Source organism: Leifsonia sp. NPDC058248, assembly GCF_042881905.1.
Taxonomy (GTDB): Bacteria; Actinomycetota; Actinomycetes; order Actinomycetales; family Microbacteriaceae; genus Leifsonia.
The window spans coordinates 221,543-273,887 of sequence record NZ_JBHVXB010000004.1 but is presented as its reverse complement, the minus strand read 5'-3'; the positions used below and the strand labels follow the sequence as shown (position 1 = coordinate 273,887).

Below are 52,345 nucleotides of genomic sequence, written 5' to 3'. Positions count from 1 at the left end.
CGGCGACCGGCGGGATGTAGCCGATCAGGAATCCGAAGTAGGTGAGCCCGGCGCCCCAGAGGAGCGCGCCGATCGCGTTGTAGAGGGAGTACTTCTTGTAGTTCATGTGGCCGATGCCGGCGGCGACCGGGGCGAAGGTGCGCACGATCGGCACGAACCGGGCGAGGATGACGGCGAGGGCGCCGAACCGCTCGAAGAACTTGTTGGTGCGGCGCACGTTCTCCATGCTGAACAGACCGGTCTCTTTGCGCTCGAAGACGCGTGGCCCGAACTGATGCCCGATCAGATAGCCGACCTCGCCGCCGAGGAAGGCCGCGAACGCGATCGCGAGCGCCACCCACCAGATGTCGACTCCGAACACCAGCGAGGTGTTGGTGAGGAGGCCGGAGATGACGAGTAGAGTGTCGCCCGGGAGCAGGAAACCGACGAGCAGACCCGTCTCGGAGAACACGATCGCGCAGACCACGACGAGGGCCCAGGGCCCGGCGCCGGTGATGATGGCGTGCGGGTCGAGCCACGGGATGAGTGCAGCGTGATGGATCAAGATTCTCCAGGGGAGCGGAAGCGGGATGCTCAGAGTTTAGCGGCGCTCGGCTGCGGAATCGGTGCGAATCCTGTGCGCCGCCCGAAAGATCATCCCGTGGTCTGATACGCCGACGCTCGGCGTCTTAATCAGTGCGGGAGAAGGGACGTGAACCTCGGAGTCCTAGAAAGTGCGGGAGAAGGGACGTGAACCTCGGAGTCCTAGAAAGTGCGGGAGAAGGGACTTGAACCCTCACGCTCGAAAGCACAGGAACCTAAATCCTGCGTGTCTGCCAATTTCACCACTCCCGCGACGCGCTGGGCGCGGCTACGACAATAGCTCATGCACTCGGGGCGCGACCTCGGTTCCGTACAGCTCGATCGCCTTCATCAGGTGGTCGTGGCCCAGGGTTCCGTTGCTGATCTTGAGGTCGAAGCGCGTCAGGCCGAGACCGGTGGCGGCGTACGCGATCTTCTTCGCGACCGTCTCCGGGGAGCCGACCACGAGCGCTCCGTCCGCTCCGGCTTCGTGCTCGAAGCGCGCGCGGGCCGCCGGGGGCCAGCCGCGTTCGGCGCCGATGCGGTTCGTCATCACCTCGTAGTGCGGCCACAGGATCTCTTTCGCCTCTTCGTCTGTGGCGGCGATGAAGCCGGGGGAGTGCACGCCGATGGGGAGGTCGGTGGGATGCCCGAACTGTTCGAGGGCCCGGTGGTAGAGGTCGGTGAGCGGCTGGAAGCGCATCGGGCCTCCGCCGATGACGGCGAGCATCAGGGGGAGCCCGTAGTGAGCGGCGCGGACCACCGACTCGGGGCTGCCGCCCACGCCGACCCAGGTCTTCAGCGGACCGTTCTCGAGGCGCGGGTACACCGACTGGTTCTCGAGGGATGCCCGCAGCCCGCCGCTCCAGGTGACCGGCTCTTCTTTGCGGAGCTCGGCGAAGAGGTTGAGCTTCTCGTCGAAGAGCTCCTCGTACTGGGTGAGGTCGAATCCGAAGAGCGGGAACGACTCGATGAACGACCCGCGGCCGAGGATCACTTCCGCGCGTCCGTTCGAGACGCCGTCGAGCGTGGCGAACCGTTCGAACACGCGCACGGGGTCGTCCGAGCTGAGCACGGTCACGGCGGTGCCGAGGTGGATGTCGCGGGTGCGGCCGGCGATCGCGCCCAGCACCACTTCGGGCGCGGACACGGCGAAGTCCTCGCGGTGGTGTTCGCCGATGCCGATGAAGTCGAGCCCCACCTGGTCGGCGAGCACTCCTTCTTCCACGACGTTGCGGAGCACCTGGCCGTAGGGGAGGGGCTGACCGTCCGAGCCGTGCGTGACGTCTCCGAAGGTGTCGATGCCGAGTTCGAGTTTCGCCATGATCGCAATCCTGTCTGCTTGTATGCGTTTGCATACACACCAAACGCTGTCGATCCGAGACTATTCCGCCAGCGGCGGGCGTGACAGGCCGGGTGGACGGCGCGGGACGTAGCGGGGGATGTAACGGGCGAGAATGCCGGCCCCGACCAGCCCGAGGATGCCGACAACGCCGCTGGCGAAGGCGATCGACACCAGCGCTGTGAGCAGGGAGACGAGCAACGGCGCCGCCGCCTGCCCAGCATCGCCCGCGAAACGCCACGCGCCGAGGAACGGAGCGGGATGGTCCTTCGGTGCGAGGTCCGCGCCGAGAGTCATGATGATGCCGGAGCCGATGCCGTTGGCGACCGACAGGAAGAGCGACACGGCGATGTACCAGCCGACCCGGGCATCCAGATCGTGCGTGAACGCCAGTGTGAGGAAGCCCGCCGAGAGCCCGAGCATCGACGGGATCGCGCTCCACATCCTGCCCCAGCGATCCATGATCTGGCCGCTCGCATAGAAGAGGGCGAAGTCGACTCCACCCGCGATACCGATGATGAGCGCGGTGTTCGACTCGCTCAGCCCGATGCTCACCGCCCACAGCGGCATCAGCACGGTTCGTGCGGACCGGATGGCGCCGATCAGTGCGACGCCCGTTCCCATGCGCGCGAGCACGGCCCGGAACGACCAGATGGTGCGGAACAGTCCGCGCGTGCGCTCCTCCGCCTCCTCCTCGCCCGCGCTCAGCGTCTCGCCGTCGACGGAGACGGTCGGCGAGGGGCCGAACATCGTCTCGGGGTCGGGCAGGGCGATGAGCACCACGACCGATCCGAGGCAGCTGATGATGAAGATCCAGAACACCGACTGGGTCGAGCCGGTGAGCGCGATGACGACCGACGCGATCAGCGGCCCGATGAACCAGCCGGCGCGGAAGATACCGCCGAGGGTCGAGAGGGCGCGCGCCCGGTACTTCGCGGGGACGTACGACGTCATGAACGCGTGCCGGGCGAGCGCGAACACGGCGGTCGCGAGTCCGACGAGGAAGATGCCGCCCATCAGCACCCAGTAGTTGGGAGCGATCAGGCAGATGCCGACGCCGAGGATCGCGACGACGGCGGCGTAGATCATCGAGGTGCGCTCGCCGAAACGCGACACGATCCAGCCGCTGGGGATGTCGCCGACCAGCTCGCCGAGCATCACCATCGACGAGATCAGCCCGGCGATGGCGAGGCTGGCGCCCAGGTTGCCGGCGGCGATCGGGATGATCGGGATGATCGCGCCCTCGCCGATCGAGAACAGCAGTGTGGGGAGGAAGGCGGCGAGTGCGACGGAGCGGAAAGAGAACGGGCGCTCGTCGGAAGTCATGTCGTTAACACACTACAACTGACTCGGCCGGATGCTCGGCCCGTGCGCAGCACGCACCGGTAGGCTGGTCCCCGACATGATTGAAATCGATCTTTCGCAGGCCATCGCCGAACTGCGCTCCACGTTCTCCGACATCCGCTCCGTGGTGAACGTCGACGCGCTCACCGCCGAGATCGCCTCGCTCAGCGAGCAGGCCGGCGTCCCCGATCTCTGGGACGACACCGAGCGCGCGCAGAAGGTGACCAGCGCGCTGAGCCACCGTCAGACCGAGCTCGCGCGCATCAACTCGATCCAGCAGCGCCTCGACGACCTCGAGGTGCTCGTCGAGATGGCCAACGACGGCGAAGGCGACGAAGAGACCGCGGCAGAGGCCAAGAGCGAGCTCGAGTCTCTGCAGAAGAGCCTGGGCGACCTCGAGGTGCAGACCCTGCTGAACGGCGAGTACGACCCGCGGCCCGCTGTGGTCACGATCCGGGCCGGCGCCGGCGGTGTCGACGCGGCCGACTTCGCCGAGATGCTGCTGCGCATGTACTTGCGCTGGGCAGAGCACCACAAGTACCCGGTGCAGGTGATGGACACGAGCTACGCCGAAGAAGCCGGCATCAAATCGGCCACCTTCGAGGTCGACGCGCCTTACGCCTTCGGCACGCTGAGCGTCGAAGCGGGCACCCACCGCCTCGTGCGCATGAGCCCGTTCAACTCCGCAGGCAAGCGCCAGACCTCGTTCGCCGCCGTCGAGGTCATCCCGCTCATCGAGGAGACCGAGTCGATCGAGATCCCCGAGAACGACATCCGCGTCGATGTCTTCCGCTCCTCCGGTCCGGGCGGACAGTCGGTCAACACCACCGACTCCGCTGTACGCATCACCCACCTCCCCACGGGAACCGTCGTCTCGATGCAGAACGAGAAGAGCCAGATCCAGAACCGCGCCGCCGCGATGCGCGTGCTGCAGAGCCGCCTGCTGCTGCTGCAGCGCGAGCAGGAGGCCGCCGCCAAGAAGGAGCTGGCGGGCGTCATCACCGCCAGCTGGGGCGACCAGATGCGCAGCTACGTGCTCGCGCCGTACCAGATGGTCAAAGACCTGCGCACGGACTACGAAGTGAACAACCCCAGCAACGTGTTCGACGGCGACCTCGACGGGTTCATCGCTGCGGGCATCCGGTGGCGCGCCGGCGCGAAGGCCGAGGCGCAGTCGTGACCGACGCGCTCAGCGTCAGTGTCGCGGGCGCCCTCGACGACGAGCTCGCGGATGCGGTGATCGCGCTCCTGCCGCAGCTCTCGTCGAGCGCGGCATTCGACCGGGACCTGCTGGAGCGGGTCGTCTCGAGCGAATCCGCCGAACTGTTCGTCGCCCGCCTCGACGGCGGGATCGTGGGCATGGCGACCCTCGTCACCTACCCGATCCCCACCGGCGTGCGAGGGCACATCGACGACGTGGTCGTCGATGAGAGCACCCGGGGCCGTGGCGTGGCCAGAGCGCTCCTCACCTCCATGATCGCGCGGGCAGGAGAGCAGGGTATCCGCACCCTCGATCTCACCTCGCGACCGTCGCGGGTAGCCGCCATCCGGCTCTACGAGTCGGTGGGCTTCGTCCGCCGCGACACCAATACGTTCCGTTACGCGGGATAGGGAGCATCCGGCATTCACTCGGAGGCCTATCAGGGTTGAGTCCCCGGGCATGTCGTTGCTGCGGATCGGTCCCGCGTTGCTTAGTCTCTAGAAGTCATGATCCGGTTCGAACACGTATCCAAGCAGTACGCGGGCACACAGCGCCCGGCACTCAACGCCATCAACCTCGAAGTGCTGCGCGGGGAGTTCGTCTTCCTCGTCGGCGCGTCCGGCTCGGGCAAGTCGAGCTGTCTCCGGCTGATCCTCAAAGAGGAGAGGCCCAGCAAGGGGAAGATCCACGTGCTCGGGCAAGACCTGGGCACGATCTCGAGCCGCAAGGTTCCCTACTTCCGCCGCAACATCGGTGTCGTCTTCCAGGACTTCCGCCTGCTGCCGAACAAGACCGTCTTCCAGAATGTGGCGTTCACGCTGCAGGTCATCGGAAAGTCGCGGGGGTTCATCCAGGAGGCGGTGCCGGATGTCCTCAAGATGGTCGGACTCGACGGCAAGGCCCAGCGACTCCCGCACGAGCTCTCCGGTGGTGAGCAGCAGCGCGTGGCGATCGCCCGCGCCGTGGTGAACAAGCCCCAGGTGCTTCTTGCGGACGAGCCGACCGGAAACCTCGACCCGACCACCAGCGCCGGCATCATGGCCGTGCTGGAGCGGATCAACGCCAGCGGCACCACCGTGCTGATGGCCACCCACGAGGCGGCGATCGTCGACCAGATGAAGCGCCGGGTGATCGAACTGGTCAACGGCCAGATCGTGCGCGACGAGCGTCATGGCGGCTACGGCGTCACCGCGGCGATTCCGACCGCAAGCCACCTCGCGCCCGCAGACCCGGATGCCGTCGGCGTGCCCGCCGAGCAGCTCGCGTACGCGCCGGTGCAGGCGTCGCCGATGGGTCGTCCTCAGATCCCGACGTCCGCGCCGCAGACACCGGTCTCCTCGCCGGCTCCCACGCAGTCCGTTCCCGTCCAGTCCGTGCCCCCGCAGGCAGCGCCGGTGTTCACCGAGCAGGTGCAGCCGGAGCCCGTGGAGGAGTCAGTGACCGTGCCTCCGGCCCCGCAAGGTGCCGAGGGTCTGCCCGACCACCTGAACTTCACGGCGAACCTCGACCTTCGCGGCCTCCGCGACGACAGCGACCGCACGGGCGAGCAGAATGTGGGGCCGACCAAATGAGATTCGGCCTGATCTGGTCGGAGGCGGCCAACGGCCTCCGCCGCAACGTGTCGATGGTCATCTCCGTCATCCTCGTCACGTTCATCTCGCTCACCTTCGTCGGCGCCGCCGTGCTTCTGCAGATGCAGATCGGCCAGATGAAGAACTACTGGTACGACCGGGCCCAGGTCGCGGTCTACATGTGCCTCGAGACGGACGGTTGCCCGGGCGGCGCCGCCTCCGAGCAGTCGATCGCCGCCGTGAAGAAGCAGCTCGAGTCGCCGGAGCTCTCGCCGTACATCCAGAAGTACTACTTCCAGGACCAGAAGCAGGGCTACGAGCAGTTCAAGCAGCAGTTCAAGGGCAACCAGATCGCGGACTTCGTCACGCCGCAGATGATCCCGCAGGCGTTCTGGATCAACCTGAAGGACCCGAGCCAATCGGCGGTGCTCACCGAGACCCTTTCGGGCGCGGCCGGCGTGCAGAGCGTCGTCGACCAGCGCAGCTACCTCGATCAGATCTTCTCCATCCTCAACGCGGCCAGTTTCACGGCGATCGGCATCGCCGCGCTCATGCTGGTGGCGGCGGCCTTGCTGATCGCCACGACCATCCGGTTGTCGGCGTTCTCGCGAAGACGGGAGCTCGGGATCATGCGCCTGGTGGGCGCCTCGAACCGGTTCATCCAGACCCCCTTCATCCTGGAGGGCGTGTTCGCCGCGCTGATCGGGTCGATCCTGGCCGCCGGGGCGGTGTACTCGATCGTGCACTTCTTCATCCGCGGCTACCTCGCCGACAAGATCCAGTCGATCAACTTCGTCAGCGAGTCGGATGCGCTGGTCGTCGCGCCGATCCTGCTGCTGGTGGGCATCATCCTGGCCGCCATATCGGCCAACTTCGCGATCTCGCGCTATTTGAAGGTGTAGTTCGGGATAGACTGGTTGGCTGCCCGGCACATGGTGCCGGGCGGCATCCGATCGAACGCGTCAGGAGTGTGCTGTGCCCAGGGAACGTGGCCAGAAGGTGGTGGCCACCAATCGTAAAGCCCGCCACGACTACACCATCGAAGACACCTACGAGGCCGGCCTGGTCTTGACGGGGTCCGAGGTGAAGTCGCTGCGGGCCGGTCGTGCGTCACTCGTCGACGGCTACGCCTTCGTCGATGGCGGGGAGGCTTGGCTCGACGCCGTGCACATCCCCGAGTACGCCGAGGGCACCTGGAACAACCACGCGCCCCGCCGCAAGCGCAAGCTCCTGCTGCACAAGGCCCAGATCCTGAAGATCCACAACAAGGTCAAAGAGGGCGGGTACACGCTCGTCCCGCTGCAGATCTACTTCAGCGATGGCCGTGCGAAGGTGGAGATCGCGGTGGCCAAGGGCAAGCGCGAGTACGACAAGCGCCAGACCCTGCGTGAACGTCAGGACAAGCGGGAGGCGGACCGCGCCATGTCGAGTCGCCGCCACCTCGGAGAGTGAGCAGACCGCCGCTATGACCGCTGCCGCCAAACGCATCCCGGTTCCTGGTACGTACAATTTCCGCGATGTGGGTGGGTACGCAGCGGATGGTGGCGTGACGCGAACGGGCAAGCTGTTCCGTTCGGATGGACTGCACGCGCTCGGCGAGGCCGGCAAGGGCGACCTGCGCGACCTCGGCGTGAAGGTGGTCATCGACCTGCGCGACGACTTCGAGACCGAGGCGATGCCCGACGACCTCGACGGACTCGACGTCGACGTGCTGCGGCTGCCGGTGTTCGAGGGTTCGGGCGCCTCGCAGTCGACGATCGGCGCGACGCTCGACGACCTCTACGCCAAGATCGTCTTCCAGCACACGGATGTGGTGGCAGCGGCCCTGCGCGAGATCGCCGACACCGGCGACGAGGGTGTGGTGGTGCACTGCACCGCGGGCAAGGACCGCACGGGCATCGTCGTCGCGCTCGGGCTGCTGGCCGTCGGCGTGGACCGCGAGACCGTGGTGGCCGACTACGCGCAGACCCAGGGTTACCTCGCTGGGCCGTGGCTCGAGGGGATGCTCGAGCTGGTCGAGAGCCACGGCGTCGAGCTCACGCCCGACCTGCGGGTCATCATGGGCGGCAGTCCGCCGGAGGCGCTGGAGCACGTGCTCGACCGGATCGACCGCGAGCGCGGGGGAGTGCGGCAGTATCTGCTCGACGCCGGTGTCGACGAGCTCGAGCTGGCGAAGCTGAGGTCGGTGCTGGTCGAGCCGGCCTGAGGGCCGCGCGCGAGCGGGCTCCGGGCGGCTCACAGGTATTCATAAACACTTCCCAGCGCGGCGGACGCCTGTCGGTGGTTCGATAGGGACATGGATGCGAATCAGCCGGAGTACCGGCCGGTCCCGGCGCCGCCGCCGGTCGAACCGCAACAGCCGGAGCCGTTCTACCGGCGGCACGGGCTCGCGTTCGCGATCGCCACCGGAGTGCTCGCGCTGGTCGTCCTCCTCGGAGGAACGGGGGTCGGTATCTTCGCGGTCACCTCGGTGGTGATGCAGGTGAGCCACTCCTACGCGCTCCACGGCGAGGGGGGCCGCCGAGCCCCTGGTCCGCAGCAGGAGCAGGGTCAGCAGCAACCGAAGCCGCAGCAGCAGCAGCAGCAGCAGCAGCGCGGAGTGATCCGCGGAACGATCGCCTCGATCTCGGGGAAGACCTGGAAGATCGAGACGCTGCGGGGTGGCGCGGTGACGGTGAGAATCACCTCGTCGACGGTGTTCGGCGCGCCCGGCGAGTCGAAGAGCGCCTCCGACTTCGCGGCGGGCGACGAAGTCGCGGTGGCGGGGAGCCGCAGCGGCGACACGATCGTCGCCTCACGAGTGGTGGCGATACCGAACGGTTCGCAGCGGCCTCCGTCGCAGCCGGGGTCGCCGGCGACGCCCGGCACGGGCGGCTGACCCCCGTCAGGAGGCGGAGAAGCGTGCGTGCACCTGCACGGCGATCGTGATGTCCTCGGGCTTGAGGGCGAGGGTGCCGCCGCCGAGATCGTTCGACATCGCGCGGGCGAACATCGGCTGGAGCGGCTGGGCCGGAGACGAGTGGTCGCCGAGCATCCCGGGGTCGCTGATCGCGAGCGGCTTCAGCGTGGCCAGGCCGAGACTGCTGGCGTAGACGGTGGCTTTGGCGACGGCGTTCTCGACCGCGCGGCGGCGGGCCTCCTGCACGAGCGTCTGCTTGCGGGCCTCGGTCAGCGCCCAGGTGACGCCGGAGACGTTCACCCCGTCGAGCAGCGAGACCACACCGACCCAGTCGGAGAGCGCTGCGAGGTCGCTGAACTTGGCGTCGACCCCGACCTCCGCGTGGAAGACGACCGGGAGCTGGATGCCGTCCTGGTTCCAGGGGCGCTCGCCCCACACCCGCAGCTGGTCGGATGCCCACCAGGTGACCGGCCCGGACTGCGGATGGTGGATGTCGCGGAGCTCGCTGGTGAGCGAGAGGTGACGCTGGGTGGCGAGGGCGAGGACCTCATCCCGTTGCTCGCCTTGATAGGCGATGGACAGCCGCACGGTGCCGCGCTCGGCGGGGTGGTGGAGCTCGTACTCGCCCTGCACGGTGATGATCGTCTCGGCCATTTCTCGATGGTGGCATAGAACGCTGCTGCTCGTTGTTATAAGATGAGTAGCTCGCCATCCGATGGCGACGTGTATCTGGAAAACTCAACAGCGTGTGACAGCGACCCGGCCTCACCGGCCGCGCATGGGGATGATCGGTTTCGACATTGCCTGCGAGACTATGAGAAGCGGGTCGAGGATGCAGGCTTATCTCGTAAACGATGTCTGCAAACTATAAGTGCCAATTCAAACAGCACTGTCTCTGCCAAGGCAGACTTCGCCCTCGCGGCGTAAGTTCTCTCTTCGCAACTTATAGAGACCGTCAGACCGGGAATGCTCTCTACCCGGATCCTGGCGTAATTTAGAGAGATTGCTTCTATGTTTCGTCTGAGGGCATAGAGGGACTTCAACTGAGACTGGGCTCGTCGGATTAGATGCCAGTGGCAAATTCCGGAGCCGAGTAGAACGCTTTCACTGGCTACACCCGTAGAAGGCATATGACCACAGCAGTGGACGGGGGTTCAATTCCCCCCATCTCCACCATCAGGTCGCTGTCACACGCTGTTGGAGATCCGCGGAATTCCGGGGAAGTTGGGGCCTTCTTCGGGTTCGGTCATGAAACATGAGACATTGTCGCTATTGTCGCCGGGTGGTGCGGGGCGTAGGCTCCGGCCATGCGCATCAGCAGAGCTCGCTCACGTTTGCTCACGGTTGCTCTCGCCGCCCTCGCCGCGGTGGGGCTGAGCATGGGGACGGCGGTGCCGGCGTCCGCCAGCACGTGGCATGATCCGCTGCGCTACGTCGCGCTCGGTGACTCCTACGCCGCGGGGCAGGCCACCGACTGCACGCATACCGCCTCCAGCTACCCCCTCCTGCTCGACAAACTGCCGAGCGTGAAGCTGGTCAGTGACGTCAGTTGCGCCGGAGCGACGACGGGCACCGTCATCGCCGGCCAGATCAGCGCGGTCAACCGGAGCGTCAGCCTCGTCACCGTCACCGTGGGCGCCAACGACCTGGACGTCGCCGGGCTGCAGGCCGTCTGCGCCGCCAACCCGGCGTCCGCGGCCTGTGCAGCGGCAATCCAGGCGCGCCAAGCCCAGCTGCCCGCCTTGTATGCGAACCTCGCCGCGACGTATTCCCTCATAGCGGCAGCGTCGCCGGGCGCGACGATCCTCGTCACCGGCTACGCGCCGCTGGTCTCCACCGGGCCGCTGTACACCGCGGAGCAGGCCCTCAACTCGACCATTCAGGGCGCCGTGACCAGTGTCGCTGCAGCAGGCGCTCACATCCGCTACGTCGCTGTGGCCTTTACCGGCCACACGGCGGACAGCCCATATCCGTGGTTCGTTCTCTCGGGCCCGAACATCTTCCACCCCAACGTGCTAGGGAACCTGGCATACGCGGCCGCGATCGCCAGGTCGCTGCTGGCCGTCGGCGCCCTCCGCTGACAGTCGACCCGCAGACCCTCAAGCGCATCGGCCGGCCGACCCCGAGCAAAGTTCGGCACGATTGCGGCGGTGGCTATTGCGCCTCCCGGGGATCGGCGTATCCTACGACCAAACCGGGAAGTCCGCGGTGATCGGACTGTATCGGGACAGACGACAACGCCGCGTCCCCGGCCGAGGGGGCGGCGGTCCGAGGAAGACGTAGATCGGGCCGTCGCCATAAGCTGTGCGTGTGCCAGAACCGTCACCCGGCCCGAGCCGCATCGAACTCACTCTCCGCAAGCCGGCGGTCGGGTGGTACCCGAAGCCGACGGTGGTGTTCGACGGGCACGGGCATCCAGCGCAGTGGGGGACCGGCACCTGGCAGATCCCCGTCGACGGCTCTGCGCGGGTGAGCGTGTTCCTGTACAACCGGGTGTGGAAGTTCGGCATGGCCGAGGTCGTCGTCACCGCCGGAGGCCCGGCGCGGTTCGTGTACCGGGCGCCGTGGCTGCCGTTCCTACCAGGGTCGCTGCGCTCCGAGTCCTGACCGGGAGCGTCAGGCGCGCACCTTCACGCGCGGGTCGACGAGGCCGTACACGAGGTCGACGATGAGGTTCGCGATCACGATCAGGAACGCCGAGAACAGCGTGAAGCCCACCACGAGCTGCAGGTCGAGTCCGTGCACGGCGTCGATGAGCATCGCACCCAGGCCCTGCATCGAGAAGACCTTCTCGGCGATCACCGCGCCGCCGAGCAGCGCGCCGAGGTCGAGCCCGAAGATCGTCACGACCGGGATGAGCGCGTTGCGAAGGCCGTGGCGCACGACCACCTGCGACTCGCGAAGGCCCTTGGCCCGCGCCGTGCGGATGTAGTCCTCGCCCATCACCTCGAGCATCTGGCCGCGGGTGAGCCGGGCGTAGATCGCGCCGCTGATGAAGGCGAGCGTGAACCACGGAAGCACGAGATGGAGGAACCACTGCACGGGATCGTCGGTGAACGGCACATAGCCGCCTGTCGGCAGGATCTGCAAGGTGAAGCCGAAGAGGAGGATCGCGAGGAGTCCGACCAGGTAGCTCGGCGTCGAGACGCCCGCGATCGCGAGCGTCATGATGCCGCGGTCGAGAGCCGTGCCGCGCCGGAGGGCCGAGAAGACGCCGCCGGCGACACCGAACACAAGCCAGACGACGGCCGCCCCGACCGCGATCGAGGCGGTGACGGGGAAGCGGGACAGGATCAGGTCGGTGACGGTCGCGTTCTGCTGGAACGAGTAGCCGAAGCAAGGGCTCGGGCAGACGACCGCAGCCTGGCCGCTCCCGAAGGTGCGGCCGACGACGATGCCTTTCAGGAAGTTCCAGAGCTGCTCGAACCAGGGCAGGTCGACGCCCATGAACTCTTTGGCGCGGGCGAGGTTCTCGGGCGTGCACGGCTTACCGCAGCTCAGCTGGGCCGGGTTCGTCGGAAGCAGGTAGAAGATCGCGTAGGTGACGGTGGCGATCACCAGCAGCACGACGAGCACGCCCAGCAGGCGGTAGGCGATGAAGGCGGCGAGTCTCAACGGGTCCTCCGTGCACGGCGAGGGTCGAGGGCGTCGCGCAAGCCGTCGCCGAAGACGTTGAAAGCGAGCGTGACGAGGAACAGCGCGGCGCCGGGGAACACCAGGTACATCGGACTGACCTGCACCCAGTTGACGGCGTCGCCGATGGTCCGGCCCCACGACGGCGTGGGCGGCGGGACGCCGACGCCGAGGAACGAGAGCGCCGCCTCGGTTCCGATCATGCTCGGGATGAGGATCGTCGAGTAGACGATGATCGTCGCGGCCACGTTCGGCAGCACCTGCTTGACGAGGATGTGCAGGGGGCGCGCGCCCATCGCCGCGGACGCGACCACGAAGTTGCGCTCTCGCAACGACAGGGTCTGGCCGCGGACCACACGGGCGACAGGAGGCCACCCGAAGAACCCGATGACCAGGATCATCAGGGCAGGGCGGGGGAACGCCGTCGGCACGATCGCGGTCAGGGAGATCATGAAGACGAGACTCGGAAAGCCGAACATGATGTCGATCACGCGGCTCATGCCCCGGTCGTACCAGCCGCCGGCGTACCCGGTGGTGATTCCGACGAGCACGCCGACCGTGACCGACAGGATGGTCGCGCTGATGCCCACGAGCAGGGAGGTGCGAGCGCCGTAGACGACGATCGAGAACAGGTCGCGGCCGGTCAGCGGTTCGACCCCGAACCAGTGGGTCAGGCTGATGCCGCCGCCGAAGCCGAGCGGGGCGCCGGAGTCGTCGAGCGCATCCAGGTGGTAGGTGTACGGGTTCTGGCCGTTGATCGCCGTGAGCAGTGGGGCGAAGATCGCCGCGAGCAGGAAGACGGCGATGGTGATCGCGCCGGCGCTGGCCCAGCGGTCGGTCCGGAGGTGCGCGACGACGTGCCGGAATCCGGTCTTGCGTGCCGGGACGGTGTCGGCTTCGAGGGAGGCTGCTGTCGTCATGCGATCGCCCGATCCTCGCTGGCGGCGGGCTCGTTCGCGCCGGGGCGCCCGTGTGCGGCGACCTGCTCGTCGAGCATCCGCCAGGATGCGCGCCGAACGGTCTGAGCGGCCGGATCGGCGACGGGCGCTGCCGCGAGGAGTCGCCGCGTGTACGGGTCATGCGGGGAGAGGAGCACGCGATCGGCGGGACCGGATTCGACGATCCGCCCGTTGTGCAGGACGGCGACGTCGTCGGCCAGCTGCTGGACCACGGCGAGGTCGTGGCTGATGAAGAGGCAGGCGAAGCCGAACTCGTGCTGCAGTTCGCGGAGAAGTTCGAGCACCGTGGCCTGGACGGAGACGTCCAGCGCGCTGGTGGGCTCGTCGGCGATCAGCAGCGAGGGGTTGAGGGCGAGCGCCCGGGCGATGGCGACGCGCTGCCGCTGACCGCCGGACAATTCGTGCTGGAAGCGTTCCGCCATCGCGGGTTCGAGTTGCACGGCGACGAGCAGGTCTCGCACCCGTGCCGCGCGTTCGGACGCCGTCAGACGCGTGTGCAGCCGGAGGGGCTCCTGGATGCACTGCCCGATCGTGTACCGGGGGTTGAGGGACGACGCCGGATCCTGGAAGACGTAGCCGATCCGGGTGCGGGCTCGGCGCACCTCCGCCGTCGAGGCCGTCGCCAGGTCGACCCCGTCTACCGCGACAGAGCCCGCGGAGAGCGGCACGAGGCCGGCGAGTGCGCGCCCGATCGTGGACTTTCCCGAGCCGGACTCGCCGACGAGCCCGAACACGCGGCCGCGCTCGATCCGGAAGCTCACGTCGTCGACCGCCGGTGCGCCACGGCGGCCGAAGCTGCGGGCGCCGTAGACGATGGTCGCGCCGCGGAGCTCCGCCGCTGCCCCGTCTCCCGCAGGCACGCCGACAGCGCCGCCCGGAGGACGGTCTTGGGAGCCCGTCTCCTCGCGCAGATCGCCCAGCCGGGGCACCGCGGCGAGGAGCGCGCGGGTGTAGTCCTCCCGCGGGTGTGCGAAGAGCTCGGCGACCTCGGCTCGCTCGACGACCGACCCGTCGCGCATCACCACGACGTCGTCGGCCAGGTCGGCCACAACGCCCATGTCGTGCGTGATGAGCAGGATCGCCATGCCGTTGCGGTCGCGCAGTTCACGCAGAAGGTCCAGGATGCCCGCCTGCACCGTCACATCGAGTGCGGTCGTCGGCTCGTCGGCGATGAGGGCCACCGGATCGCAGGAGATCGCCATGGCGATCATCGCACGCTGCAGTTGTCCGCCGGAGAGCTCGTGCGGATACGAGCGGACGATGCGCTCGGGGTCGCGCAGACCGACCGACCGCAGCAACTCGGCGACGCGCAGCCGAGTGGATGCCCGGTCGGGCGTCATCCGGTGCGTTCGAAGCGCTTCGGCGATCTGGCTGCCGATGCTGACGACCGGGTTGAAGGCGTTCATCGGCTCCTGGAAGATCGTGCCGATGCGGCCTCCTCGCACCTGCCGGAGCCGCTCGCCGGACGCGCCGAGCAGTTCCTCGCCGTTCAGCCGGATGCTCCCCTCGACCACCGCCGTTTCGGGCAGGAGGCCCAGGGTCGACATCGCCGTCACGCTCTTGCCGGAGCCGGACTCGCCGACCAGGGCGAGCACCCGCCCGCGCTGGAGCTCGAAGCTGACCGTGTCGACCACCGCAGGTCCGGCCGGGCGCGCCGAACCGTCCTGGGCGGTGAACGAGATCGAGATCCCGCTCACCTCCAGGACGGGCGCCGTGTGTTCGGAACTCACTTGCCCAGCGACACCTTGAGGTAGTTCGGGTACGCGGGGAACGACGCGATGAAGAAGTTCTCCACGTTGGAGCCCCGCAGGAACGACTGCTTCGTGTAGGTCAGCGGGACGACGGGCGAGTCCTGCATGATGCGCTTGTCGGCCTCTGCCCAGAGCGCCTGCGCCTTCTTCTGGTCGACCTCGGCGGTGGCCTGCGCGATCAGCTGGTCGACCTCGGGGCTGGAGTAGCGGGCGGCGTTGTAGCCGCCGCCACCGATCTGGCTCGAGTCGAACAGCGGCTGGATGTTGCTGTTCGCGCTCGGGAAGTCGGGCTGCCAGTACGAGAGGTTCAAGTCGTAGTTCGCCGTGTCGGCCGTCGAGTCCGCGTCGTACGTGTTCGCATCCTCCGGCTTGAGGGTGACTGTGATTCCGGCGCGCTCGATGCCCTGCTGCAAAGCCTGCGCCTGGGCGAGCGACGCCGAGTCGTTCTGCGTGAGCAGGGTCAGGTTCAGCCCGGTCGAGTGTCCGGCCTCCTTGAGCAGCGACTTCGCCTTGGCGACGTCTCCGTCCGGGCCGGCCGGGTACAGGTCGTAGTCGACGCGTCCCGGGATGCCCGGAGTGATCAGCGTCGTCGCAGCGGTCGCCGTCTTGGCGCCGCCCGATGCGATGATGAAGGCCTTCTTGTCGACGGCGTACTGGATGGCCTGGCGGACCTTGAGGTCTTTGAGAGCGCCGCTCTGCGTGTTCATCGCGAGGTAGCCGAGCGGTCCGGCCTTCGACGTCGCGACCCGCGCCTTGACGGTCGGGTTCTTCTCGACCTGGGCGAGCTGTGCTGCGCCGAGGTACTGGGCGCCGAAGGAGTTCTTCGCGTCGCCGGTGTCGGCGATCAGCGACTGCGCGGACGTGCCGGCATCCTGACTCATCTTGAACACGATGCTGTTCGGTCCGGCCGTGCGCACGGAGTCGTTGGACGCGGACCAGTCGGGGTTGCGCACCAGCGTGAGCGCGGTGCCCTGCTGGTTCGACTTCACCATGTACGGGCCGCTGGCGACCGGGTTCTGGCCGTAGGTCGTCGGGTTGTCCTTCGCCTTCGGAACCGGGGCGAACGCCGGCATCGAGGCGATCCACGGCCAGTCGCCGTAGGAGCTGGTGAGGTGGAAGACGATGGTCTTCGCGTCCGGCGTTTCGATCGACGCGAGGTCGCCGCCGGTGTACGGGCCCTTGTAGGCGGCGCCCCCGACGAGGAGCGACTTGTGGTAGCTGAGGCCGCCGGAGAGTTCGGCCGCGAACGAGCGCTCCACGCCGTACTTGATGTCGGCGGAGGTGATCGGCGAGCCGTCGGAGAGCTTGAGTCCGCTCTTGAGCGTGTACGTCCAGGTCTTGCCGCCGTCACTCGGAGTGCCCGTGTTCGTCGCCAGGTCGGGGACGACCTTCGCCGGAGCATCCGGGCTGATCTGCCAGGTGGTCAGGCGACGCGCGATGAGGCCGAGGGACGTGGTGGCCAGGTTCTGGCTCTTGGCGGGGTCCAGGTCGATCTGGGTCTGCGCCGTCAGGATGGTGAGGGTTCCGCCCTTGGCGGTCGCCCCCGACGTACCTCCCGCGCTCGACGCTGCGGACGAGCATCCGGTCAATACCAGTGCTGCCGCGACGGCGAGCACACCAACGCTCTTGAGATGTTTCATGCAGTGGCCTCTTTCTCGGTCTTCATGACCTTCGGGCGTGCGCACCCGACGAACTGCGGCCTCGCGGTCGGAGTTCGGCGCACAAGAATCGATCCTCTCCCCAGAGCGCGCAGATAGCGAATCGATGTGACGTTGCGTGGCGGACGCGGCGGTCTGCCCCGACGGTCAGCCGAGCCAGCCGTCGACTTCGGACAGCAATTCCCGCTTGCGGGCATCCGGCGCGAACGAGGCCTCGATCGACGTGCGCGCGTACCGTTCGGCCTCCTGGGCGGTGACACCGAGCGCGTCGCGCACGGCGACGAAGTTGTCGCCGACGTAGCCGCCGAAGTAGGCCGGGTCGTCGGAATTGACGGTGACGCGCACTCCCGCGGCATCCAGACGGCGCAGTGGATGCTCGGCCAGGTCGCCGATCGTGCGCAGCCGCACATTCGACAGCGGGCACATGGTCAGCGCGATCCTCTCGCCGGCCAGGCGGGCCACCAGCTCCGGGTCCTCGATCGCCCGGATGCCGTGGTCGATCCGTTCGACGCCGAGGAGGTCGATCGCCTCCCGGATGTACTCGGGCGGTCCTTCCTCGCCGGCGTGGGCGACGACGTGGAGCCCCGCATCCCGCGCCCGAGCGAAGACATGCGCGAACAGCGACGGCGGGTGGCCGACCTCGGCCGAGTCGAGCCCGACGCCGATGATGCGGTCGATTCGGCTGAGCCCGACGCTGAGGATGATCTCGGCGGCGTCGACCGGCTGGTCGCGGAGGAAGCTCAGGATGATCCCGCTGGTGATGCCGAGGTCGCGCTCGGCCTCGTCGAGGGCCGCCCCGATCCCGTCGACGACGGTCTCGAGCCGGATGCCCCGGGCGGTGTGCGCCTGCGGGTCGAAGAACAGCTCGACGTGCCGCACCCCCTGGGTGGCCGCCGTGGCCAGATACCGGCGGGTGAGCTCGGCGAAGTCGCTCTCGGTGCGGAGCACGTCCATCGTGGCGTAGTAGAGGTTCAGGAACGACTGGAGGTCGCTGAAGTCGTAGTGGGTCTTCAGCTCGTCGACGGAGGCGTAGGGGAGGCCGACGCCGTTGCGGCCGGCGAGCTCGAAGACGAGCTCCGGCTCGAGCGTGCCCTCGATGTGCAGGTGCAGCTCGGCCTTCGGCAGGGCGAACAGGGCGGAGTCGGTGGGGCCGGTTACGCCGGTGCCGGTTTCGGTCATGCTTCGATCCTCTCACCGCCTCGACACGTTGAGGGGTGTGTAACGCACGCTCCGAAGCGCCCGGAGCATGCGTTACGCACCCCTCAACGAAAGCGGTGGGGTGCGGCGGTCAGGGAGGTACCGCTAGCTCACCTGCAGCAGGATCTTGCCGAGGTGGTGCGACGACTCCATGCGGAGGTGCGCCTGCGTCGCGTCCTCGAACGGGTAGACCGAGTCGATGACCGGATGCACGCGGCCGGCCGCGAGGTGCGGCCAGACGTGTTCGCGCACCGAAGCGATGATGGCGACGCGTTCGGCGAGCGGCCGCGCACGCAGCGTGGTGCCCCAAAGGCGTGCCCGCTTGTGCATCAGCAGGTTCACGTCGAGGGTGCTCGGGCGGTTGCTGCGGTTGGCGATCGACATGATGCGGCCGCCGATCGCGAGGGCGTCGAGGTCGCGGGCGATGTAGTCGCCGCCCACGATGTCGAGCACGACGTCGGCGCCGTGTCCGTCGGTGGCGTCGCGGACGATCTCCACGAAGTCCTGCGTGTTGTAGTCGATGGCGACGTCGGCTCCGAGCTCACGGCTGAACTGCACCTTCTCGGCGGTTCCGGCGGTGGCGAGCACGGTCGCTCCGAACACCGCGCCGAGCTGGATGGCCATCGAGCCGATGCCGCTCGAGCCGCCGTGGATCAGAAGGCGCTCGCCCGGCAGGAGCCCCGCATTGAGGAAGACGTTCGACCAGACGGTCGCGACGACCTCGGGCAGCCCCGCCGCCTCGATGAGGTCGATGCCGGGCGGCACGGGCAGCACCAGGCCGGCGTCTGCCGTCGCCAGCTCCGCGTATCCGCCGCCAGGCAGCAGGGCGCACACACGATCGCCGATGGACCATTCGGTCACCGAGCCGCCGACCGCAGCGACCTCGCCCGAGACCTCCAGCCCCGGCCACTCCGCTGCGCCCGGGGGAGACGGGTAGTACCCGCGCCGCTGCGACAGGTCGGCGCCGTTGAGGCCGGCTGCGGCGACCCGGATGAGCACCTCGCGGTCGCCGGGAACGGGTTCCGGCAGCTCGGCGAGAGTCAGAACGTGAGCGTCGCCCGGTGTGGGGACCGTGATCGCGCGCATCAGCGGCCCGGCTGCAGTTCGACGGAGGTGCGCCGGCCGAGCACATCCCGGATCTTGACCTTGTTCGTGTACTCGATCGACCCGTAGCGGAACAGCCGGACGGCGAGGCGCAGCACGATCGCCGAGAGCACGAACAGCTCAACGATGATGATGATCGCCTGCCACAGGGGGAGGCTGCCGAACGCATTGAGGATCAGCGCGGTGATCGGCGCCGTGTAGGGGAAGTAGGCCAGCACCTGGACGATCGGGGACTGCGGGGCGCTGATGGCGAAGCCCGAGGCGTAGAGCGGGATGACGATCGAGAAGATCACTACCGAGAACAGCGGAGCGGCGTCCTTGGCCGTGGGCATGATCGCGCCGACCGCGACGAGCGTCCCGGTGAAGAGGGCGAAGCCTCCGATGAGGAGGAGGGCGCCGACGATCATCTTCTGCGGCTCGAACACGAGCCCGGAAAGGTCCAGCTCGGGGATCGACAGTTGCGATCGGAAGAAGACGTAGCCGATGATCACCGGCAGCGAGAACACGATCATCTGGATGATCCCGATCATGAACAGCGAGATCACCTTGCCGACGAGCAGGCTGGTCGGGTTGATCGTGGTGAGGATCATCTCGGTGACGCGGTTCTCCTTCTCCTCGAGCGTCGAGTTCAGCATCTGGTTGCCGAGGAAGACGATCACGATGAAGAAGACGACGACGAAGAACAACGCCGGCACGATGGCCTCGAAGCCGGGCGCGACGGCGCCGTCTTTGAACGTGGTGGTCGTCGTCTGCACCTGGTCGCGCAGCACGGCGACGTAGGTGGACGAGTCGACGCGCTCCTGAACGCTCGCCGACAGCAGCGATTGCGCGACAGACGAGTACTTGCCGTTCTGGAAGAGCCCGGCATCGGCCCCGTAGACCTGCACCGGTTCCTTCGCCGGGTCCGCGGGGTAGACGAAGAACGCCTCCGTGTCCCCGTTCTTGACGGCCGCGATTCCGGCGGCGTCTCCGGAAGCGAGCGAGCCGCCCAGCTTCTCGGCGACCGCGGGATCGACGAGACCCGACGCATCCGTGTAGATGAACGTGATGCGGGCGTTCTTCTGCGCGTCGGCGGAGTTGGCGGTGGAGACGTTGGAGGCGACGATCAGGGTGATCAGACCGATCATGACGATCGGGATGAACAGCGTGATCGCCCAGAACCGCCGTTTGGTGATGGTGCGGAGGAACTCGAACGAGATGACCGTTCCGAGGTTGTGCTGTGCCATGGTCAGTCGAGCTCCCTGTTCTCGGCTCCGTACACTTCGACGAAGATGTCGTCGAGCGATTTGCGCGTCGGGGCGAACCGGGTCACGTCGAGGCCTGCGTCGAGCAGGCTCCGGAGGATCGCGGCGGTGTCGGCGTCGTTGGCGACTTCGAGCTCGGCGTGTCCGCCCGCATCCGAGGCGATGGTGTAATCGGGCGACGGCGGGACGACGCCGTCGTGGTCGACGTGGACGACGCTGCCGCCGAACTGCTCCTGCACCTCGGCGACCGTTCCGTAGGCGCGGGCGCCGCCGTCCTTGAGGAGGATGACGCGGTCGCAGAGCCGCTCGACCTCCTCCATCTGGTGGGTGACCATCATCACCGTCGAGCCGGCCTTCTTCTGGTCGTCGATGATGTCCATGAGCAGGCGGCGGTTGACCGGGTCGAAGCCTTTGGTCGGCTCGTCGAGGATGAGCAGCTCGGGGTCGTTCATGATGGTGACGCCGAGCTGCACCTTCTGCTGCTGGCCGCCCGAGAGCTTGTCGAGGCGCACCTTCTCCTTGTCGCCGATGCCCACTCGTTCGAGGTAGTCGCGCGACCAGTGCCTGGCCTGCTCTTTGCCGAGGCCTTTGAGCTTGCCGAAGTAGACCATGACGTCGATCACGGACTCCTTCTTGTAGAGGCCGCGCTCTTCAGGAAGGTAGCCGAGACGGTCGCCGGCCTCGGGGCTGAACGGGCGTCCGTCGATGTGGAGGGTGCCCGCGGTGGGCTGATAGATGCCGAGGAGGGCGCGGATCGTGGTCGTCTTGCCCGAACCGTTGCTGCCGAGGAAACCGAACGTCTCCCCTTGCCGGATGTCGAACGAGAGGTCGCGGATGACCGTGGTGCGCCCGAAGTCCATGCGGAAGTTCGCGATGTGCACGAGAGGGGAGTCGGTTGTGGTGCTCACCGTCCCCAACCTATCGATCGACGGTGTCCGCAGGTAGCTCTTGACACGCTGATTCGTCGGGATTATTGTATTCAACGAAATAGTTGATAAAGGAATTGGTTGATAATGAATGAGAACGTGGAGGCCGAACACCGGCTCGATCGTGCGTTCCAGGCGCTGGCCGACCCGGTGCGGAGAGCGATGGTCGCTCGCCTCAGCCGGGGGCCGGCGACGGTGAACGAGCTGGCCGAGCCGTTCGCGATCACCACGCAGGCGGTCTCCCGGCACATCCACGTGCTCGAAGAGGCAGAGCTCGTCACGCGAACGCGCGAGGCGCAGCGACGCCCGGTGCACCTGAACCCCGGAGCTCTCGAAGAGCTCACCGCCTGGATCGACACCTACCGCCTCATTCACGAACAACAGTTCCGCTCGCTGGACGCCGTGCTCGCCGAGCTGGACTCGGAACCCGCGCGACGGACCGCGACCGATCGCACTGAGGAGAACCGATCATGAGCAATGCACTCACTGTCACCGCCCCGGAGGGGCTGCCGTTCGTCGACTTCGTGCGCGAATTCGACGCCCCGGTCGAGCAGGTGTTCCGGGCCCACCAGGACCCGGCGCTGTACGCCCGCTGGGTCGGGCCACGCGGCTACGAGATGGACCTGCGGGAGTACGACTTCAGCACCGGAGGCGGCTACCGCTACATCCACCGCGACGGCGAAGGCGGCGAATACGCCTTCCGAGGCGTCTTCCACGTCGTCCGCGACAACGAGTTCGCCATCCAGACCTTCGAGTTCGAGGGCTATCCGGATGTCGTGAGCATCGAGTCGATCACCTTCGAGCCACTCGAGGGAGGCCGCACCCGCCTGGTCGGGCACGCGGTGTACCCGACGCTGGAGGCACGCGATGGCATGGTGTCGTCGGGCATGGAGTCGGGCATGTCGCAGGGCTACGAGCAGCTCGACGAGGTGCTCGAAGCGGCCTGACGCCGACGGCCTTGCTGCGCGGCGGGCAGCGGATGCCCGCCGCGCCGCCCTCCGTCAGGCGAGCGCTTCCAGCAGTGCGTCGTGCAGGAGGCCGTTGCTCGCCAGCGACGATCCGTTGCCCGGGCCGGCCTCGCCGCTCACCGAGGTGAACCGCCCGCCCGCCTCCTCGACGATCGGAATGAGCGCCGCCAGGTCGTAGGTCTTCACGCCGAACTCCCCGACCGCGTCGACGAGCCCCTCGGCGAGCAGCATGTACGACCACATGTCGCCGTACGCGCGGTCTCGCCAGACCTGCCGGGTGAGGGCGATCAGGCGGTCCAGGTAGCCGGCTTCGTCCCACTGCGCGATGCTCTGGAAGCTGATCGAGGCGTGCTCGAGGTCCGAGACCGCCGAGACGTGCATCCGGCGCCGTTCGCCACCGTTCTCGCTCAGCCACGCGCCGGAGCCCTTCGCGGCCCACCAGCGCTTGCCGAGGGCGGGGGAGCTGACCACGCCGACCACCGGCACGCCGTCGACGGCGAGCGCGATCAGCGTGCCCCACACCGGAACGCCGCGCAGATAGTTGGCGGTGCCGTCGATCGGGTCGACGATCCACTGCCGGCGTGCGTCGCCCTCGACGCCGTACTCCTCGCCCAGGATGCCGTCCTCCGGGCGCCCGGCGGCTACGAGCTCGCGGATGGTCCGCTCGACGGCCAGGTCGGCCTCGGTGACGTGGGTGCGATCCGGTTTGGTGTCGATGTGCAGGTCGAGCGCGCGGAACTTGGCGCTCGAGATGGCGTCGGCTGCGTCGGCCAGCCGGAGCGCCAGCGCGAGATCATCGGCGAACGGGGGGGCGGATTCGGTGTCGGTGAGCGCGTCGGAAGTCACGGGTCGAGCCTAGCGAGGCCCGGTGAACGGGCGGTGCCCGCGGCAGGTCCGGATGCCCGCGATGCTGATGGATGCTCGATTGGCGAAGGGCGCGAATCTGATGCTAATGTTGAGCCTCGGTTCGGGTGTCCGAAACCGAAACGCACCTCTAGCTCAATCGGCAGAGCAACTGACTCTTAATCAGTGGGTTCTGGGTTCAAGTCCCAGGGGGTGCACCATAACCACTGTGACCGTGTAGCCCCAAGTGTAGCCATAACGGTCAAATGGCAAAGAAATCCGCGACCGAGCGGCCGCTGCGGGCGGCGATCTCTGCCAGGTCACTGACATAAATGCAGCCACCCTCGACCAGCTTGTCGAGCTCCGCTGTGCTGCGTCCCTGCATGAGCAGAGCAGCCTGTGCCGCTGCAGCGACGGCTCTGGATTTGGTCGTCAGGGTGGGGTCGTTGATCGGATCGTGCATCGCCTTAGGCTTCCTTCGCTGGTGCGCCTCCCGAAATGGGCGCAAGGGGAATCGTAGACTGCGTTTCGTGGTGCGATCCACTACATTATGGGGACAGAACGAACGTCCCGTCCGCGACGGGGGTGCGTAATTCCGGGCACGCCGAGGGGGAGCGCCCCCCGAAGTGGGGGGCCGCGGACGGTCTAGTCCTTCAGCCAGTCCTGCACGGTTCGGGTGCTCAAATTAGCCAGTTCGGCTATGACGCGCACTGATCCGCCCGACGCCTTCGCGGCTTGAACGGCGGCCTTTAGCTCGGCGTCAGCGGCGGTCTTGGCCTGGGTCGCGTTGCGCAGTCGGTCGATGGCGGCCGCGCTGGGGTAATCGCGGCGGCGGGGGGACACGCCCATAGCGTATTGACCTTCCCGTAGGTGTGGCAATTCTGCTACACGTATCGTAGCACCAGCGCTACGAAACCGAGAGCGCTATGTTCGGCGATGGCATTGAGTGGCAGCGTTGCAGCGGGCTCGCTTCGTCACCACAAATGGGGCGATATTCGGTGCCCCTCCGCGGATGCGGGAAACGTGCGCGCCGCTAGGCTGCGTACGAGAGAGAGGCCACCGATGACCGACAAGCCCCTGTACGAGTTCACCTCCCACATCGACGGGAAGAACGCCAAGGTTCAGATCTGGCCCGATCGCATCGAGTGGGAGCGCAAGGGTGTCTCCGCGGGCAAGGTTGCTGCCGGCGTCTGGACGCTCGGCATCTCGACCATCTTCACCGGCGTGCGAGGACACGACACCGACATGGTCCCGATCGCCATGATCACCAGTGTCACGTCGAAGAAGGGCATGGGCACTAACACGGTCGTGTCGGTCCTCACCGGTGCCGGGGCTGTCGACTTCCGCGTCAGCCACAAGGAAGCCGCGATCGCCCGCGACACCCTCAACAGACTCATCCTCGAATCGAAGCAGCCGCAGATCATCCAGCAGTCCGCGCCCGCCGCCCCCGCCGCCGCGACTTCCGATGTCGGCGCGCAGCTGCAGCAGCTCGGCGCGCTCCGCGACCAGGGCATCCTCACGGAGGAAGAGTTCGCGGCGAAGAAGGCCGAACTCCTCAGCCGCATCTGACTTCGTCGCAGAACGGTCTGTGCGGGCGCTACGATCAGCGCATGACAGAGACCGAGCAGCGCCTGGTGGGCGCTCACGTGAGCAAGAACACGCCCCTCAGCCTTCTCTACGTGATCGGCGTGCTGGCCGTCGTGGCCGGCGCGACGGTGTCCCTCGTCGCCAGCGGGAATGTTGGCGACGCGGCCGCGGGTGATGTCGTGTCGACGGTCGCGATGGCGTGGCAGGTTCTCGGCAATGGGCTCGCGTTGCTGGGCGCTCTCAGCCTGATCGGCGGTGCGGTCGCGCACGCCATCAACTGGCAGATCGTGAATCGGTGACCGCGCGATTCCGTCAAGGGTGGGCTTGACTTGAGTATCAACCCTGCACTAGACTAATATTATGAAGCGCAGGGACGTGATCAAGAAGCTCAAGGCTCAGGCGAAGGCCGCGGGCCTCACGTATGAAGAGTACGAGCTGACCAACCACACCGGTATCCGGATCGGCGGCACGGCCTCGACTCTCGCCCGTCATTCCGAGATTGACGACGTCACTGCGGGCAAGTTCTTCGACCAGTTCGCCAACGAGTTCGAGAAGGGATGGTGGCGCAAATGAGCGGCTACACGGTGACCGCCGAGCGGTCCGGAAAGTGGTGGGTCCTGCAGGCGCAGGAGGCGCCCGGCGCGATCAGCCAGGTGTCCCGACTCGACCAGGCAGATGTGATCAAGGAAGCGATCGCGTTCGTCACCGGCGAGCCCGAGGACAGCATCGAGATCACGGTTGTCCCTCAGCTCGACAGCGAGCTCGAGCGTCGCAGGCGGCAGGTCAACGCCTATCGACTGATGGCCTCCGAGGCAAACGCGATGGCAGCCTACGAGTCGCGCGTCGTCGCTCGCGGGCTTGCAGAGAAAGGGCTCACCGTCCGTGACGTTGGAACCATCCTCGGAGTCTCGCCGCAACGTGCGCACCAGCTGATCACCGACGAACTGGTTGAGCCGAAGGTACACCTTGCCGTGCTTCATCCGGAGCCTGACGTGAGCGTGAGTGTCGATTGGGTGGACGAGGTAGCGTTCTTCGCCCCGTCGGCTCACCGCTGGTAATCTCGATAGCGCAGCGGGCCGGAGCTGCTCCTATCTGAGAGGAGCGCATCATGTCCGAACCGCCCACCACCCGATCGAATGCCGACGGCTTCACAGGCGACTACCCGAAGGCCGACAACGACTGGGAGGCTGAGCTCTACCGGCAGAACGGCATGGAGGCGCCGTGGCTGCTCGAGTACGAAGACGGCAAGCCGGTGCTCGACGAGAACGGGAAGCCGAAGCTCGCGCCGCGCCCTGACCGTGGGAGGATGAGGCCATGAACATGTTCCGGTGCCAACGCTGAGGCGTTGTACTGATTGGACGTATCATGCCTGCTGTTCCCGAAGGTTTCAAGCTCCGCCGGAGCGTCAACCGTCGCGTTCTCGAATCGGACGATTACCAGCACTGGACTGTCGCTGACCTGATCGAGATCCTCGCCGAGTACCCGCACGACGCCCGCGTGTGGCTGATGGACAAGCATCCGCGCATCCACCCCCTCGAGTTGGTCTCGAGCGGCCCCGGAGACGTGTTCCTGTCCTGAAACGACGAATGGCCCCCGGCTCCGCTCGTGATGAGGAGAGCCGGGGGCTTCGTCGGGCTGTACGTCAGACGCCCGGGGAAGCCATGCCGTCAATGACCGCGGCTGCGGCCTGGGCGGGGTCGGCGTGCTCCGGAATGGTGCCATCGATGGTCGCGGGCGGGACGCCGGCGGCGGGCTGCGCCGGACCGGTGGGCGCAGGAATGGGCACCGAACTGACGACGGCCGCGGGCACGCTGGCGATCGCGGCGTTCGCGTACGCGTTCGGCAGGCCGTTCTTCAGGATGTCGCCCGCGGCGAGGAGCCCGGACACGATCGCGGAGAGCACGGCGACGCCCGCGATGATCGCGACGGTCTTGAGGTCCACATGGAGCACGCCGGTGGTCGTGATCGTGGCGAGCCCGAGGCTGCCGAGCACGATCGGCGGGCGGATGACCTGCCAGAAGGTGCGGAGGAAAGCGACGAGCGCGGCCTCACGGTTCGCGGGAGGGAAGAGGGTCTTGCTGATGCTCACGGTGTCTCCTTGGGGTTGGGTGGTTCGATATCTGAGCGGGGGTGGGTGTTCTCGAAGTCGTGGCGGAGGTCGACCTGCTCGGTGCCGAGCTCTTTTACGCTGCGCTCGACCTCGTCCATGCGACCGTGCAGACCGGCGACGCCTTCCTCGACGCGCGCGACGGCCGCCTCCGTGCGATCGGATGAGTCCTTGATCGAGGAGCCGTCGTTCTTGTGTGTCTCGTGGTGGATCTCCGCAATGCGCAAGTCCTGGGCGGTCAGGGTGGCGTCTGTGCGCTTGATGAACGCGGGCAGTCCTGCGACGGCGTCGACCATCTTCGCGAAGCTGAGGATCGCGACCGCGAACCGGCGGAGGGCGGGCCATCCCTTCTTGACGAAGAGGACGATCCCGCCGGCCACGAGCAGCCAGAGGACGATGTCCCAAAGGCTGACGGTGTGCAGCCATGTGATGAGCCAGCTAGGCAGGTCGAGCATGGTTCCCCCTCCCAGGGCCAGAAGGGTTAGGCCTGGAGGCGCTTCGCTTCGGCGTTGAGCACCGCTGCCGGGATGGCATCGAGATGCGGCACGAGGGCAGCGCTGACAGCTGCGGCGACAGCGGCGGTGTCCCCGGTCGTGGCGACGCCCGCGACGGCGGCGGTCACGGCCGCCGTCAACTGCTTGCCGAGCGACGTGAGGTCGACGGTCGCGTTCACGTGGTCCGGAATGTCCTGGTAGGGCACGGATTGCAGGATCGAGTTCATGATGTCGACCTCGGCCGGCAGGAACGTGTCCGGGCGTTCAGCTGTCTGCGTCGAGTTGATGATGCGCTTGAAGAGGTCGTACTGCTGCTGCGTGCGGAGCGCGTAGAAGCCGCGGCTGGGGATGAACAGCCAGCCGGTGCCGTTGGTCGTCCAAATGAGGTACATGGTCTCTCCCTGTGCTGCTTGAGGCGGCGCGATCGGGGCTCCGTCGCTTCCCGCCGTGGTGGTTTCGAACGTGATGGGGTGGCCGAGCATGTCGCCGGTCCACCCGTAGTAGGTGCGGCCCCACGCCTTCTCGATCGCGCTGATGGTGGTGGTGCCGACGTGACCCCACGGCCACTCGGTGGAGCGGACCTGGTCGCCCTGCCCGGTCGCGATCGCAATGTGACCGTCGGAGCCGGAGAAGTAGACGGGCGCGCCGGCGGGCGGGGTGCGGTCGCCGGGGTGCTGCATCTTCGAGTAGATCCAGCCTTGCTTCGCGAACGCGACGGATGCGAGTGGTGGAAGGTTCGACTGTACGGCCCCGTAGCAGAGCCACACGTAGCGCAGACACTGCGGCCCGTCCGGTGTGTCTGGCGACGGTTCGGCGGTGGTGAAGGTGGCGGCGAGCGCTTGACGCCCGGTGCGGATTCCCATCTGTTTCTCCTTAGCTGCTCGGGAAGCTGATGCCATCGAGCGGGTAGCCGATCCCGGATGTTCGCGCCGCGTTCGCTGCGATGCTCAGGTCGCCGGTTGTGAGGATCTGAACCTGGCCAGCGATGGAGACCACCGTGGCGAGGATCAGCGTGTTGAGGGGACGGAATCCGGCCGGCAGGTTGATCGCGACCGGATTCGCCGTGGGGGCGGTCGCGTTGTACAGCTGGCCGGACAGGTAGGTGATATTGCCGATCTTGCGGTACTGCGGCAGCACGCCCGGACGCCCAGTGAAGCCGTTGGTGAAGGCGCCGGCGTAGGTGATCCAGCCAGTGTCGGACCATATGAGCCGCCAGTTGGTGCCGTCGAAGATGTAGTCGCCGTTGTTCGTCGGTGTGGGGTCGTTTCGCACTGTCGCGTGCTGCCACTGACCGGCGGTGGTCCACAACTGCAGGCCGGCGAACGTGTTGAACGGGACGAAGCCGCCGGGCGCGGCGTAGTACGTTGCCGTCCAGCTCACGGTGGGGGCGCCGCCTCCGGATGCGGGGACAGCGATCGTCGCGAGCGGGTGCGATCGGGCAGGTGCGGGGGCGAGTGCCGGGGTGCCGGGGCTGTAGAGAACTCGGATCGCGGGAACGCTCGAGCCGTCGCCCTCGGCCGGGTCATCGACCTGCACGTCGAGCCGGTCCGTGCGGGCCGACGCGCCGGCAGCGTTCACCCCACCCGTCACCACCTGGTCGAACGAGTACGAATACGCGCCCGCAATCGCCGCCGCCTCAGCGTCGATCAAACCCAGGAACGGGTTGACCGTCCATGTCGTCGCCGTCGCCGTGACGATGCTCGGGAGAGTGCCCGGGCGCACACCCGACAGGGAGCCCATCGGTCGCGCCGTCGAGCCCTGGGCAGCGAACGGTGAAACCGTCCCCTGCCGCAGATCCCGGCCAGCGTAGAGCGGGGCGCCGGCGACAGCGTCGACCGGATATACACGCGCAGTCATATCGACTCCTTGGATCGGAGCCCACCCGCAGGTGAGCTAATTTGCGGTCACGCCGCTCGGTCTGGGGGTATTAATTCGGCAAAGGGTGGAATAGCCTGTCTGCTATGAAGATCAAGTCGATGGTTCTCGGCGGCTCCGCAATCGCGCTGGCGGGTGGACTGTTCGCAGGCGTCGCGTTCGCATCCGCTGCGACCGCCCCGGCCGACACGCCGACGATCGTCGAGACGTCGACTGCGACGCCGACTGTTGAGCCCCCGGTAACACCGACCACAACCCCAACGCCGACCATGTCCCCGACTCAGGAGCCTCAAGTGACCACCACCGAGCCCGCCGCGCCCGCGCCGGCGACCGAGCCGCCCGCGCCGGCTTCCGAGCCTTCAGCGCCTGCCGAGCCCGCAGCGCCCGCACCCGCTCAGGAGGACCCAAGCGGGACGGGAACACTCGTCGGCGAAGATCCTGCGCCGAACGCGGCGCCCCCCGGCCAGCCGCCGATGCCTGCACCGCACACTTGGCCGCCCGATCTCTCGGGAACCGCGGCACCGTCGCCTTCTAGCTAGTTCGCTAGAACCTGCGCGATCACGTAGTTCGACTGAAAGTCCGCCGACGCCAGCGTCGTCGTCGATGACGACCAGATCCCGTAGTTCACGGTGATCGTGATCAGCTCGTTCGTGGGCACACCCGTGAGCTGCGCGTTGACCTGCAATGGCACACCGATGGATGTGTTGTTGACGAAGAAGACTCGCGCGTCGACTGTGTCGCGGGCGACATTCCATCCGCTCGGCGCGGACGCGGCGAACGTGATCAGCCCTAGGGCGCTCGAGTTGCCGGGCGCGAGAGTGCACTGGCCGCTGCCCACCGTTACAAGCAGCTTGCCCGTGGGGCACATCGTCTGCAGGATAAGCGCGGGACTCGAATTGAACCACCGGAACGTCGAGTCGCCGGGCGTGTTGCCGGTGTTGATGTGTGCCCCGAGTGCGGAAACGGTCGTGAGCCCGTTGAGCCTGGTGACGGTGTCGTCGAGTTCAGCGATCGTGGAGTTGAGCCCGTCGACGGTGCTGTTGAAGCTGGCCGCGATCGACGGGCCGAGCTCGCGCAGCTGCCGCTTCAGGTCGGCGATCTCGCGGACGAGGTAGTCCTCGCCTGGAGGCATCCCCGCCGAAGGGTTTGCAGGACCGACCATCGTCATGCTCCGATCTGCACGCCGGTGATGACCGGTTCGATGATTGCTGTTTCGCCGAGATTGAGGGTCCAGCCGATGGCCCGGCCGACACCGCCGACACCGTGCGGGAACGACGGCACGAGGTCCATGAGGTTCGCGTCGAGACCGCCGATCTCGAACCCGACGTCGTCGCCGATCACCCAGTCGACGCCGACCGCCGGCGCGGAGACCTCCGCCGCCGACAGCGACACCGATGTTGAGCCGTTGGCCAGCATCGCGAGCGCGGCCACAGCGTGGGCGGTGAGCGTGGCGATATCCGAGATCGATGTTGAGGGTGTGTACCGCTTCTCGAACGTGGGGCGGATGGGGTCGCCGGCGTTCTGGTGTGGGGACTGGGGCCGGACGTTGCCGGTCGCGGTGCTCACTGCCATGACGTCGTTCGCGCCCGCGTCGTCGCCGTAGTTCTCGACGAACTGGACGGCGGTGACCGGGCCGGGGATGTCGAACGTCGCGTTTGGTGCGTCACCGGTCACGGGGGAGCCAAGGCGGTTTGAGACGAACAGCACCGGCCGGTACCGTTCCGGCGACGACAGGTGCTCCCAGCCGATCGTCCACTCCGAGCCGCCGTCGGTCCCGGCGATCTCTGTGAGGGCCGAGTAGACGGTCTTGTCGTCAGCGTCCATGTAGGTTCGCGTGCTGACCGTGCCTGTCCCGATCTTCTGCACTCGGATCGGGATGCCGGGGGTCGCACCGTCGGCCACATACGTGTTGACGAGCGTCTGGATGATCGTGTTCTGGTCGGTGTTCGTGAAGGTCACCGTGCCGACGTAGCGGCGGTCGAGGTACTTCTCCAAGGTCACGAGGGAGAGGTCGACCGTGTCACCTTCGGTGCGCGTTCGTTGGGTGATCAGCCCGCCCCAGATCGGCAGCGCGATGTCGACGAAGTTGCCGAACGCGTCGATCTGCTGTCTGAGGAGAACGAGGCATGCGGCGCCCGGGAGCGTCGCGCGCAACCAGTTCTCAGGCGCAGTCGGCACCGGGAGCGTGGCGGTCGTCGACTGGTACTGACACAGGGCAACGCTCACCGAGCCGACGTCGAGGTCGGGAAGGTCTGCGATCACGATCCCGGTGCGCGCGTCAACGGACACCCATGCATAGCGTGCGGCCACGGTCACCTTCCCTCCGGTCGCAGATTGGCTATTGCCAGGCCGGTGTGGCCGTCACGGTCAACAGGGCCGCAGGGTTGAACGCGGGGGCGGTGAACGCCCACGTGTTCTCGCCCGGGTCGAACCCCGACCAGCCCCGCGAGGTGATGTACGACGCCCGGTTCGCCTGATCGTTTCCGAGGGTCACGTGCGAGTCCATGTCCACGGTCAGCCACTCGCCGACGCCGAGCGCGAGGGAGCTCGAGAACACGAGTGCGGTCCTCGTCGTCGAGCTGCTGTGCGTGATCACGGGACCGACGCACGGCCCGTCGATGCGCAGCACGACGGAGCCGATCTCGTTGCCTGGGTTGAACATGCTGATCTGGCCAGCGATCACTGTCGACGCGATCGCGAACGGGATCGTGTGCGGGATGATGAGGCCGCCGCTCGTTGCAGGCATGCCCGTCGAGCCGGACATGACCGGGCCGAGCTTCCTCGGATCTGCGGCGAAGACCTGCGCCGAGAATGTGAACGCGACGGAGGACTCCCACACGGGGAGCACGTCGCCGTCGCGGCGGACAGTGACCGTGCGGATCATTCCGCCGGGCTCGTACACGGTCAGCAGTGTGTCGTCGAGCGAGACCGCGGAAATGAGGTTATCGAGCGCTGCGACTGCCAGCTCCGGCGTCGGCGCCACAACCGCACCGGAGACGACCAGGGAGCGCCCCTGGGCGTACGAGAGTCCCGCCCATGCCCCAGCCTGGCGCGGCTTCTGCACCGGCTTCAGCGTCCCCTGCGGCGCACCCCAACCAGCGATATTCGACAGGTACCACTCGACGCCGGCCGCGTCCTTCGCATTGAACGTGACCGGGCCGAGCGTCGCGTACGTGAGCGCCGACATCAGACGGCTCCCAGCTGCGCTTGGCGACGCGAAACCTGCAGCGCGGTCGCCCGCGCGGAGATCGCTTCGTAGATGTTGAACGTGTCGCCGTCGCGGCCGCCGCTATCCCCGCTGCGACCGGCGCGGTCCATCAGGTCGTTCAGCTTGCCGGTGTCCACCACTGATTCCGCTTTGCCTGCCTCGGCGACGACCACTGCCGTGCCGCCCGGGCGAGGCATGACGGTGCCCGAGTCCGCGAGGCGTGGAAGGTGCGGGATGGCGCCGATGTGGATGCCGATCGCGCCGGCCAGCGAGGTGGCCCCATTGATGCCGTCGATGATGTTGTTGACGATGCCGATGATGTTGTTGAAGATGCCGCGCACGAAGTCGACGACACCGTTGAAGGCGCCACGGATGTTGCTGCCGATCGTGCCGAACACGATCCCGATCACGCCGCCGATGGTGCGTACGGCGCTGCCGATGAACGCAGCGACCGGCGAGATTACACTGTTCCAGATCCACGAGAACGTTGCGCCGATTGCGCGGAAGGCGATCCCGATGGCCGCGGCGACCGGCGAGATCGTCACCTGCCACAGAGCGCTCAAGACCGCCCCGATGGTGCGGAGCACGCCGCCGATGAATCCGGCGACGGGGGAGATAACGCTCCGCCACAGCCAGTTGAAGATTGCGCCGATCGCGTTGAACACCGGCAGCACGATGCTCTGATACAGCCAGATGAAGATTGCGCCGAGCGCCTTGAAGTACGGGATGACGATGGTGTTCACCAACCAGCTGATCACGGTCACCAGCACTGTGATCGCGCCGGCGACGAGTTGGATGATGGGAACGAGGATCGCCTGCATGAGACCTGCAACGAACGAGATGACCGGCCCGAGGACTTGCGCGAGGATCACCACGAGCGGGGCAATCACGGAGACGAGTCCGGTGATGAGCGGCATCAGCGCTTGCAGGATCGGGGACAACGCGCCGAGCACTGCCTGAATGATCGGCATGACCGCGCGGATCACTGCTCCGAGGACGGGGCCGATCACCTCGACGAGCTTGAGCACGACGGGGACGAGCATCTTGAAGACGGCAGCGAGTTCGGTGGTGAGAATCCCGACCACAGACGTCAGTGTCGGCATGAGCGCCTCGATCGCCCCGCCCAGCGCGCCACCGATCGATGCTGCCAGGGAGCCGAGACTGCTGATCAGCTGCGGAAGTACGGGCGCGATCGCCGTGAAGATCAGGCGGAGGGGCGAGAGCGAACTCGCGAGGGTGAAGACCTGCGGGATCAGCGGCGCGATTGCGGGCAGGATCTGCTTGAACGCGGACCCAACCGCGGCGAGCACCGGCGACAGCGCCGACCAGACGCTCGCGAACACGGGCTTGAGCGCGTCGAACACGGGCCCGATCTTCTGGACTGCGAAGAAGACGACGTCGCCCCACTGGGCGAAGATCGACTGTGAGCTGCCGACCTCGTCGGTGCCTTTCGTGAACCCGGACCGGAAGTCCGCGAACGCTCCGGCAACGGCGTGGACAGCGCCAGCGAGGTGACCGGACAGGGCGGACGAGAATACTGCGATGCTCGGGGCCGCCTTCACGAGCGCATTCGCGACACCAGAGATCGCAGGCGCGACGATCGGCATGAAGCCTTCCACAATGCTCTGCGAGATGTCCTCGAACGCACGCCGGGTGCGCGCGAGGCTGCCCGGGAGGGACTGGCCGGCCGCCGCGGCCGCGCCGCCGAACTCCTTGTTCAGCTCACCGAGGATGAGCTTCTGCGCGCCGACGGTGTCGCCCGTTTTCACGAGCGCAGCGATCGTGTCCTTCTGCCCCTGCGTGAACGACACACCGACTCGTGTGAGGGCGGTGATGCCCTTCACCGGGTCGTTGAGCGCCTTGCCGAGCAGGATCGCCTGCGAGGACGCGTCGCCGCCCATCTTCGCTGCCATGTTCGACGCGGCGAGGGTCGCCTGGTCGAAGATCTTGTCCGGGCCCGAGTTCTTGATGTTCGTGAACGTGAGGAGCAGCTGCTCGGCCTTCACGACCGAGTCGTCTGTCTGCCCGGATACGCCCTGGATCGACGACGCGAGGTCGGTCATGCCCTTCACGGTTACGTTCGCGGCGTTGCCGGTCGACTTGATGCCGGCGGTCAGCTGGGCGACACCAGCGGAGGCGTCCTTCGCTTCGTCGAAGCCGGTGTGGAAGATCTTGGCGATGCCGACGCCGATGCCGACGGCGGCGACGCCGGCCATGATCGTGCCCGCGATCTTCCCGCCGATGCCCTTGAGCCCGTCGGACTGGCCGAGGATGCCGTCAGAGAGCTTCTTCCCGAAGCCATTGGTGTCCGGTTTGACGGGGAGTGAAACGGTGCCTGCGGACAGTGCCTCGGACATGGCTACTCCTTGAGGAACTGGGCGAACTGGGCGAGTCCGACCGTTTCCGGTTCGGTATGCTCGCCTGGGCGCGGGAAGAATTCGGGCTCGGACGGGTTCCCGCCGTTGGCCTTGAGGAAGTAGAAAGTCAGCTTCCGGAGCTCATCGACGGTCGACGCCTGCAGTTCGGCCTGCTGGTCCCAGTTCGCCGAGACGCCACGCTGTTTACGGGCGGTCGCGGAGTCGGCGGGTAAGCCGTTGATGTGGGAGAGGAGTCTGCGCACGCCCCACCGGGATTCGCCCCAGCAGAGCGCGCGCAGATCCGCGCCGTCGTAGAACCGAGTGAAGTCGGCCTCGAGTTCGTCCCAATCCGTTTGCAGGATGTGGGCGAGGCCTGCTATTCCCCCGGGGTGAGACCGGTGATCAGGTTGGTCAGGAGTTCGAGGTCTGCCTGGGTGACGCCGCCGGCGACGAGCGTGTCGATGTCGGCCGGGTCGGCGAGCAGCTTCGACAGCCCTTCACGGAGACGACCGGACTGCAGGTCCTCCGCCGCGAGCACGTCGATTTCCGGACGTACAGCGACGAACCCGCCGGACACCTTGATGTACGGGGACGGGTCACCCGCGGCCGCGCGCGCTTCCGCACGGGCGGCGCGGGCGGCGTCGAGGTCGAGGACCTGTGCGCCAGCGGGCGCCTCGCTCAGGACGGTCATGCGGAGGCCGCCCAGTCCGAACCGTACGGGAGGACCGACTGCGAACCGTCGACCGGCTTGAGCGCCTGGATCTCGGACGCGAACCGGACAGCGTCCTGTCGGGTGTACTTGATCGTCGGCAGCGACAGCAGCTGCGCGCGCGGGACGACGAACCGCTGGTTCGTGGTGCCGTCGTTCCAGTCGATGCCGAGGATGAACTCGACACCGAGCGCCGAGTCGGGAATGACGATGCTGTACGGGGCCGCCGCGATGACACCGCCGGCAGCACCGACGGAGGTCGTGAAGAACAGGCCGCCGCGGGTTGCGGAGATGGTGAACGTCGTCGGCGTGCCGACCGCGATGACGTAGTAGACGGTGCCGGCGGTGAGACCACCGGTGACGGTGCCGGTGAAGACCACCGGGTCACCGACGGAGAACCCGTGCGCGGTCGCCGTGGTGATCACACCCGACACGGCGGTGGTGACCGCGCCACCGACTGCGACGCCCGTGTTGTTCACGGTGGCGCCGCCGAAGGCGAGCGACAGGTTCTGCTTGTCGGACTCGATGTTCTCGAACGAGAACGACCGGTCGAGGTCAGTGTTGATCAGCCGCAACGGCTCGAGGGACTGCCAGCCGGTGATCGGCTTCGTCTTCAGGTTCTGCTTGAGCGTGAAACCGTCGGTCGCGTACCCGAGGTTCGCGAACGCAGGATTCCAGGCGGTCGTGGAGTCCGCCGGCAGCGGAGTGCCAGCAGGCGCCTTCCACAGTGCACCCGAACCCGCGACGCGGATCTGGGAGGGGTCGAGGTTGGGCATGAGTGTTGTCCTTTCGGAAACGACCGGCGAGCCGATCAGGTGGGCTAGCTGTTGTTGTGGAGGAGCACCCGGAACCGGGCCGTGTACCGCGGGAGCGGCGGGTTGGGGATCGTGTCGGGCAGCCACGACGGGCCGACCTCTTCGACAGCGGACGACAGGACCGCCTCGGGGACGATGTCGTTCGCGATCGCGAGGATCGCCGCACGCGCGGCCTGCATCAGCCGTTTGCACTGCGCCTTCGTCCCACCGACGGCATCGATCTGGATAGCCGGTTCGTCGACGCGTTGGGGCACGGCCATGACACCGCCTGCCCGCTGCACGAGAAGCACCGGGTAGACGGGTGTGGGCGGCAGCTCCGTGGTGATCCGAGCGCCAGGCACCAGGTCGGTCACAGCGGGGACCAGTCGCAGGTACTGGATGACCGCGAGCTCGTCGTCGGGTGCAGGGACCACCGGATACGACATCAGTGCCCCCTGAACTTCAGGCCGAGCGCTTCAGCGGCACGGCGGAGGTTCCACTTGGCAGGAATGCCTCGACTGGGGACGCCGAACTCGATCCACGCCGACTTCGGGTCAGAAGCGAGAACGCGGGCGCCGTGCTTGGTCGTCTGGACTTCGATGCCGTCCTGATAGTCGCCTGACTCGAACGGTGCCGTGCTCCGGGCGATCTCGGCGATCTTCCGCGCGATCGGCTCGGCGGACGCGATGACCTCGGGTAGCTTCCCGACCTTCATGTCGAGGTCGGGGATCAAGTCGAGGTGGAAGTCGTCGCTGAGGTCCGGCATCAGGTGACCACCACCAATGCGGCCTCGATGTGGTCGACCTCGCGAACACGGGGATTCCAAACGAACTGTGGTTCGCCGTCCACCTGGAACGTCTGCCCTTGGAATCCGATGTGGTCAAGCGGGCCGATCACAGTGCCGGCAGGCAGGTATGCGACCCACTTGCTGACGGTCGTTTCCCGGTCGAGGATGAATTCGACGGAGGTCTGTTGCTCGAGGTAGCCGAGGACCGGTAGCGGGGCACCCGCGGCGGCTGGGACGGTGTTGCCGTACTCGTCCGCGCTCGTCCCGGACATGGTCTGGACGGTGAGCGGTTGAACCAGGAGGTGCCCGATGGTGCTCATCGCGACGTCGCAACCGACGTCGATGCGACGCGCTTCCGGTACCGGTTGAAGACGTCCTTCGCCGCCTCGGTGACGGTCATCGATCCACCCGGGGAGCGGACATAGGCCACCTTGTAGCCGCCGATCTGCTCATTCATGACCCCGATCGGGACGGACATCTGGGCGGCAACCATGCCCGCGACCTCGTCGGCGATCTCAGCCGGGACGGTGTCGAAGCCGTGGTCGTAGGTGATGACGACGGCGGACGCCGGGCCCGACCACGACGGGCCGGAGCTGTACGTCATGTGGGTCGACCCGGCGGGACCCCACAGGTTCGACATCTTCCCCGTCGAGCCGGTCGAGCTATCCGGCATTGCCGCACCCGAGAGGACGTCGACGTTCCCGAACCGGTCCCAGTGGTAGGCATCCGGTTTCAGCAGCGTGCCGTTCACGGTGACCGAGGTGACCGCTGTGACGGGACGCTGCGGGAGAACGATGCGGGGACCCCAGTTCCCGGCGAGTGTGATGACGTCGTCGGCAACTGCGGTGATGTCCTGGCGCATGTAGTTGCGTGCCTTCGCCGACGCCGAGACCAGCAACGCCAGTGCGGTCGCCTCCTCGGCCGCGGACAGGTCCCGGCCGAGGAGTACGCCAACATCTGAGGGCGCGGCCAGCGGCGCCAGCGACGGCATCGGCTACTTCTTCTTCGACTCGTCGGCCCCCGGGTCGACCGGGGTTGCCGGGTCGGCGGGGATTGCCGCGTCGACCGCCGGCTCGGAAGCCTTCTGTGCTTCGCGGAGTTCCTGCAGCGCGGCGATCTGCTCGTCGATGTCGGCCGCGGTCAGCGTGCGGGCGACACCGAACAGCGCCGGAGTTCCCTCGCGCGCCGCGGCCTCGTCCACGACCTCGAACTTGGTGTACTTGCTGTCGTCGGGCAGCTCGTAGTCGTCGTCGGCGTTGTGGAAGCCGACCTGGGGCGGATCGGTGGTCTTGTCGGTGACCTTGATGAACTTGACCATGGTGAATGCTCCTTGGGATTGGGTCGAGTGCGGGTGATGACCAGCGGCCCCGCCCCGTAGGGCGGGGCCTGTGATCAGGAGAGGACGACGACTGCCTTCTCGTTGCGGAGCTTCGCAACTCCGTAGAGGACGTCGAGCGTGACCTGGGTTCCGAGCAGCGACGCGTTGTACGCGACGGTGCAGCGGAGGGCGATGCCGGAGACGTCATCGACGACAACCGACGAGTTCGCGCCGGAACCCTCGGGGGCGGCCGGGAGGCCACGGGTCGCGAGGATGATCGCCTCGGGATCGAACGCGAGGTTCTTCGTGGAGACGGGGGCGCCGGCGATGGCGGGCACGAGCTGCGACGGGAGCAACTTGAAGCCCGCGATCTTGCCGATGACGCCCTCGTCGAACGCACCGGTGTTCTGGTACGCGAAGAACGGCGCGAGCGTGGTGTCGCCCAGCAGCGCGGCCTCGTCCTTGTCGCTGATCGCCATGTAGCGGTTCAGCTTGGAGACCTTGTTGTCGTTCATCAGCTTGCGGGTAGCGACGATGGTGGCGTAGTTCAGGTTCGTGCCCGCCGTGCCGGTGGTGTTCGTGAAGGAGGTGTACAGACCGAACAGGTCGGCCTCCACCTGCTCGGCGATCGGGATGACCGCGGCCTTCATGTACCGGTCCATGAGGGCCTGGTTGGCGAGCGCCTGCGTCACGTCCTCCAGGACGAACGACGCCTCCTTGTGCTTGTTCAGCACGACGGTGGTGGTCGTGCCGGTCGGCACCTGCAGGGTGACGGGCGTGTTCGCGGCCTTGTCGTTCGCGACGAACGTGCCCGGGTACGGGATGTTGAGCGTGTCGCCGACGTTGAATGGTGCGACGTCGCTGTCCTTGGTGACGAGGTTCGCGAGCACGATGTAGCTGCGGAGGACCTCGAGGGCAGTGTTGGCGAGGATGGTGGGGATGAAGTTGGAAGCGGAAGTGCGGGTGATGTCAGCCATGAGCTGGGCTCCTAGTCAGTGATGCGGCCCTCTTTGAGGGCCTTCTGGATGTCGTCCTTGTTGGCGACGTAGAACGCGTGGTTCTCGAGTTCGGACTTCCGGTAGATGCGGCCGGCCGCGTTCTCGTTGCGGACGCCCTGCCCGACGTCGGTGAACGTCGTGGTGGCCTTTCCGGTTGGGAACGTGGCGAGCACGTCATCGGCGTCGGCTTCCAACTCCTCGCGAGTGGTGCCGACCAGGCGTTTCGCCTGCGCCGGGGTGAGTCCCTTCTCGTCTGCGACCTCACGTCGCAAGTTCTGGGATTCGAGCGCTTCCGCGCGCGCCTCGGCCGCTGCTGCACGTTCCTGCAGCTTCTCGGCGTCGGTCTTGTCGCGGTCCTCGAACTCCTTCAGGCGAAGTCGGAGCGTTTCGGCTTCCTTGTTCGCTTTCCGGAGTGCGGCCTTGACCTCGGCGGGGATCTCCGTCTTGTCGGTCTCGGTGGTTGCTGCGTCGGCAGCGGCCGTATCCGTCTCCGTGGTGGAGGTGTCGGCGGTTTCGTTCTCAGCCATCACGGCTCTCTTTCGCTTCGCCCCGACCTCGCGTCAGGGACATGCTGGGCACAGCCTCGAAGGGCTGGCAGATTGTGGGCGGCTATGCGGCCGCGGGGATCTCGGAAGGTCCGGTGAAGTGGTCACCCTTTTGCCCGATCACAGGGCCGAGCTCGCCGTGCTCGTGGATACTGGCGTCGCCGAAGGTGCGACCGGGTGTGAGGAACGTCGAGTTCTCTTCAGCGGTGCTCTGGCGTACGACGGGGTCAGCGGTGCATCCGCACCGGTTGTGGAGCGGCTGGGGCTCGTCGGGGCCTGTGTAGGCGCCGTCGATGGACTGGCAGAAGTCACAGCACCCCGGTTCGGCGACGCGACGCCATGCCACGATCTCGCCGCCGGACTGTCGCCCGAAGAGCGTGAGCGCGGTACGGGCCGCGAGAGCGATGTCCATCAACGAACTCGACTGGGCGACGTTGCCGCCCATCGTCACCGCGTCTTCCCAGTCGTCACCATCAGCGAGGGCCGTCCAGACCTTCACGAACGGGCGCCGGTACACGGCGCCCGGTGCGACACCGTTGCGAACATTCGCGCCCTGGGCTGCTTGTACGTCGAGTCCGACCGGCGCCTGGCCGAGCTTCCGCGCCAGGTAGGCGGAGGTGAGCGCGACCGCGCGCGCTTGGCCGGCGGTCACGATCGGTACGGCGCGCTCGAGGAAGCGCGGGACGTCCGCCTCGTTGTATGCCCCGAGGTCAGCCCACTGCCGTGCGACGAGGTCGCCCACTGTGGTGCGCGTGACCTTCAGCTGGTGCTGGTACGCGGCGGTCAGCGCGGAAACCATCACGCCTCCGCAACGACGGGCGCGCTGCCGAGCTTTGGGATCGCAGGCGGCGCGAGCAGTGTGTCGAGTGAGTCGGCGACCTCCATGGCGTGGAAGCGCGAGATCTGCGTCTGCGTGTAGCCGGCGTCCTCCCAGAGCTGCTGGCGCGGCACACCGATCGCGGCGCGCTTCACGAGCGCGTCAGCCAGTTCGGACTCCGACCGATACTCGGGGTTGCCCCAGATCGTTTCCCCGTCCGTGACGTCCGCGCGCGGGTCGCCGACAACTTTGAAGCAGAGGCGGATGACCTCTTCCCACGCCTCCCCGAAGTACCGCATCTTCCGGCGAGCCTTTGCGACGAGTCCCGTCTCCGCCGCCTTGATCGCGTCGCCGGAGGGGAGGTTGCCGCCGACGTTGAAGTAGTGCGGGGGTGTGCGGGTCTGGGTGGACACGTGCTGGACCAGCATCTCGATCTGCTTGATGTGGTTCATCGTGTCGCCGGCCGGGAGCGTGCCGAAGTTCGCCTGAGCGTCCTCAGCGACGAGGAGCTTGTCGACGGCGATCTGGAACGGTGCCTTCGTGTTGCCCTGGTCGTCTTCTTCGAGTTCGAGGCCGGTGACGTACCGCTGCGGGAAGGCGATGTACTCCGATGCGACGATCATGTCCGCGACGGTCTTGTTGATCGCGTCCTGCAGGGGGATGACGTTGATGAACTCGGACACGCCGAAGTTGCTGTCCAAGCTGGGGTCGTTGACCAGTTGCACCATCGACACTTCGCCCAACGGGTTCGGCATCGGCCACGTGGCGTCATTCTTCTGGTCGGGGACCCAAGTCTCTTCGTTCGCAGGCGACGCTTTGAACCGGTAGACCGCGTCGGCGAACATCAGCGTCGCGTGCTTGCCCTCGCTGTCGAGCCACGCCTTCAGGCCTGCAAGTCGCACGGTCCGGTCGCCCGGGTCGTACGCGATGATGCACTGATTCGGCGTCTCCACCGACACCTTCGGTTTCCCGTCACCGTCCGCCCACACGATCACGTAGCCGTCGCCCTTGATCAGCGCCTGCTTGTGCGCGAGCTGCGACGCGGCGTCGAGGTCGTTGGCCTGCCAGATCGCCCACGCGTCCTTGTCGGCGGTCGGGTCGGTGCCCATCCGGAAGCCCTGGATGTTCAGGCGCTCCTCCACCGCATTGACGACGAGGGGGATGAAGTTGTCGGCGAACGCGCTGAACAGTCCGCCGAACGCGGCCCGGAACTTGTCGGACGAGAAAGCGAGGCGGTGCTTGCCGGCGTGGTACTCGGTGAGCCGGTGCAGATCGGCCTGGCGCGCCTCGAGTTCTTTGATCATCCGCTCGAGGACGTTGTAGGGGAAAGGCTGCGGCTCATCGGCCATGGAGTGTCCCCTTCTCTAGAATCCGCCGAAGCGTTTGGTCTTCTTCGCTCTGAGGGCGCCGGCTTGGACCGCGTCACCGCGTGCCTCGTAGGCGAGGACGGCCGCGACTGCGGCGTCGATCTTGTTCGGCGATCCGGGCCGGTCCTTGCGGATCAGCACCCCGGAACGGGTCTGTTTGCGTTTCGCGTTCTTCACATGCCGTGACAGGTCGTCGTTCGGCTCATAGGAGAGCTCGCGGGTGGTCGCCGCGGTGTGGAAGCGTTCGTTCGCGGCGACCATCGCCCGCTCACGGTTCGTCCACCATTCTGTGACGATCTTTTCCCCGTGCTCGGACGCCCACCGGCCGACGATGTCCTGCCAGTACGCGGGGTCGCAGTACATGCGCACCACGCTGTAATCGGCGAACGCTTTGGCGACTGCCGCGTCGACCTCACCGACTGGGACTTCCCACTCGGCGGCGGCTTCCTCGTCCTCCGGCGCTTCCCATAGCCCGAGGAGGAACAGACGCCCGTCGGAGATGCGGCAGCCGATGAGCGCTGTCGAGTCGTCGCGGAGGGACCCGTCGAAGCCGATCGCGATCGCGTCACCGGGAGCGATCTCGTCGGCTTTCGCCGCGAGCTCGTCCCAGAGCAGCGGGTCGAGCCACGAGTCGGAACCAGCGACGATGCGGTTGCCGAAAAACCGCTCCGCCTGGGCCGGATCGCGTTCGATCAGGTCGAACGCTTCCGCCTCGATCGCGTCGAGGTCAACATGTCCACCACGCGACTTTAGGGCTTCCCCGTAGACGATGGTGTGGATCTTCCGCCGCTCGACCTTGTTCTTGTACGACAGGTTCGACGGGGGCTGCCGGAACTGCCGGTAGATGTCCTGCGCCTTCGACTCGTACTGCTGTTGCGCCACCGACATCTCTGCCGGGTTCCACGCGTTCGAGGTGAGGCTTGCGCGACCGCCCATGCCGGCGAGGCCGCGGTACTGGGTGTCGGCTACTGCCGCCATCCGGTTCGTGCGAGTCCACAGCCCGACCTCGTCCTGCGGGGCGAACGTGACGCGCTGGCCGAGGCGTGACATGGCCGAGCTCGTGACCGTGTCGATGCGGCCGCCGCCGGGGAGGCGGATGAACTGCTCACCAGTCTTCGGGATGATGTCGGTGAGCGGACCGTACTCGATCATCGGGCGAAGGACGCCGTAGACGTTGTCGGTTTGCTCCTCGGACAGGGCGGTGATCTGGATCAGCGGTGTCGGCCACGACATGCCCATCGGCTCGCCTAGCGCATATTCGCGCTCCCACCCGCACCCGCACCCATGGTCAGAGCAGGCATACCCGTCGTCGGGGCCAGCCCATCCGGCGAACAGCGCCGGCCCGACCCCCTCGAGGCAGATGTGCGCAGCGGTCGTCGGACCCTTGCCGAGTTTCTGCGGTCCGATGAGCAGCCCGCGCCGATACACGAACGCAGGGCCAAGGACCGGGTCGGCCGGGTTCCACTCGACGTCAGGACGCACCAGGTAGAAGTTCGAGAAGTAGTCCAGCTGGTAGTCGTACAGGTTGAAGTCGCGGCCGCGGTTGAAGCCGTCGGGGACCACACAGTGGGCCTCGACCCAGTCGAGTGCGACACCGAGGGTCTGCGGTTCAGCCGACCTCGGCATTGCGGGCCTTCAGCCGCTCGCTCGCGGAGAGCTTCTTCGCGGCGGCTGCCGGCGCGCGCTTCGCCGCGACCTCGTCTGTGGCGATCTTCCACCGGAGACTGAGCATCGCCTTCGCGTTCAGCCCGAGCCGGTCCGACCACTGGCGGGCCTCTGCTGCAGCCTTCATGTCGCCGCCCTCGGCAGCCCAGACGAATCGGGTGTAGAGGGCGACGTCGTGCGTGGCGCGCTTGCGCTCCCACACGATCGATTGCGGCGTCGCCCACAGCTCGGCCCAGATCTCGGACTCGCGCTCATCCGCTCGAACCGCATCGCGGCCGATCGGGAGCTTCTTGTCGCTCGCCGACAGGTCTTCCTGATTCAGCAGGTGCGCGGTCAGATCAACCCACGAGCGGAGAGGCCATGCAGGAGCTGCACCGCGGCGACCCTCGGAAGGAAGCGTGGTCCACCCGTCCTTGTCAGAGGGGCGATCGCGTCGCAGAGCATTCGGATCAGGCGCTGGACCAGGCATTGGAACCTCCATGCAGCCTCGCGCTGCGTAGGAACTAAGCGATCCGACCTCACGTCGGGGGCGCTCTGAGAATTTCGGAACCTGACTGACCAACGAGACGCAGCCCTCCACGGTCTCCGCGGGATGCTGAAACCATTGGGTACCCCTGGGGGTAGTGGGTCGCGATCAGGTCGTGTGCTGTCGTCGCTGTGCTGCTGTCGTCGCTGCGGTCTTCGCAGAGTGGTGTTGATGGCACAGCGCCATCCAGTTCGTGACGTCGTAGCCGCGAGGCCCTAGTGGGCCAAGCCCGTCGATGTGGTCGGTGTCTGTGGAGGCGCGTGTGCACCCCACTACCGCACACTCGGGGTTGGCCTTGAGGAAGTCACGTGATGCTTTACGCCAGCGTGCGTCGTAGCCACGTGCAGTGCTGCTCGGCCGGTAGGTGTCGTCTGCCTTGACGGTGTGCTCTTCGCAGCGCGTTGATCCTTGGACGAACTCGGGGCAGCCCACGAACGAGCAGACCACCCACTGGTTTCGTCTGGGCATGTGTCATCTGAACTCGCCGGTCTCCTGGTTGTAGTAGCCGCGAATCGGCTTGGCCTCTACGACGTCGGTCACCTCGGGCTCGGCCGTGGTGTCGACGGGTTCGGTCGGCTTCTTGTCATCGTTCGCCATTACGGCCTCCTCAGTGGGTAGAAGTTCCGGCGCTCGCGCAGGTACACCGCGCCGGCGGAATTGGACCGGGCTTTGGGGTGGTGTCCTTCGCGGCAATGTCAGACCGCGTTGACGCTAACGCCGGGAAGGGTCCGCCTCGGGCCGTGGTGGGTTGGTGTCGGGCCGGTCGCCTTGACGCTGTCAGTCAGCGTGCCGGGCGAGGTGGGCGACTGTGATGGTGTGTCGGCCGGGCGGAGGTTAAATGCAGGAAGCCCCACCGAGGGGGATCGGTGGGGCTTCGGGAAGTTTGCACACTAGTAGTGCGTGATCCACACTGTAGCAGCCGAACTACAGCCATGTAACTAAGCGTCGGCGTGTTGCGCTGCCTGTTCGATGTCGTACGCGAGTTCGCGCACGTTCCAGACTTCCTCACACGCCCGACAGAGGCCATAGGACCGTTCGACCATGTCGGCACCGTCGGGACGGTATTTGATGATCAGGGGACGCAGGTAGCGGCTGCGGGTGGACATGTCCCACCAGTCCGTCGCGCCACACGCGGGGCACGGGTCGGGGAGGTCCTTCTCACGCCACGGGTCGAGCATTCCGCGGATGCTGGTTGCCCACTTGCGCAGCGTGCGCGTGGACGAGGTCTCCTGCTCGTCGGTGAGGCCGTCGAGGTAAGTGGCCGCATGCCAGGCGGCGAGATCCTTCGCGGTGTCCTTGGTGGGGGTGATGCCGCGCAGTCGGCACCAGTCGCGGACCTGCGATTCGATCTTCATCGCCTCGTACAAGGCTGACACGTTCAGCACGGCCGACTCTGATGCGAGCGCAGCGCCGCGTGTACTTCCTCCCATCGATGAGCGGATCGCGTCGTCGAGTTGCTTGAGCAGCGGGGGGAGGATGACGGTGACCTTCTGCGTGCCGACGACCTTCTGGTGCTCAGTCTCGACTCCCTCGTCGTCTTTGGTCACGTACGTGTTGATGATGTCCTGCGGCTCCTTGCGGGACTGCGGTTTCGTCAGGGCTTCCACCGCTTCGAGCAGCGGGTCGGTCTGGGCGGTCATCGGGTCTCCTTCTCGTCTTTCGGGGACACGTTGACGCGGAGGGATGCGCGGATGATCAGGATGGCGATCGCGGCGAAGATGGCGGCGAGGATCAGGCCGACACCGCCGATCAGAATCCATCCGAGAATGGCTAACGGGTTCATCTGGTCTCCTTCGTGGTGATCGCTGCCGGCGCGGCGGGGATCTGCGTGGGGGTGCGGAACGTGGGGTTTTCGTGGTCGCCGAGGATAGTGCGGCCGACGACTCTGCCCTTGAGCGTGAATGTGGTGATCACGGCGCCCGGATCGCCGAAGCCGTGTGGATAGTCCATGTCCCAACTGGCAACGGCGCCTTCGGCAAGTTGCACGAGGAACCGGTATCGGCCACGGATGACGACCGCGTACATGGCGTGGTCGGGGATCGGTTCGGAGATGATTCGGGTCTCCAACTTCGCAGCGATGACCTGGTCGACGAGGTCGAGCGGGCTCGCTGTGAAGCGTGACGGGTAGCCGAGCGCTTCACCCATCCTCAACGCAACCTCGTTCAACAGCGCCGAGTCGGCTCGATACATGTCTCGCTCGGCGACGAGCCGCGCGATTTCTTCCTCAGTCACTGTCCGGACTCCTTCATGGTGAGCGTCGAATCTGCGGCTTGCACTGCGACGAGATCGTCGATCGGAATTGGGCCAAGCGGGTTGCCGTGGTGGTCGATCCATCCGTTGACCGTCACCTGAGCGGACTGACCAACCCCGACGACCGAGTCGACTTGGCCGGGCTGCAAGATATCCTCGGAGGACATCCGGGCAGGCAAGACCCATGAACCGAGCACTATCGCGGTCATCGGGGTGTGGACCCACCGGCGCGTCGACAGTCGGGCATCGGCTACGTCAGCCCAGTCCGGGCGGGGAAGCTCAGGCTTCGCCCACCACGCGTTCCATCGGCAGCGACCGATCAGCGGGTCGCCACGCCACCATCCGTCTCCGTCGATCCAGACGCGGTAACCGTCACCGATCGCGTCGAGCGGGTCGATCTCCGCGCCGATGCCGTACTCGGCCGCACCCTCGGTGCCGCCGAAGACCTTGAGCTTCATCGGGTGCTCCTCTCAGGGTTGGCGAGTTCGAGCGATGCGCGTTTGGCGCGCCACTCGGTCACGAGCTGCGCCTTGAGGTCACTCATGGCGGGCTCGCCGTAGTGCGTCGACTGGATGCACGGCCACTCGGGAATCGGATAGGTACCGTCACTCGGGTCGGGCTCAACATCCTCTAGGCATCCCGCGCACGCGACGACGCCGATCACGCAGTCCTCAGGGCGCTCGTGCTCGCACTCACCCTCGGCACACTCGAATGTCACGCCCTCTTCGACTACAGGGATGTGCTTGCCCATCAGTTGCTCCTCTCGGTAAGCAGGTTGGCGGTGATCTGTGCGGCGACGTCGTCGGGCAGGGTGCGGAGGCCGAGCGCACCCTTGTACGGGATCGGCGTGCGCAGCGTGCGTGGGTTCGTCAGGCCGAGGTGGTAGTGGTCGCGCATGGCCCAGGTGCCGCAGCATGTCCGGTCAGTGATCTGGGAGACTCCTGCTCCGATGAGCTCGTACTCGCGCCCAGCCGGGTGCACGTCGACGAGGTCGACAACGCCGATGATCGCCCCAAAGACGGCCTCCTCCCCTTCGCCGCGGATGATGTCGGAGAACGCGCCCCGGTGCTGGTGGGCGAACAGTTCGACGTCGAAGATTGGCGGGATGCGTGCGCCTGCGTGGATGGCGACCGGGCCGCGGTAATCCCCGGCGATGTTCCGGACGCGGTTCTCGACGTCCTTCCCTGCGTGGATGATCGCGGCGGCCCACGGCTGGCGTACGGTCAGGATGCGCATCACTCGCCGCCCTTCCGAAGCTCAGCAGCAGCGACGACACGATCCGCGGCCTCATTGAGAATCGTCGCGGTCGGATGCTGCCCGTAGCTCGGTCGAATGATCCGAACAGCCTCGAACATGCCTTCTCGTCGGGCGGCTGCAAGCGCCGCATCCAGAACGTCATGCGGGGCAGCAGTGAGAACGTCGTAGGCTTTCACATCGATAACGCTGCCGAGCCTCCACTTGAGCGCTTCTGCGATCACTGCCTGCAACTCGGCCACCTGCGCCGTCAGCGCCCAGATCGTCGCCTCGCTATCAGCCATCTTCGCCATCAGGCCACCGCCTCGCCGTTGGCGAGCGCGACGAGTTCGAGGGCACGTTCGGCTCGTGCGATGTAGCCCGTGTATCTTCCATCGTTGTCGAGGGCGGGTAGCTGTTGCACGGCGTCGCGGTCGCGGCGGATCTCGTCTCGCAGCCAGTCAGCGAAGTCGGTCCGCTCGTCGGCGGTGAGGAGCGGCCACTCGGCGGGCAGTTCGACGGGCGTGTCGCCGTAGCGGACATTGCTCGCCATTTCGCCGGCGACTGACGTGATCGATGCGGAAGCGTTGCGGTCGTAGAACGCTGCCTTGTAGAAGACGGACACGCGGCGGATGCCTCGCTCGTCGACGATGTACGACCACATGGCGTGGTCGGACGCTTCCCGTTTCCAGCCTGCGGGAAGCGTCGCGCGTGTGAACAGGTCATCGCGGGGCACCCGCTCTCCCTTTACGAAGCCGAGCGCTTCGAGCTCTCCCCACGGGGCATCTGTCGGGATCTCGTCGGAGTTGACCAGCTGCTGCTGCCCTGCGGACTCCATGTTCGTGATGTAGTTGTCCTTCTCGCTGATCACGCCGAGCATGTGGAGCATTGGGTCGCGGTCGGCAGTGTTTTCGATGGTCATTTCGTTCCTCCGTTGGTGTGGCATGGGCAGTTGTAGTTCTTCGCGCACCCGAGGCCGGGTGTGCTGCAGCAGGCGTTGCACCTGCGAGGTTCGGGCTGATCGGTCCGTGGTGTCGGTTCGAACCATGCTTCGATCGGTTTCTCGTTCAGCAGCGACGTCGTAGTACGCGGCCGCTTCACCTTCACGAGTCGGCCACGGTCGGTTCGGGTTCGTCGAGGCCGAACGCAGTCACCTTCGCCAACTCAGCTGGCGACAGATCGGGGGCGTCCGTGGTGGTGCAGTCCGGGCATTCGGACTCCTTGCCAGCGGTGCGGAACACTTGCCGCCATCCACGGCTGTCCGGCTCGCCATAGTGGTCGTGGTGGTCCGGCTCGGGGCCACACGGGTAGGGCTTGATCGCTGCCCAATCGAGGCCGTACACCTCAGCGCGTTCGCTGATCCAGCCGCCCTCGTAGTCCTCGCGCTCGGCCGCCCACTTCCACGCCTCGTCGCCGGCCATCCCCTGTAGCAGCGCGTCAGCGATCAGTGCCAGCTGACGCTGCCGGATCAACGCCATCGTGCGGTCCCCTGCAGTTCGATATCCCTCTGGCGTCTGAGCATCGAACCAGCCGGTTCCGGCAACCTCGTACCCGATTGCCTGTGCGTACAGGTAGGGCACCTCGACGGCGAGCGGGCGGACCTCGAACTCGTCCGGATGCGGGTACAGCTCGTGGGCGTAGCGGCGTTTCGTTCGCAGTGTGGTGCTCATGAGGGGTTGCTCTCTTTCTCAGGGTTGGGTGTGCGGCGTCGTGCGGGCGGTCGCGCCGAGATGATGACCTCGACGAGATGGTCCGCCGTACGGGTTTGGAGTGTTCGTTCGGCGGCCAACCATTGGCGGGCCTGGGCGGTGGTGCGGAAGCTGTAGCCGGCCGCTCGGAGGTTCGCGAGCACTCGCCGCTCGGTGCCGTCGAGGTTCCCGATCTCCCGCTCGAGCACTTCGAGCTTCCGGCGACGTTCGGCGTTCACGACGCCACCGCCTCTTCAGCGCAGCGGTCGCAGCCGACGAGAGGCCGGTGCGGATGCTTCGGGCAGTCGTCCTGGGTGACGATGCCGGGCACGGTCGGCTTCTCCCGCTCGACCTGCGCTGCGGCATCGAAGGCACGGCGCGCGTTCATGCAGCCGATGCAGTTCTGATCCGTCCCCTGCGGGTGTTTTCCACAGAATTGCGAAGCGGCGGCCCCCTGGTGGTTCTTACTGGTGGTTCTACTGATGGTTACTCGTGCAGGGTGAGCGGTTGGAAGTTGCACAGTGAGCGGTAGGGATGTGCGGTTTGCGCTGTGCGCAGATTGCCCTGTGCGCATTTTGAGCGGAAGGGATTCGGACATCGTCTCGTCGAGATTGAGCCTGTAACGGTCGCTCGTCCGATGCCCGCCCGACCCGATCCGATGCTCGCGCTCGATCAGTCGCAGCGCCTCCAACGCATCCAGAGCGCGGCGCACCGTCGCTACCGAGCGGCCCGTCATCTTCCCGAGACGCTCCTGCCCCGGGTAGCACGTGTTCTCTTCGTCGGCCATGTCGGCCAGAGCCACCAGCACGAATTTCTTCGATCCGGTGAGCGGCAGGTCGTAGGCCCAGTTCGTTGCTTTGTAGCTCATGCGAGCCCTCCATCTGCTGTCAGGATCATCAGCCGGCCGCGATACAGCACAGGCTTCAGCGCCGGGTCGAAGCCGGAACGCACAGCCCAGCCATTCGCGTACCGTTCCGGGTCGTTGTGCGCTCGTCCGTGGCACCCGGTGTGGTTGCCCCACCCGCACACGTCGAGGAGGTTCTCGACGATGTCGAGGGTCCCGTGCGACCGGTACAGGCGGTGATGCTTCTCCGTGGCGCGCGCCTTGCCGCAGATCTCGCACATGCCGAACGAGCGGAGCGCGACACCCGAGTAGGCGGCCTTGGACTCGGCCGGAGTTGTCTTCGGCGTCTCGTACTTCGGCTTGATGGTCATGCCGCACCCGCTCTGCAGATGAAGTACCCAGGAATGATCAGCCCGTAGTCGTCGAGAGCGTCAGGTTCCCAATGCGCGCCTGGACGACCGCAGTTGGGGCAGTAGAGGACCGGCAGGCCAGCCTCAATGCGACGCTCCGTCGCGATCTCCTGCTGTCTCTTCGTGTGGCTCATGCCGCACCGTCGATGTCGAGCAGATCGAACAGGGACGGCGTCTCGCCGGCGCGATCCATCTCGCGCTGGTAGGTGACGGCGTCACGGTAGGACGTCGGGTTGAGTTCGACGGCGCGACCACGGCGGCCCAGCTTGCGAGCTCGGAGCGGTACGGTGCCGAGGCCGCCGAACGGGTCAAAGACGAGCTCGCCCTTGTTCGAGTAGCGTTCGATGAGCCGGTCGACGATGTCGAACTGGAGCGGGCAGATGTGGAACTCGAGGTTCCGTCTGGACTGTTCACCGTTGAGGGTGAGCATCCGGTTCACGTCATGCCACACCATCGGATGCCAGGACCCGGGGTCGAGCGACTTGAACGTCGACGGGAGTGCGTTCTTGTCGGCCATGGCTTCGCCGAGCGCCACGTGCGCGTCGAAGTCGTAGACGGAGCGGAGGGACTGGTCGGTGAACAGTCGCGATCGCACTTCCGGCTTCAGCTGGGCGAGCTCGTCAACGGAGAGCAACCGGTTACCCGATGAGCGCCAGTCGGCGGCGGCGTCGATCTGCCAGCGGGCGAGGGAGTACTCCTCCTTCGTCTTGACGATGCGATCGTCGGCGTAGCCCTTCGCCCGGTCGCTCTGCGGCTTGTGGAACAGCAGGATGTACTCCGGCGAGCCGACGCCCATCTTCGAGCCGTCCTTCCGCATCTCGGTGTAGCCGAGGCGGTAGGTCTGGTTGTTCTCGCGGACGACGTCTGTGGTGACGGTGATCATGCCCATGTAGTCGAAGCCGTGCTTGAGCCCGTGGAAGAGGGCTTCGGCGTGAAACGGGGACACCGTGGGGATGCCGGCGCCGGTGACGTTGCCGAAGAGGATGCGATCCTTCACGTGGCAGGCGTAGATGCGTCCCGGCTTCAGCACACGGTGCAGCTGCGGGGTGAGGAAGTCCATCTGCTCCCAGAAGTGCCCGTTGTTGTCGGTGTGGCCGAAGTCGTTGTAGGAGGGCGTGTACTCGTAGTGATTCGAGAACGGGATCGACGTGACGATCAGGTCGACAGAGTTCTCGTCCATTGCCATCGTCTCGGGCACGCAGTCGTTGTTCGCGATCAGCCACTCCGCGCCAGACTCCTCGCGGCGCTCGACACCCATCGCCCGCGTGAGCTCGGCGGAGATCGCGGACGGGTTCAGCCCGAACTCGCGGATCACGTCGGACATCGTCTCGGTGAGCGCGTCGTGCTCGTCCCACTTCGCTTCTAGGGTGGCTCGCACTTCCGACTCGGACTCGGCGAAGATCAGGTGTACGTCGCAGGCGTGCTCCTGACCGAACCGTTGGATGCGGTGCACGGCCTGGATGGTGTCGTTGAACTTGTAGGTGATGCCGACGAAGATCGCGGTGTGGCACTGCTGCAGGTTCATGCCCTGTCCAAGCATCACGGGCTTCCCGATCAGCGCGTAC

The 52,345-nt window shown here is 66.7% G+C and carries 68 protein-coding genes, 2 tRNA genes and 1 other RNA gene (2 of these 71 cut by a window edge); 19 read left to right on the top strand and 52 right to left on the bottom strand.

The annotated features are described in order from the left end of the window. The 4 genes from ACFVV5_RS09015 to ACFVV5_RS09000 form a co-directional block, all read right to left on the bottom strand. Positions 1 to 544 carry the 5' portion of a DedA family protein gene (locus ACFVV5_RS09015; protein WP_387242166.1) on the bottom strand. It extends 200 nt beyond the left edge of the window, so the window shows 544 of its 744 coding nt (coding positions 1-544); its start codon is at positions 542 to 544; its stop codon lies beyond the left edge, outside the window. A 208-nt stretch (positions 545 to 752) separates the two neighbouring features. Further along, positions 753 to 834 (bottom strand) — tRNA-Leu (locus tag ACFVV5_RS09010). 16 nt (positions 835 to 850) lie between these two features. After that, on the bottom strand, positions 851 to 1,888 hold the full coding sequence (locus tag ACFVV5_RS09005; RefSeq protein ID WP_387242378.1) for an LLM class flavin-dependent oxidoreductase: 1,038 nt from the start codon (positions 1,886 to 1,888) through the stop codon (positions 851 to 853). A gap of 57 nt (positions 1,889 to 1,945) precedes the next feature. Beyond that, positions 1,946 to 3,229, bottom strand: a complete 1,284-nt coding sequence (locus tag ACFVV5_RS09000; RefSeq protein WP_387242163.1) for an MFS transporter — start codon at positions 3,227 to 3,229, stop codon at positions 1,946 to 1,948. Between the two features lie 76 nt (positions 3,230 to 3,305). On the opposite strand from ACFVV5_RS09000, the gene prfB reads away from it, so the two are divergent. The 7 genes from prfB (at position 3,306) to ACFVV5_RS08965 (ending at position 8,897) form a co-directional block, all read left to right on the top strand. Then, positions 3,306 to 4,427, top strand: coding sequence for a peptide chain release factor 2 (gene prfB, locus ACFVV5_RS08995; RefSeq protein WP_387242160.1), 1,122 nt, complete (start codon positions 3,306 to 3,308; stop codon positions 4,425 to 4,427). Beyond that, positions 4,391 to 4,858, top strand: a complete 468-nt coding sequence (locus tag ACFVV5_RS08990; RefSeq protein ID WP_387242157.1) for a GNAT family N-acetyltransferase — start codon at positions 4,391 to 4,393, stop codon at positions 4,856 to 4,858. Before prfB ends, ACFVV5_RS08990 begins: the two co-directional genes overlap by 37 nt. A 96-nt stretch (positions 4,859 to 4,954) precedes the next feature. Then, positions 4,955 to 6,019: a cell division ATP-binding protein FtsE gene (ftsE, locus tag ACFVV5_RS08985; protein ID WP_387242154.1), complete on the top strand. Its 1,065-nt coding sequence runs from the start codon at positions 4,955 to 4,957 to the stop codon at positions 6,017 to 6,019. Beyond that, positions 6,016 to 6,921 carry a permease-like cell division protein FtsX gene (gene ftsX / locus ACFVV5_RS08980; RefSeq protein ID WP_387242151.1) on the top strand — a complete coding sequence of 302 codons (906 nt, stop codon included), beginning with the start codon at positions 6,016 to 6,018 and terminating at the stop codon, positions 6,919 to 6,921. Before ftsE ends, ftsX begins: the two co-directional genes overlap by 4 nt. A gap of 73 nt (positions 6,922 to 6,994) precedes the next feature. Continuing rightward, entirely contained in the window at positions 6,995 to 7,471 is a 477-nt protein-coding gene (smpB, locus tag ACFVV5_RS08975) for an SsrA-binding protein SmpB (protein WP_387242149.1), read from the top strand. 13 nt (positions 7,472 to 7,484) lie between these two features. Further along, positions 7,485 to 8,225 (top strand): tyrosine-protein phosphatase, encoded by a 741-nt coding sequence (locus tag ACFVV5_RS08970; protein ID WP_387242146.1) that lies wholly within the window; start codon positions 7,485 to 7,487, stop codon positions 8,223 to 8,225. Positions 8,226 to 8,315: 90 nt separating this feature from the next. Further along, complete coding sequence (locus ACFVV5_RS08965) at positions 8,316 to 8,897, top strand: DUF5666 domain-containing protein (RefSeq protein ID WP_387242143.1); 582 nt, start codon at positions 8,316 to 8,318, stop codon at positions 8,895 to 8,897. A gap of 6 nt (positions 8,898 to 8,903) precedes the next feature. Here the strand turns inward: ACFVV5_RS08965 and ACFVV5_RS08960 are convergent, their stop codons facing one another. Continuing rightward, positions 8,904 to 9,572: an SIMPL domain-containing protein gene (locus ACFVV5_RS08960; protein ID WP_387242141.1), complete on the bottom strand. Its 669-nt coding sequence runs from the start codon at positions 9,570 to 9,572 to the stop codon at positions 8,904 to 8,906. A 126-nt stretch (positions 9,573 to 9,698) separates the two neighbouring features. Between ACFVV5_RS08960 and ssrA the strand changes: the two genes are divergently transcribed. The 3 genes from ssrA to ACFVV5_RS08945 all read left to right on the top strand — a co-directional run bounded on the left by ssrA (position 9,699) and on the right by ACFVV5_RS08945 (position 11,525). Further along, positions 9,699 to 10,094: a transfer-messenger RNA gene (gene ssrA, locus ACFVV5_RS08955) on the top strand. 131 nt (positions 10,095 to 10,225) lie between these two features. After that, positions 10,226 to 10,999: a GDSL-type esterase/lipase family protein gene (locus ACFVV5_RS08950; protein WP_387242138.1), complete on the top strand. Its 774-nt coding sequence runs from the start codon at positions 10,226 to 10,228 to the stop codon at positions 10,997 to 10,999. A gap of 229 nt (positions 11,000 to 11,228) precedes the next feature. Continuing rightward, positions 11,229 to 11,525, top strand: a complete 297-nt coding sequence (locus ACFVV5_RS08945) for a hypothetical protein (protein ID WP_387242135.1) — start codon at positions 11,229 to 11,231, stop codon at positions 11,523 to 11,525. Positions 11,526 to 11,534: 9 nt separating this feature from the next. On the opposite strand, the gene ACFVV5_RS08940 is transcribed toward ACFVV5_RS08945, so the two are convergent. The 8 genes from ACFVV5_RS08940 to ACFVV5_RS08905 form a co-directional block, all read right to left on the bottom strand. Then, positions 11,535 to 12,533: an ABC transporter permease gene (locus ACFVV5_RS08940; protein WP_387242133.1), complete on the bottom strand. Its 999-nt coding sequence runs from the start codon at positions 12,531 to 12,533 to the stop codon at positions 11,535 to 11,537. After that, complete coding sequence (locus tag ACFVV5_RS08935; RefSeq protein WP_387242130.1) at positions 12,530 to 13,471, bottom strand: ABC transporter permease; 942 nt, start codon at positions 13,469 to 13,471, stop codon at positions 12,530 to 12,532. Before ACFVV5_RS08935 ends, ACFVV5_RS08940 begins: the two co-directional genes overlap by 4 nt. After that, positions 13,468 to 15,240: a dipeptide ABC transporter ATP-binding protein gene (locus tag ACFVV5_RS08930; RefSeq protein WP_387242127.1), complete on the bottom strand. Its 1,773-nt coding sequence runs from the start codon at positions 15,238 to 15,240 to the stop codon at positions 13,468 to 13,470. Before ACFVV5_RS08930 ends, ACFVV5_RS08935 begins: the two co-directional genes overlap by 4 nt. Further along, positions 15,237 to 16,901 (bottom strand): ABC transporter substrate-binding protein, encoded by a 1,665-nt coding sequence (locus ACFVV5_RS08925; protein ID WP_387242124.1) that lies wholly within the window; start codon positions 16,899 to 16,901, stop codon positions 15,237 to 15,239. The genes ACFVV5_RS08930 and ACFVV5_RS08925 overlap by 4 nt, the downstream gene beginning before the upstream one ends. 165 nt (positions 16,902 to 17,066) lie before the next feature. Then, positions 17,067 to 18,098: an adenosine deaminase gene (locus ACFVV5_RS08920; protein ID WP_387242122.1), complete on the bottom strand. Its 1,032-nt coding sequence runs from the start codon at positions 18,096 to 18,098 to the stop codon at positions 17,067 to 17,069. 123 nt (positions 18,099 to 18,221) lie between these two features. Then, positions 18,222 to 19,202, bottom strand: a complete 981-nt coding sequence (locus tag ACFVV5_RS08915; protein WP_387242119.1) for an NAD(P)H-quinone oxidoreductase — start codon at positions 19,200 to 19,202, stop codon at positions 18,222 to 18,224. After that, complete coding sequence (locus tag ACFVV5_RS08910) at positions 19,202 to 20,446, bottom strand: ABC transporter permease (protein ID WP_387242116.1); 1,245 nt, start codon at positions 20,444 to 20,446, stop codon at positions 19,202 to 19,204. Before ACFVV5_RS08910 ends, ACFVV5_RS08915 begins: the two co-directional genes overlap by 1 nt. A 2-nt stretch (positions 20,447 to 20,448) precedes the next feature. Continuing rightward, positions 20,449 to 21,324 (bottom strand): ABC transporter ATP-binding protein, encoded by an 876-nt coding sequence (locus ACFVV5_RS08905; RefSeq protein ID WP_387242375.1) that lies wholly within the window; start codon positions 21,322 to 21,324, stop codon positions 20,449 to 20,451. A gap of 153 nt (positions 21,325 to 21,477) precedes the next feature. Between ACFVV5_RS08905 and ACFVV5_RS08900 the strand changes: the two genes are divergently transcribed. Continuing rightward, a complete protein-coding gene (locus ACFVV5_RS08900) occupies positions 21,478 to 21,864 on the top strand; it encodes an ArsR/SmtB family transcription factor (protein WP_387242112.1) in 387 nt (128 codons plus the stop codon). Next, positions 21,861 to 22,337, top strand: a complete 477-nt coding sequence (locus tag ACFVV5_RS08895; protein WP_387242109.1) for an SRPBCC family protein — start codon at positions 21,861 to 21,863, stop codon at positions 22,335 to 22,337. The genes ACFVV5_RS08900 and ACFVV5_RS08895 overlap by 4 nt, the downstream gene beginning before the upstream one ends. A gap of 54 nt (positions 22,338 to 22,391) precedes the next feature. Here ACFVV5_RS08895 and hisN read toward each other — a convergent pair whose 3' ends face one another. Next, positions 22,392 to 23,204, bottom strand: coding sequence for a histidinol-phosphatase (hisN, locus tag ACFVV5_RS08890; RefSeq protein WP_387242106.1), 813 nt, complete (start codon positions 23,202 to 23,204; stop codon positions 22,392 to 22,394). Positions 23,205 to 23,346: 142 nt separating this feature from the next. Between hisN and ACFVV5_RS08885 the strand changes: the two genes are divergently transcribed. Continuing rightward, positions 23,347 to 23,422 (top strand) — tRNA-Lys (locus ACFVV5_RS08885). 41 nt (positions 23,423 to 23,463) lie between these two features. Here the strand turns inward: ACFVV5_RS08885 and ACFVV5_RS08880 are convergent. Both ACFVV5_RS08880 and ACFVV5_RS08875 read right to left on the bottom strand, forming a co-directional pair. Continuing rightward, the gene (locus ACFVV5_RS08880; protein ID WP_387242103.1) at positions 23,464 to 23,664 is read right to left on the bottom strand and encodes a hypothetical protein; all 201 of its coding nucleotides are present in this window, start codon (positions 23,662 to 23,664) and stop codon (positions 23,464 to 23,466) included. A 182-nt stretch (positions 23,665 to 23,846) separates the two neighbouring features. Further along, positions 23,847 to 24,044, bottom strand: coding sequence for a hypothetical protein (locus ACFVV5_RS08875; RefSeq protein WP_387242100.1), 198 nt, complete (start codon positions 24,042 to 24,044; stop codon positions 23,847 to 23,849). 219 nt (positions 24,045 to 24,263) lie between these two features. Between ACFVV5_RS08875 and ACFVV5_RS08870 the strand changes: the two genes are divergently transcribed. From ACFVV5_RS08870 to ACFVV5_RS08845, 6 genes are all read left to right on the top strand, one after another. Continuing rightward, complete coding sequence (locus ACFVV5_RS08870; protein WP_387242098.1) at positions 24,264 to 24,770, top strand: SHOCT domain-containing protein; 507 nt, start codon at positions 24,264 to 24,266, stop codon at positions 24,768 to 24,770. 41 nt (positions 24,771 to 24,811) lie between these two features. Further along, positions 24,812 to 25,087 (top strand): hypothetical protein, encoded by a 276-nt coding sequence (locus ACFVV5_RS08865; RefSeq protein ID WP_387242094.1) that lies wholly within the window; start codon positions 24,812 to 24,814, stop codon positions 25,085 to 25,087. 61 nt (positions 25,088 to 25,148) lie between these two features. Then, positions 25,149 to 25,361, top strand: coding sequence for a ribonuclease PH (locus ACFVV5_RS08860; RefSeq protein ID WP_387242091.1), 213 nt, complete (start codon positions 25,149 to 25,151; stop codon positions 25,359 to 25,361). Further along, entirely contained in the window at positions 25,358 to 25,846 is a 489-nt protein-coding gene (locus tag ACFVV5_RS08855; protein WP_387242088.1) for a hypothetical protein, read from the top strand. The genes ACFVV5_RS08860 and ACFVV5_RS08855 overlap by 4 nt, the downstream gene beginning before the upstream one ends. A gap of 50 nt (positions 25,847 to 25,896) precedes the next feature. Continuing rightward, positions 25,897 to 26,106: a hypothetical protein gene (locus ACFVV5_RS08850; protein ID WP_387242085.1), complete on the top strand. Its 210-nt coding sequence runs from the start codon at positions 25,897 to 25,899 to the stop codon at positions 26,104 to 26,106. A 47-nt stretch (positions 26,107 to 26,153) separates the two neighbouring features. After that, positions 26,154 to 26,366, top strand: a complete 213-nt coding sequence (locus ACFVV5_RS08845) for a hypothetical protein (RefSeq protein ID WP_387242082.1) — start codon at positions 26,154 to 26,156, stop codon at positions 26,364 to 26,366. A gap of 64 nt (positions 26,367 to 26,430) precedes the next feature. Here the strand turns inward: ACFVV5_RS08845 and ACFVV5_RS08840 are convergent, their stop codons facing one another. From ACFVV5_RS08840 to ACFVV5_RS08665, 36 genes are all read right to left on the bottom strand, one after another. Continuing rightward, complete coding sequence (locus ACFVV5_RS08840; RefSeq protein ID WP_387242080.1) at positions 26,431 to 26,877, bottom strand: hypothetical protein; 447 nt, start codon at positions 26,875 to 26,877, stop codon at positions 26,431 to 26,433. Continuing rightward, positions 26,874 to 27,350: a hypothetical protein gene (locus ACFVV5_RS08835; protein ID WP_387242078.1), complete on the bottom strand. Its 477-nt coding sequence runs from the start codon at positions 27,348 to 27,350 to the stop codon at positions 26,874 to 26,876. Before ACFVV5_RS08835 ends, ACFVV5_RS08840 begins: the two co-directional genes overlap by 4 nt. Before the next feature lie 26 nt (positions 27,351 to 27,376). Continuing rightward, positions 27,377 to 28,252, bottom strand: a complete 876-nt coding sequence (locus ACFVV5_RS08830; protein WP_387242075.1) for a hypothetical protein — start codon at positions 28,250 to 28,252, stop codon at positions 27,377 to 27,379. Between the two features lie 10 nt (positions 28,253 to 28,262). Continuing rightward, on the bottom strand, positions 28,263 to 29,246 hold the full coding sequence (locus tag ACFVV5_RS08825) for a hypothetical protein (protein WP_387242072.1): 984 nt from the start codon (positions 29,244 to 29,246) through the stop codon (positions 28,263 to 28,265). Positions 29,247 to 29,799: 553 nt separating this feature from the next. Beyond that, positions 29,800 to 30,396 carry a hypothetical protein gene (locus ACFVV5_RS08820; protein WP_387242069.1) on the bottom strand — a complete coding sequence of 199 codons (597 nt, stop codon included), beginning with the start codon at positions 30,394 to 30,396 and terminating at the stop codon, positions 29,800 to 29,802. 32 nt (positions 30,397 to 30,428) lie between these two features. Next, a complete protein-coding gene (locus tag ACFVV5_RS08815; RefSeq protein ID WP_387242067.1) occupies positions 30,429 to 31,574 on the bottom strand; it encodes a hypothetical protein in 1,146 nt (381 codons plus the stop codon). Between the two features lie 28 nt (positions 31,575 to 31,602). Further along, positions 31,603 to 32,451 carry a hypothetical protein gene (locus ACFVV5_RS08810; protein ID WP_387242064.1) on the bottom strand — a complete coding sequence of 283 codons (849 nt, stop codon included), beginning with the start codon at positions 32,449 to 32,451 and terminating at the stop codon, positions 31,603 to 31,605. Further along, complete coding sequence (locus ACFVV5_RS08805) at positions 32,451 to 34,829, bottom strand: hypothetical protein (RefSeq protein WP_387242061.1); 2,379 nt, start codon at positions 34,827 to 34,829, stop codon at positions 32,451 to 32,453. The genes ACFVV5_RS08810 and ACFVV5_RS08805 overlap by 1 nt, the downstream gene beginning before the upstream one ends. A 2-nt stretch (positions 34,830 to 34,831) precedes the next feature. Beyond that, complete coding sequence (locus ACFVV5_RS08800) at positions 34,832 to 35,092, bottom strand: hypothetical protein (RefSeq protein ID WP_387242058.1); 261 nt, start codon at positions 35,090 to 35,092, stop codon at positions 34,832 to 34,834. Between the two features lie 113 nt (positions 35,093 to 35,205). After that, complete coding sequence (locus ACFVV5_RS08795; RefSeq protein WP_387242054.1) at positions 35,206 to 35,520, bottom strand: hypothetical protein; 315 nt, start codon at positions 35,518 to 35,520, stop codon at positions 35,206 to 35,208. Continuing rightward, complete coding sequence (locus tag ACFVV5_RS08790; protein WP_387242051.1) at positions 35,517 to 36,314, bottom strand: hypothetical protein; 798 nt, start codon at positions 36,312 to 36,314, stop codon at positions 35,517 to 35,519. The genes ACFVV5_RS08795 and ACFVV5_RS08790 overlap by 4 nt, the downstream gene beginning before the upstream one ends. 44 nt (positions 36,315 to 36,358) lie before the next feature. Beyond that, positions 36,359 to 36,778 (bottom strand): DUF3168 domain-containing protein, encoded by a 420-nt coding sequence (locus tag ACFVV5_RS08785; RefSeq protein ID WP_387242048.1) that lies wholly within the window; start codon positions 36,776 to 36,778, stop codon positions 36,359 to 36,361. Then, a complete protein-coding gene (locus ACFVV5_RS08780) occupies positions 36,778 to 37,098 on the bottom strand; it encodes a hypothetical protein (protein WP_387242045.1) in 321 nt (106 codons plus the stop codon). Before ACFVV5_RS08780 ends, ACFVV5_RS08785 begins: the two co-directional genes overlap by 1 nt. Then, positions 37,098 to 37,439, bottom strand: a complete 342-nt coding sequence (locus tag ACFVV5_RS08775) for a hypothetical protein (RefSeq protein WP_387242042.1) — start codon at positions 37,437 to 37,439, stop codon at positions 37,098 to 37,100. Before ACFVV5_RS08775 ends, ACFVV5_RS08780 begins: the two co-directional genes overlap by 1 nt. Further along, positions 37,436 to 38,110 carry a hypothetical protein gene (locus ACFVV5_RS08770; protein ID WP_387242040.1) on the bottom strand — a complete coding sequence of 225 codons (675 nt, stop codon included), beginning with the start codon at positions 38,108 to 38,110 and terminating at the stop codon, positions 37,436 to 37,438. Before ACFVV5_RS08770 ends, ACFVV5_RS08775 begins: the two co-directional genes overlap by 4 nt. A gap of 3 nt (positions 38,111 to 38,113) precedes the next feature. After that, the gene (locus ACFVV5_RS08765) at positions 38,114 to 38,437 is read right to left on the bottom strand and encodes a hypothetical protein (RefSeq protein WP_387242037.1); all 324 of its coding nucleotides are present in this window, start codon (positions 38,435 to 38,437) and stop codon (positions 38,114 to 38,116) included. 74 nt (positions 38,438 to 38,511) lie between these two features. Beyond that, positions 38,512 to 39,414: a P22 phage major capsid protein family protein gene (locus ACFVV5_RS08760; protein ID WP_387242034.1), complete on the bottom strand. Its 903-nt coding sequence runs from the start codon at positions 39,412 to 39,414 to the stop codon at positions 38,512 to 38,514. A gap of 11 nt (positions 39,415 to 39,425) precedes the next feature. Beyond that, the gene (locus tag ACFVV5_RS08755; protein ID WP_387242031.1) at positions 39,426 to 39,962 is read right to left on the bottom strand and encodes a hypothetical protein; all 537 of its coding nucleotides are present in this window, start codon (positions 39,960 to 39,962) and stop codon (positions 39,426 to 39,428) included. Positions 39,963 to 40,044: 82 nt separating this feature from the next. Continuing rightward, positions 40,045 to 40,779: a hypothetical protein gene (locus tag ACFVV5_RS08750; protein ID WP_387242028.1), complete on the bottom strand. Its 735-nt coding sequence runs from the start codon at positions 40,777 to 40,779 to the stop codon at positions 40,045 to 40,047. Further along, positions 40,779 to 42,146 (bottom strand): phage portal protein, encoded by a 1,368-nt coding sequence (locus ACFVV5_RS08745; RefSeq protein ID WP_387242025.1) that lies wholly within the window; start codon positions 42,144 to 42,146, stop codon positions 40,779 to 40,781. Before ACFVV5_RS08745 ends, ACFVV5_RS08750 begins: the two co-directional genes overlap by 1 nt. Positions 42,147 to 42,161: 15 nt before the next feature. Beyond that, a complete protein-coding gene (locus ACFVV5_RS08740) occupies positions 42,162 to 43,790 on the bottom strand; it encodes a hypothetical protein (RefSeq protein WP_387242022.1) in 1,629 nt (542 codons plus the stop codon). Continuing rightward, positions 43,774 to 44,298 (bottom strand): hypothetical protein, encoded by a 525-nt coding sequence (locus ACFVV5_RS08735; RefSeq protein ID WP_387242019.1) that lies wholly within the window; start codon positions 44,296 to 44,298, stop codon positions 43,774 to 43,776. Before ACFVV5_RS08735 ends, ACFVV5_RS08740 begins: the two co-directional genes overlap by 17 nt. A gap of 528 nt (positions 44,299 to 44,826) precedes the next feature. Next, positions 44,827 to 44,952: a hypothetical protein gene (locus tag ACFVV5_RS08730; protein ID WP_387242016.1), complete on the bottom strand. Its 126-nt coding sequence runs from the start codon at positions 44,950 to 44,952 to the stop codon at positions 44,827 to 44,829. A 341-nt stretch (positions 44,953 to 45,293) separates the two neighbouring features. Continuing rightward, positions 45,294 to 45,995 (bottom strand): hypothetical protein, encoded by a 702-nt coding sequence (locus tag ACFVV5_RS08725; RefSeq protein ID WP_387242013.1) that lies wholly within the window; start codon positions 45,993 to 45,995, stop codon positions 45,294 to 45,296. Then, positions 45,992 to 46,138, bottom strand: a complete 147-nt coding sequence (locus ACFVV5_RS08720; protein ID WP_387242010.1) for a hypothetical protein — start codon at positions 46,136 to 46,138, stop codon at positions 45,992 to 45,994. Before ACFVV5_RS08720 ends, ACFVV5_RS08725 begins: the two co-directional genes overlap by 4 nt. Beyond that, the gene (locus ACFVV5_RS08715; RefSeq protein ID WP_387242007.1) at positions 46,135 to 46,587 is read right to left on the bottom strand and encodes a hypothetical protein; all 453 of its coding nucleotides are present in this window, start codon (positions 46,585 to 46,587) and stop codon (positions 46,135 to 46,137) included. The genes ACFVV5_RS08720 and ACFVV5_RS08715 overlap by 4 nt, the downstream gene beginning before the upstream one ends. Continuing rightward, positions 46,584 to 47,063: a hypothetical protein gene (locus ACFVV5_RS08710; protein WP_387242005.1), complete on the bottom strand. Its 480-nt coding sequence runs from the start codon at positions 47,061 to 47,063 to the stop codon at positions 46,584 to 46,586. Before ACFVV5_RS08710 ends, ACFVV5_RS08715 begins: the two co-directional genes overlap by 4 nt. Next, entirely contained in the window at positions 47,060 to 47,356 is a 297-nt protein-coding gene (locus ACFVV5_RS08705; RefSeq protein ID WP_387242002.1) for a hypothetical protein, read from the bottom strand. The genes ACFVV5_RS08710 and ACFVV5_RS08705 overlap by 4 nt, the downstream gene beginning before the upstream one ends. Further along, positions 47,356 to 47,841: a hypothetical protein gene (locus ACFVV5_RS08700; protein WP_387241999.1), complete on the bottom strand. Its 486-nt coding sequence runs from the start codon at positions 47,839 to 47,841 to the stop codon at positions 47,356 to 47,358. Before ACFVV5_RS08700 ends, ACFVV5_RS08705 begins: the two co-directional genes overlap by 1 nt. Continuing rightward, positions 47,841 to 48,152 carry a hypothetical protein gene (locus ACFVV5_RS08695; protein ID WP_387241996.1) on the bottom strand — a complete coding sequence of 104 codons (312 nt, stop codon included), beginning with the start codon at positions 48,150 to 48,152 and terminating at the stop codon, positions 47,841 to 47,843. Before ACFVV5_RS08695 ends, ACFVV5_RS08700 begins: the two co-directional genes overlap by 1 nt. Further along, positions 48,152 to 48,760: a hypothetical protein gene (locus ACFVV5_RS08690; RefSeq protein WP_387241993.1), complete on the bottom strand. Its 609-nt coding sequence runs from the start codon at positions 48,758 to 48,760 to the stop codon at positions 48,152 to 48,154. The genes ACFVV5_RS08695 and ACFVV5_RS08690 overlap by 1 nt, the downstream gene beginning before the upstream one ends. Before the next feature lie 181 nt (positions 48,761 to 48,941). Continuing rightward, positions 48,942 to 49,508 (bottom strand): hypothetical protein, encoded by a 567-nt coding sequence (locus tag ACFVV5_RS08685; RefSeq protein WP_387241990.1) that lies wholly within the window; start codon positions 49,506 to 49,508, stop codon positions 48,942 to 48,944. Further along, positions 49,505 to 49,765, bottom strand: a complete 261-nt coding sequence (locus ACFVV5_RS08680) for a hypothetical protein (RefSeq protein WP_387241987.1) — start codon at positions 49,763 to 49,765, stop codon at positions 49,505 to 49,507. Before ACFVV5_RS08680 ends, ACFVV5_RS08685 begins: the two co-directional genes overlap by 4 nt. Further along, entirely contained in the window at positions 49,762 to 50,394 is a 633-nt protein-coding gene (locus tag ACFVV5_RS08675) for a helix-turn-helix domain-containing protein (RefSeq protein ID WP_387241984.1), read from the bottom strand. The genes ACFVV5_RS08680 and ACFVV5_RS08675 overlap by 4 nt, the downstream gene beginning before the upstream one ends. Continuing rightward, positions 50,391 to 50,741 (bottom strand): hypothetical protein, encoded by a 351-nt coding sequence (locus ACFVV5_RS08670; protein ID WP_387241981.1) that lies wholly within the window; start codon positions 50,739 to 50,741, stop codon positions 50,391 to 50,393. Before ACFVV5_RS08670 ends, ACFVV5_RS08675 begins: the two co-directional genes overlap by 4 nt. A 169-nt stretch (positions 50,742 to 50,910) precedes the next feature. Next, a protein-coding gene (locus ACFVV5_RS08665) for a DNA methyltransferase (RefSeq protein ID WP_387241978.1) crosses the window boundary here: on the bottom strand, positions 50,911 to 52,345 show its 3' portion. Its footprint extends 1,100 nt past the window's final position; 1,435 of the gene's 2,535 nt are visible here — the last part of the coding sequence; its start codon lies beyond the right edge, outside the window — the gene reads right to left on this strand; the stop codon is at positions 50,911 to 50,913.

Bases quoted from the DNA above. Each gene is read 5' to 3' on its own strand.
- ACFVV5_RS08895 (WP_387242109.1), top strand. From the start codon at position 21,861: ATGAGCAATGCACTCACTGTCACCGCCCCGGAGGGGCTGCCGTTCGTC.
- ACFVV5_RS08805 (WP_387242061.1), bottom strand. From the start codon at position 34,829: ATGTCCGAGGCACTGTCCGCAGGCACCGTTTCACTCCCCGTCAAACCG.
- ACFVV5_RS08775 (WP_387242042.1), bottom strand. From the start codon at position 37,439: ATGAGCACCATCGGGCACCTCCTGGTTCAACCGCTCACCGTCCAGACC.
- ftsE (WP_387242154.1), top strand. From the start codon at position 4,955: ATGATCCGGTTCGAACACGTATCCAAGCAGTACGCGGGCACACAGCGC.
- ACFVV5_RS08755 (WP_387242031.1), bottom strand. From the start codon at position 39,962: ATGGCTGAGAACGAAACCGCCGACACCTCCACCACGGAGACGGATACG.
- ACFVV5_RS08735 (WP_387242019.1), bottom strand. From the start codon at position 44,298: ATGCCTGGTCCAGCGCCTGATCCGAATGCTCTGCGACGCGATCGCCCC.
- ACFVV5_RS08795 (WP_387242054.1), bottom strand. From the start codon at position 35,520: ATGACCGTCCTGAGCGAGGCGCCCGCTGGCGCACAGGTCCTCGACCTC.
- ACFVV5_RS08705 (WP_387242002.1), bottom strand. From the start codon at position 47,356: ATGGGCAAGCACATCCCTGTAGTCGAAGAGGGCGTGACATTCGAGTGT.
- ACFVV5_RS08935 (WP_387242130.1), bottom strand. From the start codon at position 13,471: ATGACGACAGCAGCCTCCCTCGAAGCCGACACCGTCCCGGCACGCAAG.
- ACFVV5_RS08700 (WP_387241999.1), bottom strand. From the start codon at position 47,841: ATGCGCATCCTGACCGTACGCCAGCCGTGGGCCGCCGCGATCATCCAC.
- ACFVV5_RS08690 (WP_387241993.1), bottom strand. From the start codon at position 48,760: ATGACCATCGAAAACACTGCCGACCGCGACCCAATGCTCCACATGCTC.
- ACFVV5_RS08725 (WP_387242013.1), bottom strand. From the start codon at position 45,995: ATGACCGCCCAGACCGACCCGCTGCTCGAAGCGGTGGAAGCCCTGACG.
- ACFVV5_RS08675 (WP_387241984.1), bottom strand. From the start codon at position 50,394: ATGAGCTACAAAGCAACGAACTGGGCCTACGACCTGCCGCTCACCGGA.
- ACFVV5_RS08830 (WP_387242075.1), bottom strand. From the start codon at position 28,252: ATGGGAATCCGCACCGGGCGTCAAGCGCTCGCCGCCACCTTCACCACC.
- prfB (WP_387242160.1), top strand. From the start codon at position 3,306: ATGATTGAAATCGATCTTTCGCAGGCCATCGCCGAACTGCGCTCCACG.
- ACFVV5_RS08730 (WP_387242016.1), bottom strand. From the start codon at position 44,952: ATGGCGAACGATGACAAGAAGCCGACCGAACCCGTCGACACCACGGCC.
- ACFVV5_RS08790 (WP_387242051.1), bottom strand. From the start codon at position 36,314: ATGCCCAACCTCGACCCCTCCCAGATCCGCGTCGCGGGTTCGGGTGCA.
- ACFVV5_RS08745 (WP_387242025.1), bottom strand. From the start codon at position 42,146: ATGGCCGATGAGCCGCAGCCTTTCCCCTACAACGTCCTCGAGCGGATG.
- ACFVV5_RS08850 (WP_387242085.1), top strand. From the start codon at position 25,897: ATGTCCGAACCGCCCACCACCCGATCGAATGCCGACGGCTTCACAGGC.
- ACFVV5_RS08860 (WP_387242091.1), top strand. From the start codon at position 25,149: ATGAAGCGCAGGGACGTGATCAAGAAGCTCAAGGCTCAGGCGAAGGCC.
- ACFVV5_RS08915 (WP_387242119.1), bottom strand. From the start codon at position 19,202: ATGCGCGCGATCACGGTCCCCACACCGGGCGACGCTCACGTTCTGACT.
- ACFVV5_RS08740 (WP_387242022.1), bottom strand. From the start codon at position 43,790: ATGCCGAGGTCGGCTGAACCGCAGACCCTCGGTGTCGCACTCGACTGG.
- ACFVV5_RS08835 (WP_387242078.1), bottom strand. From the start codon at position 27,350: ATGCTCGACCTGCCTAGCTGGCTCATCACATGGCTGCACACCGTCAGC.
- ACFVV5_RS09000 (WP_387242163.1), bottom strand. From the start codon at position 3,229: ATGACTTCCGACGAGCGCCCGTTCTCTTTCCGCTCCGTCGCACTCGCC.
- ACFVV5_RS08765 (WP_387242037.1), bottom strand. From the start codon at position 38,437: ATGGTCAAGTTCATCAAGGTCACCGACAAGACCACCGATCCGCCCCAG.
- ACFVV5_RS08900 (WP_387242112.1), top strand. From the start codon at position 21,478: ATGAATGAGAACGTGGAGGCCGAACACCGGCTCGATCGTGCGTTCCAG.
- ACFVV5_RS08825 (WP_387242072.1), bottom strand. From the start codon at position 29,246: ATGACTGCGCGTGTATATCCGGTCGACGCTGTCGCCGGCGCCCCGCTC.
- ACFVV5_RS08810 (WP_387242064.1), bottom strand. From the start codon at position 32,451: ATGTCGGCGCTCACGTACGCGACGCTCGGCCCGGTCACGTTCAATGCG.
- ACFVV5_RS08865 (WP_387242094.1), top strand. From the start codon at position 24,812: ATGACAGAGACCGAGCAGCGCCTGGTGGGCGCTCACGTGAGCAAGAAC.
- ACFVV5_RS08870 (WP_387242098.1), top strand. From the start codon at position 24,264: ATGACCGACAAGCCCCTGTACGAGTTCACCTCCCACATCGACGGGAAG.
- ACFVV5_RS08845 (WP_387242082.1), top strand. From the start codon at position 26,154: ATGCCTGCTGTTCCCGAAGGTTTCAAGCTCCGCCGGAGCGTCAACCGT.
- ACFVV5_RS08925 (WP_387242124.1), bottom strand. From the start codon at position 16,901: ATGAAACATCTCAAGAGCGTTGGTGTGCTCGCCGTCGCGGCAGCACTG.
- ACFVV5_RS08965 (WP_387242143.1), top strand. From the start codon at position 8,316: ATGGATGCGAATCAGCCGGAGTACCGGCCGGTCCCGGCGCCGCCGCCG.
- ACFVV5_RS08695 (WP_387241996.1), bottom strand. From the start codon at position 48,152: ATGGCGAAGATGGCTGATAGCGAGGCGACGATCTGGGCGCTGACGGCG.
- ACFVV5_RS08855 (WP_387242088.1), top strand. From the start codon at position 25,358: ATGAGCGGCTACACGGTGACCGCCGAGCGGTCCGGAAAGTGGTGGGTC.
- ACFVV5_RS08960 (WP_387242141.1), bottom strand. From the start codon at position 9,572: ATGGCCGAGACGATCATCACCGTGCAGGGCGAGTACGAGCTCCACCAC.
- ACFVV5_RS08720 (WP_387242010.1), bottom strand. From the start codon at position 46,138: ATGAACCCGTTAGCCATTCTCGGATGGATTCTGATCGGCGGTGTCGGC.
- ACFVV5_RS08820 (WP_387242069.1), bottom strand. From the start codon at position 30,396: ATGCCTCCAGGCGAGGACTACCTCGTCCGCGAGATCGCCGACCTGAAG.
- ACFVV5_RS08785 (WP_387242048.1), bottom strand. From the start codon at position 36,778: ATGTCGTATCCGGTGGTCCCTGCACCCGACGACGAGCTCGCGGTCATC.
- ACFVV5_RS08710 (WP_387242005.1), bottom strand. From the start codon at position 47,063: ATGAAGCTCAAGGTCTTCGGCGGCACCGAGGGTGCGGCCGAGTACGGC.
- ACFVV5_RS08910 (WP_387242116.1), bottom strand. From the start codon at position 20,446: ATGGCACAGCACAACCTCGGAACGGTCATCTCGTTCGAGTTCCTCCGC.
- ACFVV5_RS08670 (WP_387241981.1), bottom strand. From the start codon at position 50,741: ATGACCATCAAGCCGAAGTACGAGACGCCGAAGACAACTCCGGCCGAG.
- ACFVV5_RS08920 (WP_387242122.1), bottom strand. From the start codon at position 18,098: ATGACCGAAACCGGCACCGGCGTAACCGGCCCCACCGACTCCGCCCTG.
- ACFVV5_RS08905 (WP_387242375.1), bottom strand. From the start codon at position 21,324: ATGGACTTCGGGCGCACCACGGTCATCCGCGACCTCTCGTTCGACATC.
- ACFVV5_RS08950 (WP_387242138.1), top strand. From the start codon at position 10,226: ATGCGCATCAGCAGAGCTCGCTCACGTTTGCTCACGGTTGCTCTCGCC.
- ACFVV5_RS08880 (WP_387242103.1), bottom strand. From the start codon at position 23,664: ATGCACGATCCGATCAACGACCCCACCCTGACGACCAAATCCAGAGCC.
- ftsX (WP_387242151.1), top strand. From the start codon at position 6,016: ATGAGATTCGGCCTGATCTGGTCGGAGGCGGCCAACGGCCTCCGCCGC.
- ACFVV5_RS08970 (WP_387242146.1), top strand. From the start codon at position 7,485: ATGACCGCTGCCGCCAAACGCATCCCGGTTCCTGGTACGTACAATTTC.
- ACFVV5_RS08780 (WP_387242045.1), bottom strand. From the start codon at position 37,098: ATGCCGGACCTCAGCGACGACTTCCACCTCGACTTGATCCCCGACCTC.
- ACFVV5_RS08770 (WP_387242040.1), bottom strand. From the start codon at position 38,110: ATGCCGTCGCTGGCGCCGCTGGCCGCGCCCTCAGATGTTGGCGTACTC.
- ACFVV5_RS08685 (WP_387241990.1), bottom strand. From the start codon at position 49,508: ATGAGCACCACACTGCGAACGAAACGCCGCTACGCCCACGAGCTGTAC.
- ACFVV5_RS08760 (WP_387242034.1), bottom strand. From the start codon at position 39,414: ATGGCTGACATCACCCGCACTTCCGCTTCCAACTTCATCCCCACCATC.
- ACFVV5_RS08750 (WP_387242028.1), bottom strand. From the start codon at position 40,779: ATGGTTTCCGCGCTGACCGCCGCGTACCAGCACCAGCTGAAGGTCACG.